57 protein-coding genes and 1 pseudogene (2 of these 58 cut by a window edge) are annotated in these 53,037 nt (G+C 71.3%); 29 read left to right on the plus strand and 29 right to left on the minus strand.

The window, feature by feature from the left end; all coding sequences use genetic code 11:
* Nucleotides 1-113 precede the first annotated feature (113 nt).
* Nucleotides 114-1,301 carry a cystathionine beta-lyase gene (gene metC / locus FV226_RS10145; RefSeq protein WP_147762796.1) on the plus strand — a complete coding sequence of 396 codons (1,188 nt, stop codon included), beginning with the start codon at nucleotides 114-116 and terminating at the stop codon, nucleotides 1,299-1,301.
* Between the two features lie 7 nt (nucleotides 1,302-1,308).
* Here metC and FV226_RS10150 read toward each other — a convergent pair whose 3' ends face one another.
* The gene (locus tag FV226_RS10150; RefSeq protein WP_147762797.1) at nucleotides 1,309-1,920 is read right to left on the minus strand and encodes a pyridoxamine 5'-phosphate oxidase family protein; all 612 of its coding nucleotides are present in this window, start codon (nucleotides 1,918-1,920) and stop codon (nucleotides 1,309-1,311) included.
* A gap of 226 nt (nucleotides 1,921-2,146) precedes the next feature.
* Here FV226_RS10150 and FV226_RS28950 point away from each other — a divergent pair, with 226 nt between their 5' ends.
* Nucleotides 2,147-2,281, plus strand: a complete 135-nt coding sequence (locus tag FV226_RS28950; RefSeq protein ID WP_281406034.1) for a hypothetical protein — start codon at nucleotides 2,147-2,149, stop codon at nucleotides 2,279-2,281.
* A 46-nt stretch (nucleotides 2,282-2,327) separates the two neighbouring features.
* Here the strand turns inward: FV226_RS28950 and FV226_RS10155 are convergent, their stop codons facing one another.
* From FV226_RS10155 to FV226_RS10170, 4 genes are all read right to left on the minus strand, one after another.
* Entirely contained in the window at nucleotides 2,328-2,663 is a 336-nt protein-coding gene (locus FV226_RS10155; protein ID WP_147762798.1) for a lipid-A-disaccharide synthase N-terminal domain-containing protein, read from the minus strand.
* Nucleotides 2,663-3,400, minus strand: a complete 738-nt coding sequence (locus FV226_RS10160) for a glycosyltransferase family 2 protein (protein WP_147762799.1) — start codon at nucleotides 3,398-3,400, stop codon at nucleotides 2,663-2,665. The genes FV226_RS10155 and FV226_RS10160 overlap by 1 nt, the downstream gene beginning before the upstream one ends.
* Nucleotides 3,397-5,142, minus strand: a complete 1,746-nt coding sequence (locus FV226_RS10165; RefSeq protein WP_147762800.1) for a glycosyltransferase family 39 protein — start codon at nucleotides 5,140-5,142, stop codon at nucleotides 3,397-3,399. The genes FV226_RS10160 and FV226_RS10165 overlap by 4 nt, the downstream gene beginning before the upstream one ends.
* A 178-nt stretch (nucleotides 5,143-5,320) precedes the next feature.
* Nucleotides 5,321-6,616, minus strand: coding sequence for an alpha-hydroxy acid oxidase (locus tag FV226_RS10170; RefSeq protein ID WP_147762801.1), 1,296 nt, complete (start codon nucleotides 6,614-6,616; stop codon nucleotides 5,321-5,323).
* 189 nt (nucleotides 6,617-6,805) lie between these two features.
* Between FV226_RS10170 and FV226_RS10175 the strand changes: the two genes are divergently transcribed.
* On the plus strand, nucleotides 6,806-7,504 hold the full coding sequence (locus FV226_RS10175) for a DJ-1/PfpI family protein (RefSeq protein ID WP_147762802.1): 699 nt from the start codon (nucleotides 6,806-6,808) through the stop codon (nucleotides 7,502-7,504).
* Nucleotides 7,505-7,734: 230 nt separating this feature from the next.
* Nucleotides 7,735-8,529, plus strand: coding sequence for a flagellar hook basal-body protein (locus tag FV226_RS10180; protein ID WP_147762803.1), 795 nt, complete (start codon nucleotides 7,735-7,737; stop codon nucleotides 8,527-8,529).
* A gap of 16 nt (nucleotides 8,530-8,545) precedes the next feature.
* On the opposite strand, the gene ntrC is transcribed toward FV226_RS10180, so the two are convergent.
* From ntrC to dusB, 3 genes are all read right to left on the minus strand, one after another.
* Nucleotides 8,546-10,009 carry a nitrogen regulation protein NR(I) gene (ntrC, locus tag FV226_RS10185; protein ID WP_147752036.1) on the minus strand — a complete coding sequence of 488 codons (1,464 nt, stop codon included), beginning with the start codon at nucleotides 10,007-10,009 and terminating at the stop codon, nucleotides 8,546-8,548.
* 5 nt (nucleotides 10,010-10,014) lie between these two features.
* Nucleotides 10,015-11,118, minus strand: a complete 1,104-nt coding sequence (locus FV226_RS10190; protein WP_147752054.1) for an ATP-binding protein — start codon at nucleotides 11,116-11,118, stop codon at nucleotides 10,015-10,017.
* 80 nt (nucleotides 11,119-11,198) lie between these two features.
* The gene (gene dusB / locus FV226_RS10195) at nucleotides 11,199-12,203 is read right to left on the minus strand and encodes a tRNA dihydrouridine synthase DusB (protein ID WP_147762804.1); all 1,005 of its coding nucleotides are present in this window, start codon (nucleotides 12,201-12,203) and stop codon (nucleotides 11,199-11,201) included.
* A gap of 175 nt (nucleotides 12,204-12,378) precedes the next feature.
* On the opposite strand from dusB, the gene FV226_RS10200 reads away from it, so the two are divergent.
* The 4 genes from FV226_RS10200 to FV226_RS10215 all read left to right on the plus strand — a co-directional run bounded on the left by FV226_RS10200 (nucleotide 12,379) and on the right by FV226_RS10215 (nucleotide 14,760).
* Entirely contained in the window at nucleotides 12,379-13,689 is a 1,311-nt protein-coding gene (locus FV226_RS10200) for a bifunctional 2-C-methyl-D-erythritol 4-phosphate cytidylyltransferase/2-C-methyl-D-erythritol 2,4-cyclodiphosphate synthase (protein WP_147762805.1), read from the plus strand.
* A 60-nt stretch (nucleotides 13,690-13,749) separates the two neighbouring features.
* The gene (locus FV226_RS10205; RefSeq protein WP_147762806.1) at nucleotides 13,750-13,977 is read left to right on the plus strand and encodes a hypothetical protein; all 228 of its coding nucleotides are present in this window, start codon (nucleotides 13,750-13,752) and stop codon (nucleotides 13,975-13,977) included.
* A gap of 96 nt (nucleotides 13,978-14,073) precedes the next feature.
* Nucleotides 14,074-14,271: a type II toxin-antitoxin system RelE/ParE family toxin gene (locus FV226_RS28565; protein WP_246685647.1), complete on the plus strand. Its 198-nt coding sequence runs from the start codon at nucleotides 14,074-14,076 to the stop codon at nucleotides 14,269-14,271.
* 3 nt (nucleotides 14,272-14,274) lie between these two features.
* Nucleotides 14,275-14,760 (plus strand): CinA family protein, encoded by a 486-nt coding sequence (locus tag FV226_RS10215; RefSeq protein ID WP_147762807.1) that lies wholly within the window; start codon nucleotides 14,275-14,277, stop codon nucleotides 14,758-14,760.
* 82 nt (nucleotides 14,761-14,842) lie between these two features.
* Here FV226_RS10215 and FV226_RS10220 read toward each other — a convergent pair whose 3' ends face one another.
* Together FV226_RS10220 and lipA are read right to left on the minus strand one after the other, a co-directional pair.
* Nucleotides 14,843-15,301 carry a type II toxin-antitoxin system RatA family toxin gene (locus tag FV226_RS10220; protein ID WP_147762808.1) on the minus strand — a complete coding sequence of 153 codons (459 nt, stop codon included), beginning with the start codon at nucleotides 15,299-15,301 and terminating at the stop codon, nucleotides 14,843-14,845.
* Nucleotides 15,302-15,437: 136 nt separating this feature from the next.
* Nucleotides 15,438-16,397 (minus strand): annotated as a pseudogene (gene lipA, locus FV226_RS10225) (lipoyl synthase); the annotation flags it as partial.
* A 243-nt stretch (nucleotides 16,398-16,640) separates the two neighbouring features.
* On the opposite strand from lipA, the gene FV226_RS10230 reads away from it, so the two are divergent.
* Together FV226_RS10230 and FV226_RS10235 are read left to right on the plus strand one after the other, a co-directional pair.
* Complete coding sequence (locus tag FV226_RS10230; RefSeq protein ID WP_187273667.1) at nucleotides 16,641-17,171, plus strand: PRC-barrel domain-containing protein; 531 nt, start codon at nucleotides 16,641-16,643, stop codon at nucleotides 17,169-17,171.
* Nucleotides 17,172-17,307: 136 nt separating this feature from the next.
* Entirely contained in the window at nucleotides 17,308-17,529 is a 222-nt protein-coding gene (locus tag FV226_RS10235; RefSeq protein WP_147762811.1) for a hypothetical protein, read from the plus strand.
* Nucleotides 17,530-17,535: 6 nt separating this feature from the next.
* Here FV226_RS10235 and FV226_RS10240 read toward each other — a convergent pair whose 3' ends face one another.
* From FV226_RS10240 to FV226_RS10255, 4 genes are all read right to left on the minus strand, one after another.
* Nucleotides 17,536-18,528, minus strand: coding sequence for an IS481 family transposase (locus tag FV226_RS10240; protein ID WP_147762812.1), 993 nt, complete (start codon nucleotides 18,526-18,528; stop codon nucleotides 17,536-17,538).
* 98 nt (nucleotides 18,529-18,626) lie between these two features.
* Nucleotides 18,627-19,310 carry a cell wall hydrolase gene (locus FV226_RS10245; RefSeq protein ID WP_246685473.1) on the minus strand — a complete coding sequence of 228 codons (684 nt, stop codon included), beginning with the start codon at nucleotides 19,308-19,310 and terminating at the stop codon, nucleotides 18,627-18,629.
* Nucleotides 19,311-19,458: 148 nt separating this feature from the next.
* Nucleotides 19,459-20,202, minus strand: a complete 744-nt coding sequence (locus tag FV226_RS10250; protein ID WP_187277340.1) for a trypsin-like peptidase domain-containing protein — start codon at nucleotides 20,200-20,202, stop codon at nucleotides 19,459-19,461.
* 5 nt (nucleotides 20,203-20,207) lie between these two features.
* Complete coding sequence (locus FV226_RS10255) at nucleotides 20,208-21,182, minus strand: threo-3-hydroxy-L-aspartate ammonia-lyase (protein ID WP_147762814.1); 975 nt, start codon at nucleotides 21,180-21,182, stop codon at nucleotides 20,208-20,210.
* Nucleotides 21,183-21,384: 202 nt separating this feature from the next.
* Between FV226_RS10255 and FV226_RS10260 the strand changes: the two genes are divergently transcribed.
* The 4 genes from FV226_RS10260 (at nucleotide 21,385) to FV226_RS10275 (ending at nucleotide 26,213) form a co-directional block, all read left to right on the plus strand.
* Entirely contained in the window at nucleotides 21,385-22,731 is a 1,347-nt protein-coding gene (locus FV226_RS10260) for a sorbosone dehydrogenase family protein (protein ID WP_147762815.1), read from the plus strand.
* A gap of 232 nt (nucleotides 22,732-22,963) precedes the next feature.
* Nucleotides 22,964-24,067, plus strand: coding sequence for a glycosyltransferase family 4 protein (locus FV226_RS10265; RefSeq protein ID WP_147762816.1), 1,104 nt, complete (start codon nucleotides 22,964-22,966; stop codon nucleotides 24,065-24,067).
* Nucleotides 24,068-24,069: 2 nt separating this feature from the next.
* A complete protein-coding gene (locus FV226_RS10270) occupies nucleotides 24,070-25,155 on the plus strand; it encodes a glycosyltransferase (RefSeq protein ID WP_147762817.1) in 1,086 nt (361 codons plus the stop codon).
* On the plus strand, nucleotides 25,152-26,213 hold the full coding sequence (locus FV226_RS10275; protein WP_147762818.1) for a glycosyltransferase: 1,062 nt from the start codon (nucleotides 25,152-25,154) through the stop codon (nucleotides 26,211-26,213). The genes FV226_RS10270 and FV226_RS10275 overlap by 4 nt, the downstream gene beginning before the upstream one ends.
* A 22-nt stretch (nucleotides 26,214-26,235) precedes the next feature.
* Here the strand turns inward: FV226_RS10275 and FV226_RS10280 are convergent, their stop codons facing one another.
* The 4 genes from FV226_RS10280 to FV226_RS10295 are packed head-to-tail and all read right to left on the minus strand — an operon-like array spanning nucleotide 26,236 to nucleotide 29,587.
* Nucleotides 26,236-27,084 carry a galactosyltransferase-related protein gene (locus FV226_RS10280; RefSeq protein WP_147762819.1) on the minus strand — a complete coding sequence of 283 codons (849 nt, stop codon included), beginning with the start codon at nucleotides 27,082-27,084 and terminating at the stop codon, nucleotides 26,236-26,238.
* A complete protein-coding gene (locus FV226_RS10285) occupies nucleotides 27,081-27,680 on the minus strand; it encodes an SAM-dependent methyltransferase (protein ID WP_147762820.1) in 600 nt (199 codons plus the stop codon). Before FV226_RS10285 ends, FV226_RS10280 begins: the two co-directional genes overlap by 4 nt.
* Nucleotides 27,677-28,411 carry a PIG-L family deacetylase gene (locus tag FV226_RS10290; RefSeq protein WP_147762821.1) on the minus strand — a complete coding sequence of 245 codons (735 nt, stop codon included), beginning with the start codon at nucleotides 28,409-28,411 and terminating at the stop codon, nucleotides 27,677-27,679. The genes FV226_RS10285 and FV226_RS10290 overlap by 4 nt, the downstream gene beginning before the upstream one ends.
* 27 nt (nucleotides 28,412-28,438) lie before the next feature.
* Complete coding sequence (locus tag FV226_RS10295) at nucleotides 28,439-29,587, minus strand: acyl-CoA dehydrogenase family protein (protein WP_147762822.1); 1,149 nt, start codon at nucleotides 29,585-29,587, stop codon at nucleotides 28,439-28,441.
* Between the two features lie 191 nt (nucleotides 29,588-29,778).
* Between FV226_RS10295 and FV226_RS10300 the strand changes: the two genes are divergently transcribed.
* The 8 genes from FV226_RS10300 to ureG are packed head-to-tail and all read left to right on the plus strand — an operon-like array spanning nucleotide 29,779 to nucleotide 35,245.
* Complete coding sequence (locus tag FV226_RS10300; protein ID WP_147762823.1) at nucleotides 29,779-30,399, plus strand: urease subunit gamma; 621 nt, start codon at nucleotides 29,779-29,781, stop codon at nucleotides 30,397-30,399.
* Nucleotides 30,400-30,441: 42 nt separating this feature from the next.
* Nucleotides 30,442-30,741 (plus strand): hypothetical protein, encoded by a 300-nt coding sequence (locus FV226_RS10305; protein WP_147762824.1) that lies wholly within the window; start codon nucleotides 30,442-30,444, stop codon nucleotides 30,739-30,741.
* Nucleotides 30,738-31,139 (plus strand): type II toxin-antitoxin system VapC family toxin, encoded by a 402-nt coding sequence (locus FV226_RS10310; RefSeq protein ID WP_147762825.1) that lies wholly within the window; start codon nucleotides 30,738-30,740, stop codon nucleotides 31,137-31,139. The genes FV226_RS10305 and FV226_RS10310 overlap by 4 nt, the downstream gene beginning before the upstream one ends.
* Nucleotides 31,140-31,167: 28 nt before the next feature.
* The gene (gene ureC / locus FV226_RS10315) at nucleotides 31,168-32,886 is read left to right on the plus strand and encodes an urease subunit alpha (RefSeq protein WP_187277372.1); all 1,719 of its coding nucleotides are present in this window, start codon (nucleotides 31,168-31,170) and stop codon (nucleotides 32,884-32,886) included.
* 31 nt (nucleotides 32,887-32,917) lie between these two features.
* Nucleotides 32,918-33,403 carry a DUF29 domain-containing protein gene (locus tag FV226_RS10320; protein WP_147762827.1) on the plus strand — a complete coding sequence of 162 codons (486 nt, stop codon included), beginning with the start codon at nucleotides 32,918-32,920 and terminating at the stop codon, nucleotides 33,401-33,403.
* A 4-nt stretch (nucleotides 33,404-33,407) separates the two neighbouring features.
* Nucleotides 33,408-33,941, plus strand: a complete 534-nt coding sequence (locus FV226_RS10325; protein ID WP_147762828.1) for an urease accessory protein UreE — start codon at nucleotides 33,408-33,410, stop codon at nucleotides 33,939-33,941.
* Nucleotides 33,934-34,608 carry an urease accessory UreF family protein gene (locus FV226_RS10330; protein WP_147762829.1) on the plus strand — a complete coding sequence of 225 codons (675 nt, stop codon included), beginning with the start codon at nucleotides 33,934-33,936 and terminating at the stop codon, nucleotides 34,606-34,608. The genes FV226_RS10325 and FV226_RS10330 overlap by 8 nt, the downstream gene beginning before the upstream one ends.
* A 22-nt stretch (nucleotides 34,609-34,630) precedes the next feature.
* On the plus strand, nucleotides 34,631-35,245 hold the full coding sequence (gene ureG / locus FV226_RS10335; RefSeq protein ID WP_147751441.1) for an urease accessory protein UreG: 615 nt from the start codon (nucleotides 34,631-34,633) through the stop codon (nucleotides 35,243-35,245).
* 117 nt (nucleotides 35,246-35,362) lie between these two features.
* Here the strand turns inward: ureG and FV226_RS10340 are convergent, their stop codons facing one another.
* Complete coding sequence (locus FV226_RS10340; protein WP_147762830.1) at nucleotides 35,363-35,587, minus strand: hypothetical protein; 225 nt, start codon at nucleotides 35,585-35,587, stop codon at nucleotides 35,363-35,365.
* A gap of 573 nt (nucleotides 35,588-36,160) precedes the next feature.
* On the opposite strand from FV226_RS10340, the gene FV226_RS10345 reads away from it, so the two are divergent.
* Entirely contained in the window at nucleotides 36,161-36,781 is a 621-nt protein-coding gene (locus tag FV226_RS10345) for a PAS domain-containing protein (protein WP_147762831.1), read from the plus strand.
* A 40-nt stretch (nucleotides 36,782-36,821) separates the two neighbouring features.
* On the opposite strand, the gene FV226_RS10350 is transcribed toward FV226_RS10345, so the two are convergent.
* The 3 genes from FV226_RS10350 to FV226_RS10360 form a co-directional block, all read right to left on the minus strand.
* The gene (locus tag FV226_RS10350; RefSeq protein WP_246691543.1) at nucleotides 36,822-38,459 is read right to left on the minus strand and encodes a TadG family pilus assembly protein; all 1,638 of its coding nucleotides are present in this window, start codon (nucleotides 38,457-38,459) and stop codon (nucleotides 36,822-36,824) included.
* 8 nt (nucleotides 38,460-38,467) lie between these two features.
* Complete coding sequence (locus FV226_RS10355; RefSeq protein ID WP_147762832.1) at nucleotides 38,468-38,908, minus strand: TadE/TadG family type IV pilus assembly protein; 441 nt, start codon at nucleotides 38,906-38,908, stop codon at nucleotides 38,468-38,470.
* A 102-nt stretch (nucleotides 38,909-39,010) separates the two neighbouring features.
* Entirely contained in the window at nucleotides 39,011-41,101 is a 2,091-nt protein-coding gene (locus FV226_RS10360) for an EAL domain-containing protein (protein ID WP_348644094.1), read from the minus strand.
* Nucleotides 41,102-41,290: 189 nt separating this feature from the next.
* Here FV226_RS10360 and FV226_RS10365 point away from each other — a divergent pair, with 189 nt between their 5' ends.
* The gene (locus FV226_RS10365) at nucleotides 41,291-42,223 is read left to right on the plus strand and encodes an alpha/beta hydrolase (RefSeq protein WP_147762834.1); all 933 of its coding nucleotides are present in this window, start codon (nucleotides 41,291-41,293) and stop codon (nucleotides 42,221-42,223) included.
* Between the two features lie 111 nt (nucleotides 42,224-42,334).
* Entirely contained in the window at nucleotides 42,335-43,555 is a 1,221-nt protein-coding gene (locus FV226_RS10370; protein ID WP_147762835.1) for an ABC transporter substrate-binding protein, read from the plus strand.
* 229 nt (nucleotides 43,556-43,784) lie between these two features.
* Here the strand turns inward: FV226_RS10370 and FV226_RS10375 are convergent, their stop codons facing one another.
* Genes FV226_RS10375 through FV226_RS10385 form a run of 3 tightly spaced genes read right to left on the minus strand, consistent with a single transcriptional unit; the run spans nucleotide 43,785 to nucleotide 45,742 of the window.
* Nucleotides 43,785-44,912, minus strand: a complete 1,128-nt coding sequence (locus FV226_RS10375; RefSeq protein ID WP_147762836.1) for a beta-ketoacyl-ACP synthase — start codon at nucleotides 44,910-44,912, stop codon at nucleotides 43,785-43,787.
* Entirely contained in the window at nucleotides 44,909-45,388 is a 480-nt protein-coding gene (locus FV226_RS10380; RefSeq protein ID WP_147751433.1) for a 3-hydroxyacyl-ACP dehydratase FabZ family protein, read from the minus strand. The genes FV226_RS10375 and FV226_RS10380 overlap by 4 nt, the downstream gene beginning before the upstream one ends.
* A gap of 45 nt (nucleotides 45,389-45,433) precedes the next feature.
* Nucleotides 45,434-45,742, minus strand: a complete 309-nt coding sequence (locus FV226_RS10385) for an acyl carrier protein (protein WP_147762837.1) — start codon at nucleotides 45,740-45,742, stop codon at nucleotides 45,434-45,436.
* Nucleotides 45,743-45,982: 240 nt separating this feature from the next.
* Between FV226_RS10385 and FV226_RS10390 the strand changes: the two genes are divergently transcribed.
* On the plus strand, nucleotides 45,983-47,101 hold the full coding sequence (locus tag FV226_RS10390; protein ID WP_147762838.1) for an AI-2E family transporter: 1,119 nt from the start codon (nucleotides 45,983-45,985) through the stop codon (nucleotides 47,099-47,101).
* Nucleotides 47,102-47,190: 89 nt separating this feature from the next.
* Here the strand turns inward: FV226_RS10390 and FV226_RS10395 are convergent, their stop codons facing one another.
* On the minus strand, nucleotides 47,191-47,874 hold the full coding sequence (locus FV226_RS10395; RefSeq protein ID WP_147762839.1) for a metal ABC transporter permease: 684 nt from the start codon (nucleotides 47,872-47,874) through the stop codon (nucleotides 47,191-47,193).
* Between the two features lie 94 nt (nucleotides 47,875-47,968).
* On the minus strand, nucleotides 47,969-48,655 hold the full coding sequence (locus FV226_RS10400; RefSeq protein ID WP_147762840.1) for a YafY family protein: 687 nt from the start codon (nucleotides 48,653-48,655) through the stop codon (nucleotides 47,969-47,971).
* A gap of 73 nt (nucleotides 48,656-48,728) precedes the next feature.
* Here FV226_RS10400 and FV226_RS10405 point away from each other — a divergent pair, with 73 nt between their 5' ends.
* Nucleotides 48,729-49,352, plus strand: a complete 624-nt coding sequence (locus FV226_RS10405; RefSeq protein WP_147762841.1) for a glutathione S-transferase family protein — start codon at nucleotides 48,729-48,731, stop codon at nucleotides 49,350-49,352.
* An 80-nt stretch (nucleotides 49,353-49,432) separates the two neighbouring features.
* Here FV226_RS10405 and acnA read toward each other — a convergent pair whose 3' ends face one another.
* Nucleotides 49,433-52,132 carry an aconitate hydratase AcnA gene (gene acnA, locus FV226_RS10410; protein ID WP_147762842.1) on the minus strand — a complete coding sequence of 900 codons (2,700 nt, stop codon included), beginning with the start codon at nucleotides 52,130-52,132 and terminating at the stop codon, nucleotides 49,433-49,435.
* A gap of 267 nt (nucleotides 52,133-52,399) precedes the next feature.
* Entirely contained in the window at nucleotides 52,400-52,606 is a 207-nt protein-coding gene (locus FV226_RS10415; RefSeq protein ID WP_147751427.1) for a hypothetical protein, read from the minus strand.
* A 213-nt stretch (nucleotides 52,607-52,819) separates the two neighbouring features.
* Here FV226_RS10415 and FV226_RS10420 point away from each other — a divergent pair, with 213 nt between their 5' ends.
* Nucleotides 52,820-53,037, plus strand: the 5' portion of a protein-coding gene (locus tag FV226_RS10420) for a ribbon-helix-helix protein, CopG family (RefSeq protein WP_147751426.1). 7 nt of this gene lie beyond the right edge of the window; the window shows 218 of its 225 coding nt (coding positions 1-218); the start codon lies at nucleotides 52,820-52,822; its stop codon lies beyond the right edge, outside the window.
* Nucleotides 53,028-53,037, plus strand: the beginning of a protein-coding gene (locus tag FV226_RS10425) for a type II toxin-antitoxin system RelE/ParE family toxin (RefSeq protein WP_147762843.1). The gene runs 260 nt beyond the window's last position; only the first 10 of its 270 coding nucleotides appear in the window; the start codon lies at nucleotides 53,028-53,030; its stop codon lies off the right edge, out of view. Before FV226_RS10420 ends, FV226_RS10425 begins: the two co-directional genes overlap by 17 nt.

The following is a 53,037-nucleotide window of genomic DNA, read 5'->3' on the forward strand; positions in this document are numbered from 1 at the left end:
TGCCGGGGGGGCTTACGAAGGGGCTTGCCGGGGGGCCTACCAAGTCGGGCGCTTGACCTCCGCCGGGTTGCCGGGCTTCGATCGCCCGATCGCAGCCCGAACCCATGGCGACCATGTCCAAGCCTTCGTCCAAGACCGCCGAGTCGTTCGGGGTCGCGACGCGCCTCGTCCATGCTGGGCGCGATCCGTCGGCGCAGCACGGGTTCGTCAACACGCCGATCTATCGCGGCTCCACCGTGCTGTACCCGACCTACGACGACATCGTGCACCGGCGCGGGCGCTACAATTACGGCACCAGCGGTACGCCGACAATGGACGCGCTCACCGACGCGTGGACCGCGTTGGCGGGCGCGGCCGGCACGGTGGCGACGCCCTCGGGCCTGTGCGCGCTTTCCGTCGCGCTGATGGCCTCGGTCTCGGCCGGCGACCACCTGCTCGTCGCCGATTCCGCCTACCGCCCAACCCGGATCTTCTGCGACGGGCTGCTCGCCCGCTTCGGCGTCGAGACGACCTATTACGACCCGCTGGTCGGCGCCGGCATCGCGGGCCTGATGCGCGACAACACCAAGGCGGTGCTCGTCGAGGCGCCGGGCTCGCAGAGCTTCGAGATGCAGGACGTGCCGGCGATCGCCGAGGCGGTCCACGCCCGCGGCGGCACCGTCATCATGGACAACACCTGGGCGACGCCGCTGCTGTTCCCGCCCCACGAGCGCGGCGTCGACATCGCCGTCGAGGCCGGGACCAAGTACCTCAGCGGCGGCTCCGACCTGCTGCTGGGCCTGACCTCGGCCAACGCCACGCATTTCCCGGCGGTGCGGCGGACCTTCGACCAGATCGCCCCCTGCGCCGGCCCTGAGGACATGTTCCTGGCGCTCCGCGGCCTGCGCACGATGAGCCTGCGGCTGCGCGAGCACGGCCGCGCCGGCCTCGAGATGGCGCGGTGGCTCCAGGCGCGGCCGGAGGTGCTGCGCGTCCTCCATCCGGGTCTGCCAGAGGATCCCGGCCACGCGATCTGGACACGCGACTTCTCCGGCGCGTCGGGACTGTTCGGCGTCATCCTCAAGCCGGTCTCGGAGACGGCCCTTGCCGCGATGCTCGACGGCCTGGAGCTGTTCGGGATGGGCTTCTCCTGGGGCGGCTTCGAGAGCCTCGTGATTCCCTTCGACTGCAAGCCCTACCGCACGGCGACGCAGTGGGCGCCCGGCGGCCCGGCCCTGCGCTTCCACATCGGGCTCGAGGACGTCGCCGACCTGAAGGCAGACCTCGACGCGGGGTTCTCGCGGTTGCGGGCAGCGGGCTGAGGCGGCCTCACGGTACCCGCCATTCGCCCTGCCACCCCTCCCCTTCGCGCCGCCAGCCGGCGCGGCGGTGGCCGCGGCGGTCGAGGTAGAGGAAGTCGAGGGCTTCGGCGCGGACGAGCACGGCGGCGAAGTTCGGGCGGCCGGGCGGCGCTTCCGTTTCGTCGGGCAGCGCGTAGCCGCCGCCGGCCTCGATCGCGGTGCCGGGCGCGGGCGCGATGCCGTAGCAGACCCGGCTCATCGGCCGCGAGCCGTCCCAGGCCGCGTCGGCCACGGCGTCGTCGAGGTGGACGTGGGCGCTGCCCTCGATCCGGATCTGGACCTTGGCGGCGCGATCGTAGGCGTGGAGGGCGCAATGCCGCCCGGCGGCGACCTCGGCGGCCTTGTCCGAGCGGCGGTCGCAGTGGAAGCGCAGGATGCCGGTGGCGGCGTCGGCCTGCCGCAGCACCACCGTGCGGCTGCGCGGCCGCCCTGTACGGTCCAGTGTCGCGACGCTCGGCGTGTGGAACGCGCTCCGCCCGTGTGCGACTCCGTCCGCCAGCAGCCGCCACAGCTCGGCGAAGGCCGCGTCCAGGTCGGCGTGGAACGCCGGGAGCGGGTCGCGGGCATCGTCCTGTGGCATCGGGCTCCGGGCGGCGTGGGGGTTGGACGGGTCGAGACGAAACACGGGCGCAGCGCCGGATCAAGCGCGGCGTCGCCGCGTTGCGCGCGCAACGCCGAACCGGAAAAACTAGGCGGCGTGTCCTAGCGTGCCTTGACGCACCCCTATCATTTGTTACGAATCGGCATCGCGTCGGCAAGCGTCGCGCGGCTTCCGCTCTCAGAGAGACGTCGACGATATGCCGTGGATGATGGCCATGCTGTTCGGGCTGCCCTGTGCCCTCGGCTTTCTCTGCCTCTACGCCGACCGCCATCTCGCCCGGTTCTCCGACGCCCACGACGACCTGTGGACGCTGCCGCGACCGTCGTCCCTGCGGCGCTGATCGCACAGCGGTCCCCGGGACCGGTCGGCTCGAGCGGAGCGCCCGCTCAGCCGGCCTTGGTCTCGGCCGCGCGCCGGTTGCGGAAGATCAGGGCGAGGTTGCGCAGGTAGATCCCGGTCGAGAGGCCTTGGCCGATGATGATCACCGGCTCGCGGCGCACGAAGCCGTAGACCAGGGTCATGATCCCGCCGGCGATCGACAGGAACCAGAACGAGAGCGGGATCACGCTCCGGCCCGCCCGCTCGCTCGCGATCCATTGCAGGATGAAGCGCGACCCGAACACGAGCTGCGCGACGATGCCGAAGACCAGCCAGAAGTCGAACCGGGTCACGAACACGTCGTAGAAGTAGTCCGGCAGGTCTTTCGCCAACTGGATCAGCATCAGGTCCGGACCTCGGTGACGGCGGGCGTCGGCCGCTTGCGGCGGATCAGCCACCAGACGCCGGCGAGATCGAGCAGGCCGACCCAGAGCCGGTCGAACAGCCCGTAATTCGACACGCCGGTGAAGCGCGGCCGGTCGACCACGTCGCGGTGCACGATGGCGAAGCCCTCGCGGACCACGAGCGCCGGCATGAACCGGTGCAGGGCGTCGAAGTACGGCAGGCGCAGGTAGACCGCGCGGCGGAAGACCTTGAGGCCGCAGCCGGTGTCGCGGGTGGAATCGTTGAGGATCCGGCCCCGCACGCCGTTGGCGATGCGGGATTGGATCATCTTGAAGCGCCCGTCCTTGCGGCCCTTGCGCTGCCCTTGAGCGAGGCCGGCTCCCTCGCCCGCCTGCTCGAGCGCCGCCACCAGGACGGGGATGAAGGCCGGGTCGTTCTGGCCGTCGCCGTCGAGCGTCGCGACGATCGGGCCGGCCGCCGCCGAGACGCCGCTGCGCACGGCAGCCGACTGGCCGCCGCTGCGGGCGTGGCGCAGCACGCGCAGCCACGGGCGGCCCTGCCGCGCGGCCTCGAGCGCGGCCGGCGTCGCGTCGGTGGAGCCGTCGTCGACGTAGATCAGCTCGAACGGCGCCAAGCCTGCGCAGGCGGCCTCGATCTCGGCGACGAGGCCCGCGATGTTGCCGGCCTCGTTCTTCACCGGCACCACGATGCTGAGGCGGGGGGAGGTCGGGTTCATGGGGCCACCGTCTGAGCCGCGGGCGTCACCGCGTAGGCGGTGAGGTCGACCCGGCGGCCGGCGTTGATGTTGAAGCCGGACACCTGCCCGACCGCCTTCGGCCCGGCGCCGCCGACGGGCCACGCGTCGGCGAAGTCGGCGGCCGAGCGCTGCTCGACGAAGACCAGGCGGCAGCCGCCGGCGTTGAGGAAGGCCAGCGCGTCGGCGCCGGTGTTCGGGGTGGCGAGGTCCGTTCCGATCAGGAACACCAGGCTCGGCTCGCGGTAGCCGAGGCTCGCGACCTGCGGCCGGCACGGCAGCGCGTCGCGGATCGCGGCGAGCCGATTCGAGACCTTCAGCGCCGGGATCTCGGTCTGCGCCAGCCCAAGCACCGCGGGCGAGAGCAGGCAGGCGGAGAGGATCGCGAACACCATCGCCCGCTCCGGGCCGCCCCGCGCGTAGGCCATCCAGGCGGCGCAGGCCAGCGCGCAGGCGGTTCCGAGCAGCGGCAGCGACAGCACGGGCAGCACCCGATCGAGGCGCCACGCGACCGCGACGAGGCCGATCGTCAACCCGACGGGAATCGCCGGCACGAGCAGCGCCACCGCGCGCGCGCCGCGCCGGGTCGGATCGAGGGCGCCGGCGCGCAGCGCCAGCACGGTGAGGATCGCCACCATCGGCATCAGCGGCAGGACGTAGTGCGGGAGCTTGGTCGGCACCGCCTCGAACATCGCCCAAGCCGGGACGATCGACGCCAGCAGGAAGGCGACGGCATCGTCCCCGCGGCGGCGCCACGCGAACGGGATCGCCAGGGCGGCGAAGGCGGCGCCGGGCCAGTAGGTCGCGAAGAACACCAGCGCGTAGGTGCCCGGCGGCGCCCAGTGCTTCTCCTTGGCGCTGCCGACCTTGGCCAGCATGTCGTGGCCGACGGCTTCGGTGAAGAAGGCGCCGCCGCTGCGCCAGGCGATCGCCAGGAACCACGGCGCGACGATGAGGGCGACGATCGCGAGGCCGGACCACGGGCGCAGCGACAGGATCCAGCGGCCGGAGCGCGCCTTCCACGACAGCGCCAGCATCGGCAGGCCGACGAACAGCGGCACCATCGGGCCCTTCACTAGGATGCCGAGGGCCAGCCCGAGCCAGAAGGCGAGCCGGCCTGCGGTCGAAGGGCCCGGGCCGGACCGGCCGAGCCAGGCGCGGGCGAGCGCGCCCAGCGAGGCGACCGAGCACGCGGTCAGCAGCGCGTCGGTCTTGGCGAGGTGCGCTTCGGCCGCGAGCATCAAGCAGGCGCCGAACAGGGCGCTGGCGAGGAAGGCGCCGCGGCGGGCGAGGAAGGCGAGCGCCGCCCAATAGGCCAGCAGTACGGCGGCGGTCGCGCCGAGCAGCGAGGGGATGCGGTAGAGCGCGATCGCGGTCCGCGCCTCGGGCACGCCGAGCGCTTCGACCGCCGCCACCGCGGCGGCCTGCGCCCAGTAGATGCCCACCGGCTTCTTGTGGCGGGCCTCGCCCTGGAAGCGGATGTCGACGCCGTCGCCGGTCTCGAGCATCTGCTTCGAGGCCTGGGCGAAGCGCGGCTCGTCCCGGTCCATCGGCTGCAGCGAGATCTGGCCGGGCAGGAAGCAGACGAGGCAGAGCGCGAGGAGCCACGCGCAGGCCCGCGCATGGCTCGCCGACACGGTGTTCAGGAGGAAGTCGCCGAACGCGAAGCCGGGGCCGGGCCGCGCGGCAAGGACGGGTCGCCCCGCGGCTTCGCTGGGGGTCATGGGCGCCGTGCGGACGGGAGGGGGTAAGCCGAGAAGGCGGTCATGCGCGGCTCCGGAACCGGCAACCGGCCTCGTCGTTCGGTCGATGCCCTGACGGGCGGCGGTGTCGATGATGCGGGCGGGATTGTCAAATGCCGGCCCCGCCGCCAAAGCCGCGGGGCCGGTCACAGGATGCGGGCTACGCCCGGTCGACGCTGGCGGCGGTGATCTCGGCGATCTTGGTGGCGCCGGCCTGGCGCATGATCGTCTCGAACTCGCGTTGCAGGATGTTGAGGACCGCCTCGACGCCGGGCTGGCCGAAGGCGGCCAAGCCCCAGACGTAGGGGCGGCCGACGCAGACGCCGGTGGCGCCCAGCGCCAGAGCCTTGAGCACGTCGGTGCCGCGGCGGAAGCCGCCGTCGATCAGCACAGGCACCCGGCCGTTCACCGCCGCCACGACCTCCGGCAGCACGCCGATAGTCGATTGCAGGCTCTCCTCGGCCCGGCCCCCGTGGTTCGACACGATCAGCGCGTCGACGCCGTGGTCGAGGGCCGTCTTCGCGTCCTCCTTGGTGACGATGCCCTTGAGCACGAGCTTGCCCTTCACGATGCCGCGCAGGCGCCGCACGTAGTCCCAGGTCATGCCGGTCCCGTAGAGGTTGGTCACGCGATCGACGTCGATCCCGTCGAACATCGGCTTGCGGCTCACCTCGTTCTTGAAGCCGGGCGTGTGGCAGTCGGTGCAGGTGCGGGTGTCGGTGCGGCGCTCGCGGAACAGGGTCTCGGTGTTGCGCCCGCCCTGGCGGTCCACCGTCAGCACGATGGCCGGCGCGCCGGCCTTCTCCGCGCGCTTCACCAGCGCCTCGGTCACCGCCCAGTCGTCGGTGGGGTAGAGCATGAACCAGACCGGGGCGCCGCGCTCCTTGATCACGTCCTCGATCGCCGACGACCCCACCGTCGACAGGATCATCGGGTGGCCCTTCACCCGGGCGGCCCGCGCCACCGCCAGCTCGGCGTCCGGGTGGAACGCGCCCTGGCTGCTCACCGGCGCCAGCGCAATCGGGCTCGCCCAGGTCTCGCCGAAGATCTTCACGCTCGTGTCGATCTTGCGCACGTCGATCAGCCGGCGGGCGCGGATGCGGATGTGCTCGAACCCGTCGCGGTTCGCCTTCAGGGTTTCGTCGCCGTCGACGCCGCTGGCGAGGTAGCCGTAATGGGCCGGCGGCAGCTCCTTCTTGGCTACCATCTCGAAGTCGAACACGTTGAGCGCCTGGGCCGGCGCGGCGATCAGGTCGCCGTTCATCACCGGCGCCTGCCGCAGCACGTCGTAGCTCTGGGCGAGCGCCCGCGAGGCGCCCGATTCAAGCAGCGTCGCCAGCGTGCCGACCGCCCCCGACGCGAGGATCGGGCTGGCGGAGAAGAACTCCAGCAGCTTGCGGCGGCTGATGGCAGGATCGGTCGCGGCGGCGGGCCGGGGATGCAGGCGGTCGGACATATGATTCTCGAAAGGCCAAGTTCTACAGAGACTTGTGCTTGGCCTTCGGCGAGCTTGGCAACAAGGCGCGCCCGCGCACGGCAGGTATGTTGCAGCGCACAAGATCCGGTTTTGTCACGGTGCGATCGCGGTGATAGGATCGGGTTTGCGGATTCGGCCGACTTGCCGAGCCGCCGAGGTGAGCGCTGGATGCCCTTTCAGATCGGATTGCTCGCCTTCCCCGGCGTTCAGCAGCTGGACCTGACGGCGCCCTACGAGGTCTTCGTCGGCGTGCCCGGCGCGGAGGTTCACCTCGTCGCCGCGAGCCTTGCGCCGGTGCGCAGCGCGACCGGGCTGATCCTGACGCCGACCACGACCTTCGCCGATTGTCCGGCCCTCGACGTGCTCTGCGTGCCCGGAGGCGTCGGCGTGAACGCGTTGATGGTGGACGACGCAGCCCTCGCTTTCGTGCGCCGACAGGCCGAAGGCGCGCGCTACGTCACGTCGGTCTGCACGGGCGCGATGTTGCTCGGGGCCGCGGGCCTGCTTCACGGCGTCCGGGCGACGACCCATTGGGCCGCGCACGATCTGCTGTCCGCCTTCGGAGCGATCCCGGTGCGCGAGCGCGTGGTGCGCGACGGCCGCTTCGTGACCGGGGGCGGCGTCACCGCCGGCCTCGACTTCGCCCTGACGCTGGCAGCCGAACTCGTCGGCCGTGAGCGCGCCGAGGCGATCCAGCTCGGCCACGAATACGCTCCCGTTCCTCCCTTCGACGCCGGCACGCCCGAAACCGCGTCGCCCGCCGTGCTGGCGGCGGCACGCGCGCGCATCGCCCCGAGCCGGGCCGAGCGCGAACGCATCGTCGCGGCGCTGACCGGCGTGGCCGTGACGCGAATGGAATGGGAGTAGGCTTGAGCGTCGTGTGGAAGTATCGTCGCCGCCGATATTTTTGTGTCTGAATATTTTCAAGATGTCGAGTTTCGTTTCTAGGGCGGCATCATGGGTATAGCAGATATAATTCGTTACACACCGCGTATTAACGATAAAATCTCTAATCAGGGTTGGCTCGGGAGCGGTCGGTCGGCACGCCGACGTCGGTGTTCTTATCGGGCGCGGCCGTTCCCTGAAGGAGATCTACGATGAGCCTGATGGATGCGCTCTCGAACGCCATCACCGGCACATCGGCGCAATCCTTCGCGCTGAACAACATTTCCGGGAACATCGCCAACAGCACGACGGCCGGCTTCAAGAACACGGATACGATCTTCGCCGACATGCTCGCACAGACCGAGGCCGGCACGCAGCCCGCCGGCGGCGTCGCGATCAGCACGCGGTCGAACCTCGGGCTTCAGGGCACGGTGGGATCGACCGGCATCGCGACGAACCTCGCCATCGGCGGCGACGGCTACTTCATCGTCCGGCAGAATCTCGGGACGGCATCGACGCCGAGCTTCGGGTCGGACCTCGCTTATACCCGGCGCGGCGACTTCGCGCCGGATGCCAGCGGGTATCTCGTCAACGGGACCGGGTATTACTTGTTCGCCGGATCCTCGAAGGGTGCGCCGGTCCAGATGCCGCCCACCGGCACGAGCGCGCTCTCCAGCCTGTCGGTCTCGCCCGCCGGCGCCCTCACCAGCACCCTGTCGGATGGCAGCACCCAGGCGCTCGGAACCCTGACCCTGGCCCAGTTCGGCGCGCGGGACACCCTCGCCTCGCTCGACGGCGGCGCCTTCGTGGCGACCGCGAGCACCGGGGCGCCGAGCTTCGGCCTGAACGGCGCGACCGTCACCGCCGGCTCGGTCGAGCAGTCGAACGCGAGCATCTCGGATCAGTTCTCAAAGATGATCGAGACCCAGCAGGCCTATACGTCCAACACCAAGGTCATCGGCACCGTCAACGAGATGCTGCAATCCGCCATCGCGATGTACGTCTGACGCAGCCGCGCTGATCTCAACGCGCGGTGCGGAACACCTGCAGGTCGAGGTCCCGCACCTTCTTGCGCAGGGTGTTGCGGTTGACGCCGAGCAGCTCCGCCGCACGGATCTGGTTGCCCCGGGTGGCGGCCAGCGCCGCGCCGATCAGCGGGCCTTCGATCTCGCGCAGGATGCGGTGGTAGAGGCCGGGTGGCGGCAGGGTGTCCCGGTAGTTGGAGAAGTAATCCGACAGGTGGCGCTCCACCGCGCCGGACAGGGTCTCGTTGTCGGCGCCGGCCTTGCGGGCGGTGCCGTTGCCGGCCGAGGCCGGGGGGCTGAGCGGCAGCGTATCGAGCTCCGCCTCGATGACCGGGCCGGTGATGGTCTCCTGCGGGTAGAGGGCGGCCAAGCGTCGGACGAGGTTCTCGAGCTCGCGCACGTTGCCGGGCCAGCGGTAGCGCTTCAGCCGCTCCATCGCCTCGCCGTCGAGCATCTTTCGCGTCAGGCCCTCGCGCTCGACCTGGATGAAGAAGTGGCGGACGAGGTCCGGCACGTCCTCGGAGCGCTCGCGCAGCGCCGGCAGCCGCAGCGGCACCACGTTGAGCCGGAAGAACAGGTCCTCGCGAAAGATCCCCTGCTGGATCGAGATGCGCAGATCCTTGTTGGTCGCGGCGATGATGCGGACGTTGGTCTTGATCGGCACCCGGCCACCGACCGTGGTGTACTCGCCCTGCTGCAGCACGCGCAGCAGCCGGGTCTGCGCCTCCATCGGCATGTCGCCGATCTCGTCGAGGAACAGCGTGCCGCCCTCCGCCTGCTCGAAGCGGCCGGCGGAGCGCTGCAGCGCGCCGGTGAAGGCGCCCTTCTCGTGGCCGAACAGCTCGGATTCGATCAGGTCGCGCGGGATCGCGGCCATGTTGACCGGCACGAACGGCCCGGTGCGGCGGCGGCCGTAATCGTGGAGCGCGCGCGCCACCAGCTCCTTGCCGGTGCCGGATTCGCCGGTGATCATCACGGTGAGGTCGGTCGGCATCAGCCGGGCGAGCGCCCGGTAGATCTCCTGCATCGCCGGCGAGCGCCCGACGAGCGGGATGTCCTCGTTGTCGGGGGCCGAGGCGGCCGCCGCCGTACCGCGGGGCCGCGACAGCGCCCGGCCGACGATGGCGATCAGCTCCTTCAGGTCGAAGGGTTTCGGCAGGTACTCGTAGGCGCCGCGCTCGGACGCGCGGATCGCGGTCATGAAGGTGTTCTGCGCGCTCATGACGATGACCGGCAGCTCCGGCCGCACCCGCTTGATCCGCGGCAGCAGGTCGAACACGTTCTCGTCGGGCATGACCACGTCGGTGATGACGAGGTCGCCCTCCCCTTGCGCCACCCAGCGCCACAGGGTAGCGCAGTTGCCAGTGGACCGGACTTCGTAGCCGGCCCGCGACAGCGCCTGGTTCAGGACGGTGCGGATCGCGGCGTCGTCGTCCGCGACGATGATGTGGCCGTTGGGCATGACTCTTACTCGGGCTCCGCGACCGCTTCGCGCCCGTCGCGGGCGCTCGACATGGGCAGCAGGATTCGGAAGGCGGTGCGGCGGGGGGCGGGATCGCACTCGACGATGCCCCCATGGTCGCCGACGATCTTGGCGACCAATGCAAGTCCGAGGCCGGAGCCTTGCGCCTTCGTCGTCACGAACGGATCGAACAGGTCCGGGAGCAGGTCTGGCGAGATGCCCGGGCCGTTGTCGCGCACCGCCACCTCGATCGGCAGGCTGACGCGCTCGCGCGAGCCCGGGACCTGGAGGCGCAGGCCGGTGCGGAAGGCGGTCGACAGGGTGATCTCGCCGTCGACCGCGTCGGCGCCGATCGCTTCCGCCGCGTTCTTCACGAGGTTCAGGATCACCTGGACCAACTGGTCGCGGTTGCCGAGCACCGGCGGCAGCGACGGGTCGTAGGTCTCGACGAAGCGGATGTGGCGCCCGAAGCCGGATTGCGCCGAGCGCTTCACCTGGTCGAGCACCCCGTGGACGTTGACCGGGCCGCGCTCGACCGGCCGCTCGTCGCCGAACAGCTCCATCCGCTCGACGATCCGCACGATCCGGTCGGTCTCCTCGCAGATCAGGCTGGTCAGCACCCGGTCCTCCTCGGGCCCGGACTGCTCGAGCAGCTGGGCCGCGCCGCGGATGCCGGCGAGCGGGTTCTTGATCTCGTGTGCGAGCATCGCGCCGAGCGCCACCATCGAGCGCGCCGCGCCGCGATGCGTGAGCTGGCGGTTCATCTTGTCGGCGATGGTGCGCTCCTGGAGCATCAGCACCACCGCCTCGGCGTCGTCCCCGAGCGAGGTCGCGAACACGTCGACGCTGCGCTCGGCGCCCGAGCGCGGCTGGGTCAGCTCGACCCGGTACTCGCTGACGCTGGAGCCTCGGCGGCGCACCTCCGCCACCAGCGCGATGATCGGCGAGGCGAAGGGGATGATGTCGCGGAGCCGACGCCGCTGCATCAGCCGGGCGGAGTAGTCGAAGAACGCCTCGGCCGCGTGGTTGCAGTGCATGATGCGATCGTCCGCGCCGATGGTCAGCACCGGCAGCGGCAAGGCGTTGATCACGGCCTCCGCGCTCGGCATGCCGCGCGGTCTCGCCGCAAGGTCCTTGCTCGAAGCCTCATGGCCGACCGGCACGGCGTCGCCCCTACTTTCCCCGTCGCTCATGCGGCCTCCGCGATCGCCGGGGCGGCCTCGAAAGCGGCCCGCAGGAGCCGATCCGCCACCTCCGGGTCGGTGGTGGTCAGGAGCCGCGTGCGTTCGGATGCGCCGAGGCCGCCGGCGGCCTCGGCATAGGCCGCCAGGTGCTTGCGGGCGTGGCGCACCCCCATGTGTGGGCCGTAGAGCGCAATGAGCCCAGCGTAGTGCGACGCCGCCAGCGCCGCCCGCTCCGTCCGCGAGAGCGACGGCACCGGGCGCCCGGCCAGGCCCGCGGCGATGGCGCCGACGAGCCACGGCCGCCCGACGGCCGCGCGGCCGACCATGATGCCGGCGGCACCCGAAGCCGTCAGGCACGCCCTGGCGGTGGCCAGGTCCGTCACGTCGCCGTTGGCGATGACGGGGATCGACACCGCGGACACGACCGCGCGAATCGCCGCCCAATCGGCGCTGCCCTTGTAGAATTGCTGGCGGGTGCGGCCGTGCACGGTCACCGCGTTCAGCCCCAGCGCCTGCGCCCGGCGGGCGAGGTCCGCCGCGTTCAGGCTCTGGTGGTCCCAGCCGAGACGCATCTTCACCGTCACCGGGATCGACACCGCCTCGCGGACCGCCGCAAGCAGGCGGCCGGCGTGGTCGAGGTCGCGCATCAGCGCCGAGCCGGAGGCGATGCCGGTGACGACCTTGGCCGGGCAGCCCATGTTGACGTCGATCACGTCCGCGCCGTTCGCCTCGGCGATCCGCGCGGCCTCCGCCATCGGCTCGGGCGCGCAGCCGGCGAGCTGGACGACGTGGGGCGCGATGCCCGAGCCCTCCGCGCGAAGGCGCGCCTCCTCCGACCCGCGGGCGAACTCGGCGGCCGCGACCATCTCCGACACCACCGCGCTCGCGCCGGCGCCTCGAGCGATCCGGCGCATGTGCAGGTCGGTGACGCCCGACAGCGGCGCCAGCAGCACCACTGGGTCGACCGAGCGCTCCCCTCGCAGGACGCTCAAATAATGATCAGCTATCATTCTGCACAACAAATAGACAAAAGCGGTTCGATGCAAGCCCTAAGGCGGGGGTCGGGCGGGGAACCGCGCGATTTGATTTCGCTTCATCCCCCGCTTAAACGACAGGCAGATTTTTGAGGACCCGGACCGGCCGCATGGCAGGCGGTCGCGGCCACGGCACGACGGAACCCCAGCCATGTCCGAACCCGGATCGAGCGTCGCCGTCGTCGTCGTGGCGGCCGGTCGCGGCATCCGCATCGGCGGCGGGATGCCCAAGCAATACCACCGCGTCGGCGGGCAGGCGGTCCTCACCCGCACCCTCGACGCCCTCGGGGGCGATTCCGTCATCGACCGCATCCAGGTGGTGATCGCGGCCGACGCGGCGGCGTTCTTCGAGACCTGCCGCGCCGAGCTGTCGCCCTCGGTCGCCGACAAGCTGCTGCCGCCGGTCGAGGGCGGCGCGACGCGGCAGGATTCGGTCCGGGCCGGCCTCGAGGCGCTCGCCGCGGCCGGGGCCCCGGACGTCGTCCTCGTCCACGACGCGGCCCGGCCTTTCGTCGATTCCGAGCTGATCGCGCGCGCGGTCGCCGCCGGCCGCGACCACGGCGCCGCGGTTCCGGGCGTGGCGGTCGCCGACACGATCAAGCTCGTCGAGGACCGGGACGGCATCGGGCGCGTGCGCGAGACCCCGGCCCGCGAGAATCTGCGCGCGGTGCAGACGCCGCAGGCCTTCGCCTTCGGCCTGCTGCGCGCTGCGCACCGGGCCGCGGCCGAGGAAGGCCTCCACGCCTTCACCGACGACGGGGCGCTGGCCGAATGGGCCGGGCACGCTGTCGTGGTGTTCGCCGGCGACCTGCGCAACCGCAAGATCACCCAACCCGCCGACCTGATCGAGGCCGACCGGGCTTTCGCCGGCCCGTCCCCCACAAGCTCGGGCGCGGAGACCGCCAAGGACATTGCCATGACCGCTTACGTGACCCGCCTCGGCACCGGCTTCGACGTGCACGCCTTCACCGAGGGCGACCACGTCTGGCTCGGCGGCGTGAAGATCCCGGCCGACCGCGGCGTGCTCGCCCATTCCGACGGCGACGTCGCCCTGCACGCGCTGACCGATGCCCTGCTCGGCGCCATCGCCGACGGCGACATCGGCACGCATTTCCCGCCCTCCGACGAGCAGTGGCGCGGTGCATCCTCGGACAGGTTCCTCGCCCACGCCTGCACGCTGGTGCGCGCGCGCGGCGGCCGCATCGACCACCTCGACATCACGGTGCTGGCGGAAGCCCCCCGCATCGGCGCCCACCGCGAGGCGATCCGCGCGCGCATCGCCGAGATCTGCGCCGTGCCGCTCACCGCGGTGTCGATCAAGGCGACGACGACGGAGAAGCTCGGCTTCGTCGGCCGCGCGGAAGGCCTCGCCGCCCAGGCCGCCGCCACGGTGCGGCTGCCGGAGGACGCGAAGGCCGACCCCGTCGACGCCCAGGCCGAGACGGCCATGCGCCAGGGCTGACGGCCTCGGGCCGTCACCGCCGGACTTCCTCATCCCGATGATCCGGTGCAGGATGCGGAAATGACGGATCTTCTCGAACAGGCGGTCGCCGCGGCCCGGGGCTTGGCCCCCGACCGGCAGGACGACATCGCCCGCATGGTCCTGAGGATCGCCGAGGAGGCGCGACGGCCGGCCGCCCTGACCGCCGAGGACGAAGCGTCGTTCGCGATCTCCCGCGCGCAGGCCGCCCGCGGCGAGTTCGCCACCGACGACGCGGTGCGGGCGGTCTGGGCGAAGCACGGCTTGTGAAGCTTCGCTTCACGCCTGCGGCCCTCACGGAACTCGATGACACCCTGAGCTACGTTCGCGCGCGCTCGCCGCATGGCGCCGATCGGGTCCAGGCCCGTGCACGCCACGTTGGACCTTTTGCTGCTCCATCCCGAGTCTGGCCGCGGCACGCGCCTGTCCGAGCCGCGGCGGATCGCAGCCAACCCGTATCCGTACGGCGTCTTCTACGAAGTCTCGGGCGATACCATCGTCGTCATCGCGATCCGCCACGCCGCCCGCGATCCCGATTCGATGCCGGACGGCGAGGAGACCTGAGCGATGTTCGACGACGCCCTGCTGGCCCGCGCCAAGGCTCTGGTCGCGGCCTACGCCAAGGCCGGCACCCGAATCGCGACGGCGGAATCCTGCACCGGAGGCCTCGTCGCCGGCCTGCTGACCGCGGTGCCCGGCTCGTCGGCGGTGGTCGAGCGCGGCTTCGTCACCTACTCGAACGAGGCGAAATCCGAGGCGATCGGGGTGCCCGCCGAACTCATCGAGGCGCATGGGGCGGTCAGCGAGGCCGTCGCCCGCGCGATGGCGGACGGCGCGCTCGCGGCCTCGCGGGCCGACGTGGCGGTGGCGATCACCGGGATCGCCGGGCCCGGCGGCGGAAGCGCGGCCAAGCCCGTCGGCCTCGTGCATTTCGGCCTGGCGACAAGAGGTGGCGTACACCACCTGGAGCGGCGCTACGGCGACCTCGGCCGCGCCGAAATCCGACGCCGCGCGGTGCTGGACGCGCTGGACCTACTGGAATCGGCGCTCTGAAGCTGAGCCGCGCGGTTCAGCGACGAGACGAGCTGGACCAACCCTCGCGGAAGCGACGCGCCCCAAACCGCCTGAACCGCCCTCAGGCGGTGCCGTAGACCCGGTCCGCCCGGCTCTCGAAGGCGTCGGTGAACTTGCGGAAGGCGCGGTCGAACATCGTGCCCATCAGCAGGCCGAGGGCGAAGCTCTTAAATTCGTAGGTGATAAAGAAGTCGACGTCGCAACCGCCGTCGCGGCCGGGCTTGAACGCCCAGCGGTTCTCGAGGTGCCGGAACGGGCCGTCGATGTACTCGGCGGTGATCTTGAGGTCCGCGGGGGCGAGGCCGACGCGGGTGGTGAAGCGCTCGCGGATCGCCTTGTAGCCGACGCCCATCTCAGCCACGAGCACCTCCATCCCCTCCCCGGTTCCAGGCTGGCGCCGCAGCACGCGCAGCGATTCGCACAGCGGCAGGAACTCGGGGTAATGCTCCACGTCGGCGACGAGGTCGTACATCTGCTGGGGCGAGTGACGCACCCAGCGGGTGATCCGGAAGGACGGCATCGACGGCTCAGGCTGTGAAGGGGGCGGAGGCGAGAGCTCCCGCGGGCATCAGCGCGCCGCCCCGCTGCGCGGTTCCCTCGGACGAGGTCCGCACCATCGCCGCAGCCGCCTCCGCCGGCACGCCGAGCCGCGCGTTGCGGGCGGCCCGCAGCTTCGAAAAATCCTCGCCGGCATGGTGCGACGAGCGGGTCAGCGGCGTCGCCGAGACCAGCAGGAAGCCCTTGGCGTAGGCGGTGGTCTCGAAGGCCTTGAACTCGTCGGGTGGCACGAAGCGGATCACCTCGTGGTGCTTCTTGGTCGGCTGCAGGTACTGGCCGATGGTGAGGAAGTCGACGTCGGCCGAGCGCAGGTCGTCCATCAGCTGCACGACCTCGTTCCGCTCCTCGCCGAGGCCGACCATGATGCCGGACTTGGTGAAGATCGACGCGTCGAGCTCCTTGACCCGCTGGAGCAGGCGCACCGAGTGGAAGTAGCGGGCGCCGGGTCGGACCGTGAGGTAGTTGCCGGGCACCGTCTCGAGGTTGTGGTTGAACACGTCGGGCCGCGCCGCGACCACGGTCTCCAGCGCGCCGTCCTTGCGCAGGAAGTCCGGCGTCAGGATCTCGATCGTGGTGCCGGGGCTGAGCCGGCGGATCGCCGCGATGGTGCGGGCGAAGTGCTCGGCCCCGCCGTCGGCGAGGTCGTCGCGGTCGACGGAGGTGATGACGACGTGGTGCAGGCCGAGCTTGGCCACCGAGTCGCCGATCTTCTCCGGCTCGTCGGCGTCGAGGGCGCCCGGCAGGCCGGTGCGCACGTTGCAGAAGGCGCAGGCCCGCGTGCAGGTGTCGCCCATGATCATGAAGGTGGCGTGCCGCTTCTCCCAGCATTCGCCGATGTTGGGGCAGCCGGCCTCCTCGCAGACCGTCACGAGGCCGTGCTCGCGCACGATCGCGCGGGTCTCTGCCCAGGCCGGGGACCCCGGCGCCTTCACGCGGATCCAGTCCGGCTTGCGCAGCTGGACCGGCTGGTCCGGCCGGTGCGCCTTCTCCGGGTGGCGGATGCGGGGCGCGAGCGGCGGCCGCGGATCGTTCTTCAGCAGATCGAGGACGGTCGCCATGCCACACCGCGTGCGAGGCACCCGCGGCGCGGGCATCGGGAGAGAGCTTCGACTTAAGGCGTCCGGACCCGTGCCGCAAACCGCCGCGACCGCAGGTCGCCCACGAACCCGAGACAGGGCTTGCGGAATCGTCACGGCGGACCGGCCCGCGCGATCGGCCGCAACCGGCCGCCGGAACCCGGCGGGACCGATCCGGTTCCCTCGGTTTCCAGCCGTACGCGGCCCGCATCGAAGGACGATCGCTTGACCCGGATCCTGCGCCTCGCGCTCGCCGCGCCCCTGTCGCTCGCGCTCGGCGCACACTTTGCGCTCGGCGCCTCTGTCGCCCTCGCCGCCCCCGGCCCGGAGGACAAGCCGGCGCAGAGCGACGGGCTGGTGGTGCCGGGCACCGGGCCGGGCACCAGCGCGGGCGGCGGCCCCTCCGACGTCGGGATCAAGCGCGCCGGATCGAAGGCGGATGCCGAGGGCCGCAACAAGCTCGTTCCTGCCGGCTTCCTCACCACCGACGTGATCGGCATCAAGGTCTCGGACAACGCCGGCAACGCGCTCGGCACCGTCGTCGACCTGGTGATGGAGGACGGGCGCACTCTGACGGCGGTGGTGCTCGACATCGGCGGCTTCCTTGGCGTCGGCACGCGCTACGTCGCGGTGCAGCCGGCCGCCCTGATCCTGTCGCCGGGCGGCGACCGCTACGCCGCCACGCTTGACATGAGCAAGGAACAGCTCGGGGCCGCGCCGGATTTCAAGTACAGCAAGTACAAGCCCCAAAACTGACGCCTCGTCAGGTGGTTGCTGTCGGTTCCGGAGCTTAGGAGCCGGCCAATCCCGGCCCTGCTAGGGCGCCGAAATCCGCCTTCAAGAATGTCGCTTACGGTCAAGCTTGGCTATGACGCCGTCCACGGAGTTTTCGGTGGGAACGGTGATAGTCGAGGCCTTGCGGGAGGCGATCCGGTTGCGCGCGACGCGGCGCTCGCGCGACTTGCGGATCGGCACCAGCGGCTGCGCCCGCACGCCGCCGGCCGGCATCGCCGACCGCGCCGCGCCCTCCGCCCACAGCCTCACGGCCCGCGAACTGATCGCGATGGCGCAGGCCGCGCGCCGGACGCGGAGCAGGGAGACGCGAGAGGGCTGAGGTGTCTTAGATGTTTGGTCCCGGGATTTGGTGGAGCGGGTTTGACCTGAAGCGGCCCGGCTCGGCGGACCATGCTTTGCAGATGGCCTCGTAGGGCGTGAGGCCACGCAGGGTCTTGAGGCGGCGGCCAAAGTTATAGGCGCTGACGAAGTCGGCCAGGTGCGCGCGAAGCTGCTCATGGCTGTCGTAGTGGTAGCGTTTGACCGTCGCGTCCTTGATCGTTCGGTTCATCCGCTCGACCTGACCGTTGGTCCAGGGGTGCCGCGGCTTGGTCAGGCGATGGTCGATATCGTTGCGAGCGCAGGCGGCCTCGAAGCTGTGGGCTCGGAATGTTTCGCCGGCCGCGATCGCTTGCCTGATGATGGAGGCGGCCGAGGCAACGTTGCCGGGTGTCGTGAAGTGGGTGCCGTTATCGGTGAGCACGGTGTGCACCTTGTAGGGCACGGCCTCGATGAGATGGCGAAGGAAGTCGCCTGCGACCCGCCGTGTCGCCTTCTCGTGCAACTCGACAAAGGCGAACTTGGTCGTGCGGTCGATGGCGACGAGCAGGTAGAGCCGCCCTTCCGCCGTGTGAACCTCAGCCAGATCGATGTGGAAGTACCCGAGCGGATAAGCCTTGAAGCGCGAGCGCTTGGGCTTGTCGCCGTCGACCTCCGGCAATCGGCTGATGCCGTGGCGCTGCAGGCAGCGGTGTAGCGACGAACGGGTCAGGTGCGGGATCGTCGCCTGGAGCGCGTAGAGGCAGTCATCGAGCGGCAGGAGCGTGTGACGGCGAAAGGCGACGACGATCGCCTCGTCTTCCAGTGACAACACCGTCGAACGCGGATCCTTCGGCCCCGTGCGCTGGTCGGCGACCGAGGTCCGCTGCCGCCACTTTGAGACCGTCTTCTGGTTGATCCCGTAGCGCTTCGAGAGTGCCCTCAGGCTCGCTTGACTATGCTGGATCGCTCGACGGATCGCCTCCGTCGTCGTGGCGCTGCCGTGAAGAACCTGGCCCATAACGCGTCCCTCCACTCAGACGTGAAGATCGCACCATCAAACCCTGGGATCAAACATTTTCCTCACGCGAGCCGGCATCCACCTCGCTGAAAAATGCTCTAGCCGCCGCCCGGGGCAGCGCCGAGGCCCGCCACCTGGCAGATGTCGCGGGCGGGTTCGGCCAGCACCGTCTGGGCGGCCGCGACTTCAGGTTGCGCGGGCGCCGACACGGCGAGGGTCTGGGCGGCGTGGATCGCCTCGGCCGGGATTGTCTCGGCAAAGGCCATCGCCGTCGGGGCGGGAGGCGGCGTCTGGCTCAGGCTGCCGGCCTTGCGCTTCTCGTAGAAGGCGTTGCCGCCCGCCACCGCCACGTAGTGCATGTTGTCGTAGGGGTATTTCCGGCCGGCGGTGTGGAAGTACATCGCCCGGCCGACCTTGGGGTGGCGTTCGCCGGCCAGGATCGCGTCCGCCGCGTCGGCGACCTTCGACAGGTCCTTCTCCGCCATCGGCTTCGTCAGCACGCCGGCCGCGAATTGCCGTGGCTGGCCGACCACCGAGCAGATGCCGCCGTTCGGGAAGGCGGCGTTCTCCAGGCGGTTCATCACCACCGTCCCGACCGCGAGAAGGCCCTCGGGGTCGCTGCGGTTCGATTCGAAGTACATCGCGCGGCCGAGGCAGTCGCGCTCCGCGTCGGACACCACCATCGGCTTGCCGTGCGTCGCGCCGGTGACGAGGGCGGTGTTCGCGCTGGTGTTGCAGGCGCCGAGGCTCGGTCCGAGCAGCAGGACCGACAGGGCCGGCACCGTCCATCTCGCCCGAACACCCTGCATGCCGTCCCGCCTCCCAGCCCGTCGCCCCGCCGATGCGACGGGTTCCGGCCAAGCTCTGTCCGAAAGGCGCGGATTTTGTGGCGCCCGAATTGTTTGGCGTTGTGGTGAACCGACGGTTGCATCAGCGCAGCTGGGCTTGCGCCTTCAGCATCGCCATGGCGATCTCGCGGAACGCGGCGGTGGGCACGGCGACGGACGGGGTGCGCCCCTCCTCCGGGTTGCCCGCTACGAGCACGCCGACCACCACGGGGCGTCCGCCTTCGACCTGCAGCAGCGCCGAGCCGGATTCGCCGGGCACCGCGCGGCAATCGTGCAGCAGGAGGGGCGCCGGCCCGGGGTTTCGCCACGCGCTGCAATGCCCCTGCGCGGTCATCAGCTGCGGCTTCAGCCGGCTGTAGCCGGCCCGCCGGATCTCGCGCCGGATCGCGGCCGGGTCGGCGTCGGGGGCTGCATCCTCCAGCGTCAGCGGCGTGCCGGGGATCGGCTCGACGAGCTCCACGAGGGCCCAGTCGGCCTGCATGTTCGGTTGCGCGGTGCCGTAGGCGTAGGCGTAGTCGTCCGGCTTGCGGTAGGCGGCGGCCAGGCTGTGGGCGCGGTAGGTGCCCTGGCGATAGCCGGCCACGAAGTGGACCACGCCAGGGTTGACCCAGCGCTTGCGCGGTTCGTCCCACAGGCAGTGGGCGGCGGTGAGCGCGAGCCGCGGTCCGATCAGGGTCGCGGTGCAGGATTGCAGGCGGTTGGTGCCGAGCACCACGTTGAGCTTGCCGATCGCGCTGTAGGGCCAGGCCTCCGCCTCGAAGGTAATGTCCTCAGCGCGCGCGGCGCCGGCCCACAGGCCCGCGCAGAAAAGGACGAGGGCGCGCACCGGCCTCAACCCGCCACGTGGCGGGCGAACGACGCGAGATCGATGTTGCCGCCGCTGATCACCACGCCGACGCGCTTGCCCCGCACGTCGAGGCGGCCGTGCATCACCGCCGCGGCCGCGAGGCAGCCGGTCGGCTCGACGACGAGCTTCATGCGCTCGGCGAAGAAGCGCATCGTGGCGACGAGCTCGTCGTCCGTCACCGTGACGATGTCGGCGACGCGCTCCTGAATGATCGGGAAGGTCATCGATCCGAGGAACGTGGTCTGCGCGCCGTCGGCGATGGTCCGCGGCACCGGGATCGTCACGATCCGCCCCGCGCGGAACGATTGCTGTCCGTCGTCGCCGGCCTCCGGCTCGACGCCGACGACCAAACAGCCCGGCGCGCGCTCGGCGGCGACCAGCGCGCAGCCCGACAGCATGCCGCCGCCGCCGAGGCAGACGACGAGCATGTCGAGCGGCCCGGTCTCTTCGATCAACTCGAGGGCCAGCGTCCCCTGGCCGGCGATCACGTCCGGATGGTCGTAGGGCGGGATCAGGGTTAGGCCACGCGCCTCCGCCAACGTCCGCCCGAGGGCGACGCGATCCTGGGTGTAGCGGTCGTAGCGCACCACCTCGGCGCCGTAGCCCTGGGTCGCCGCGACCTTCATCGCCGGCGCGTCCTCCGGCATCACGATGGTGGCCGGCACGTTCAGGATGCGGCTCGCCAGGGCGATCGCCTGGGCGTGGTTGCCCGAGGAATAGGCGATGACGCCGCGCGCCCGCGCGTCGTCGTCGAGCGCCGCGATCGCGTTGTAGGCGCCGCGGAACTTGAAGGCGCCGGCCCGCTGCAGGTTCTCCGCCTTGAAGAACAGGCTCGCCCCGGTGCGTTCGTCGGCGGTGCGCGAGGTCAACACCGGGGTGCGGTGCGCCACGCCGGCGATGCGCTCGGCGGCGCGCGCCACGTCGGCGAAGGTCGGCAGGCGCTGGGTCGCATCGGTCATCGGCGGCTCGCTGGGGCGCCTGCACCGCTCGCGCCCCGGGCGCGACCCTTCGGCGAGGGAGCCTCGGCCGCATCCTATACGCGCTGCCGGGCGGCTCCGGCACCCTCGGCGCAACCGGAGCCAATCGGCCGCTCGGCTCTTATCTCCCGGTCAGGCCGGTTGGTTGGGCTTGGTGGCTTGCGAAACAGGGATTCACGGGACCATGCGGACAGGTACGAAGATCGGGCTCGGGGCGCTGGCGGTCCTTCTCCTCGGCGGTGCGGCCTTCGTGCGCTTCGCGGTCTATCCCGAGAGCGCGTCGCTCCAGCTCGCCGACGGCCAGGGGGCGAGCCCGACCCTGCCCGCTCCGAACGCCACGCCGCTGCCCACCGTCAACATCGCGCCGGCCGCGGGCTGGGCGAAGGGTGCGAAACCAGCGCCTGCCTCCGGCCTGTCGGTCGCCGCCTTCGCCGAGGGGCTCGACCACCCGCGCTGGCTCTACACGCTGCCGAACGGCGACGTGCTGGTTGCCGAGAGCAACACGCCGCCCTCCGATGGGAAATTCCCCGGCGTGAAGGCCTGGATCGCCGGGAAGATCATGGATCGGGCGGGCGCGGGCGTGAAGAGCCCGGACCGGATCACGCTGCTGCGCGACGCCGACGGGGACGGTGTCGCCGAGGTGAAGACGGTCTACCTCAAGAACCTGACCTCGCCGTTCGGCATGGCGCTCGTCGGCAACGATCTCTACGTCGCCAACGCCGACGCCCTGGTGCGGGTGCCCTACGAGGCGGGCAAGACCGAGAACGCCGCGACTCCGGAGAAGGTCGTCGACCTCCCGGCCGGGATCAACCACCACTGGACCAAGAACGTCGTCGCGAGCCCCGACGGCACCCGCCTGTTCGTCACCGTCGGCTCGAACAGCAACGTCGCCGAGAACGGGCTCGAGGCCGAGAAGGGCCGCGCCGCGATCTGGGAATACACTCTCGCAACCAAGGCCTTCCGCGAATTCGCCACCGGCCTGCGCAACCCGAACGGCCTCGGCTTCGAGCCCAAGACCGGCACGCTCTGGGCCGCCGTGAACGAGCGCGACGAGATCGGCAGCGACCTCGTGCCGGACTACGTCACCTCGGTGAAGGAGGGGGGATTCTACGGCTGGCCCTACAGCTATTACGGCCAGCACGTCGACGACCGCGTCAGCCCGCAGCGGCCGGACCTAGTCGCCAAGGCGATCGTGCCGGACTACGCGCTGGGCCCCCACACCGCCTCCCTTGGCATCGCCTTCTCGCAGGGCGCGAACCTGCCGCCGGCCTGGACGAGCGGCCTGTTCGTCGCCCAGCACGGTTCGTGGAACCGGCGGCCGAAAAGCGGCTACAAGGTGATCTACGTGCCGTTCGCCGACGGCCGCCCCGCGGGCAAGCCAATCGACGTGCTCGCCGGCTTCCTCGACGCCGACGAGAAGGCGCAGGGGCGCCCGGTGGACGTGGCCTTCGACAAGACCGGGGCGCTGCTCGTCTCGGACGACGTCGGCAACGCGGTCTGGCGCGTGACGGGGGCGGCAGCCTCACAGTGAGGGCTCGCGGTCAAATGTCCGCGTACGGCTGAAGTCGAGCGTGGAGATGATGCTGCCGCGGCCCTGACTGAGGCTGTCCCCAGCGCCTTCGGCGGCCCTGGGAACCGTTGTGATGGTGGCCGGCTTCCGGGATTGGGTCGGTGAATAACTTATGCCGCATCCGTTCATCCTGCACACAGACAGGGTATGCGATGTGCGATCACGGCCTCCGTCGCTGGAAAAACGAGCTTCCGTGAAGATCGCCATCATCGCCCACCTGAAGTTCCCCATCGCGCAGCCGTATCCGGGCGGTCTGGAGATGCACACGCATCTCCTCGCCGGCGCCCTGAAGCGACGCGGCCACGACGTGACGCTGTTCGCGTCGGAGGGATCCGATCCGGCACTTGCGCCGGTCTACGTCTGCCAGCCCACCGGCGACGGCCTCGGCGATCCATTGCGGCATGCTTCGATCGACCGCGCCGAGAACGCGGCCTATGCGCGGATCATGGACGCGGTGCGCAACGGCGACTTCGACATCCTGCACAACAACAGTCTTCACGATCTCCCGCTGCGCCGAAGCCAAGACCTCGCGATCCCGATGGTGACGGCCCTGCACACGCCGCCGTTCGAATCGCTCGAGGCGGGCGTGCGCGCCGCGCCCGTTACGATGCCCTTCGCCGCCGTCTCGAACCACACCGCTGACGCCTGGCGCGAGATCGTCGCCGAGCCGGTGGTGATCGGCAACGGCGTCGAGCTTTCTGTCTTCGTCTACCGCCCGGTGCCGGACCCGGTGCCGTACGTGTTCTGGTCCGGTCGGATCGTGCCCGAGAAGGGCCTCCACCTGGCGATCGACGCCGCGCGCGCCGCCGGCCTGCCTCTGCATTTCGCCGGCCCGCGACCGAACCCCGCCTACTGGGCCGACTGGATCGCCCCGCGGCTGGGGGATGACCTCACCGATCTCGGCCATCTCGGCCATGCCGACCTCGCGCGCCACCTCGGCGGGGCGCGGGCGGCTTTGGTGACCCCGCGCTGGGAGGAGCCGTTCGGCCTGGTGGTCGCCGAGGCGCTGGCCTGCGGCACCCCGGTCGCCGGCTTCCGCCGCGGCGCGCTGCCCGACATCCTCGACGCGTCGTGCGGCGCGCTCGCCGAGCCCGACGACGTCGCGAGCCTGTCCGACGCCATCGTCCGCGCCGTCGCCCTCGACCGCCGGGCCTGCCGCCAGCGGGCCGAGGACCTATTCGACGCCGACGCGATGACCGCCGGCTACGAGGCGCTGTACGAGGCGGCGCTCGCCGCCCACGATCTTTCGCGCCTTCCGCCGCCGCGCCTGCGCCGCGTCGCCGGGGCCCAGGCCTGACCATGCGCCCGTCCGAACAGGCGGTCGTCTGCGTGCCCGCCCGCGACGAGGAGGTTTGCCTGCCGCGCCTCCTGCGCTCGCTCGCCGCCCAGGACGGCATCGCGGCCGACGTGCGGCTTCGCGTCCTGATCGTGGCCAACAACTGCACCGACGGCACCGTCGCCGCCGTGCGCGCGATGCAGGCCGCCGACATCGCACCCACGCTCGCGATCCGGGTCGTCGAGGCGCATCTGTCGGGGGCCGAGGCCCATGTCGGGACCGCCCGGCGGATGGCGCTGGACGCCGGTGCCGCCTGGCTCGAAGCCGACGGATGCCCCGACGGGATCCTGCTCACCACCGATGCCGACGCGCGGGTGCCGCGCGGCTGGCTCGCGGCCAACCTTCGGGCGCTCGAAGGGGCCGAGATCGTCGGCGGCCGCCTCGTGATCGACCCGGAGGACGCGATCGACCCGGCGCTCGCCGACCTGCACGCCCGGATCGAGCGCTACTGGGCCTCCGTTCGCCGGATCGAGGACGCGCTCGATCCGCCGCCGCACGATCCGGCCCCCCGGCACGGCGACCACACCGGTGCGAGCTTGGCGCTCCGGGCCGCCCTCTACCGGAGCGTCGGCGGCCTGCCGGCCCTGCCGCGCGGCGAAGACAACGCGTTGGTCGCCCGCGTCCGCGAGGCCGGCGGCCGCCTGCGCCACTGCCCCGACGTGTCGGTGATGGTCTCCGACCGCGCCGCCGGCCGGGCCCAGGGCGGCATGGCCACCGAGATGGTGCGCCGCGCCGCGACTGCCCGCGCCGACCTGCCCTACCGCCTCCCCGAGCCGCGCCATTGGGAAACGGTGATCGCCCGCCGTGCCGCCCTCCGGCGCACCTGGCTCGGCCTGGAGGGCACGGCGCGCCACGCGGCCCTGGCGGCGTTCGGCCTGACCGCGGCGGACCTCGCGGCCATCGATCCCGACGCCTGCGTCAACGACATCGCCTTCGTCGAGCGGGCGAGCCCGATCTGCGAGGCCGCCGACGGGCCTGCCCCGGAGATGGATCTCGACGACGCGCTCGCGGGCTTCGACGCGATCCTGCGCCCGAGCGCGGCGGCGTGACGCGACCGGTCGGCTACTACGTCCACCATCAGGGCGCCGGCCACTGGCAGCGGGCCTGCCTGATCGCCCGCGAGATGAAGCGGCCGTGCACGCTGATCGGCACCCTGGCCGCATTCGATCGCGGCGGCGCGCCCGGGGCCACGCTCGACCTGCCCGACGACCGACTTCCGGAGGGCGGGTTCGACGGGCGCGACGGCGCGGAGACGCGCCCGGAAGCGTTCCACTACGCGCCCCTCGGTCTGCCGGGCCTGCGCGACCGGATGGCGGCGATCGCGGCCTGGATCGCGGAAGCCGACCCGGTTCTGCTGGTGGTGGACGTCTCGGTCGAGGTCGCGCTGTTCGCGCGGCTGCTGTCGGTACCGGTGCTGATCGTCCGGCTTGCCGGCACCCGCGACGACCGGCCCCATCTCGAGGCCTTCCGCAGCGCCGAGCGCCTGATCGCCCCGTTTCCGAGCGTCCTCGACGGCGCGGACCTCCCCGTCTGGGTCCGCGACAAGACGCATTACGCGGGCTTTCTGGGCGCGACCGCCCGGCCCGGCCCGGCGCTGGAGCCCGACGGCCCGATTGTCGTAGTGTTCGGCCGCGGCGGCGCGGGCGGAACCGTGGCGGCGCTCGCCGACGCGGCGCACGCGGTGCCGGAGCGCGCCTGGCACGTCCTCGGACCCGTGGCGGGTGCCGCCCTGCCCTCGACCCTGCCCCCCAACCTGCACCTGCACGGATGGGTCGCCGACATCGGCCCGCACCTCGCCCGGGCCGCCCTGGTCGTCGGCGGCGCCGGCGACGGCGTGGTCGCGGCGGTGGCGGCGGCGGGGCGGCGCTTCGTCTGCCTGCCCGAACCGCGGGCCTTCGGCGAGCAGACCGAGAAGGCGGCCGCGCTCGAACGTCTCGGCGCGGCCGTGGTCCGCTCGTCCTGGCCCGAGGCCGACGAATGGCCCGCCCTGGTGAAGGCCGGCCTCGCCCTGGACCCCGCGGCGATCTCCGCCCTGCACGATCCCGACGCGGTGCCGCGCCTCGCCGCCGCGATCGAAGGCATCGCCGCCGGCCTCGAAGCGAGCTGAACCGGCGTCGGCCGGCCGAGCCTCAGAACGGCCGGTGCGCCGGCACTTGCGCGGCCGCGATCTCGGCCTCGGTCGGCTGCCGCAGAACGGTGAGTCCGCCGCCTCGGTCGGCCTCCACCAGCCCGAGTTCGGCGAAGGCGTCGAGCCAGCCGTCCATCGGCCAGATCCCGTGGCGGTCGTGGAAGCGCCGGGCGTTGGCGACGATGTCGGAGAAGTGCTGCAGCGGCGGGTCGCACGACAGGTGGTGCTGGTGGAAGGCGTGCATCCCACCCGCGAACAGCACCGGCACCCCGGCCCGCTCCGCCCGGAAGGCGAGGTCTGTGTCCTCGGCGCCGTAGCCGGTGAACCCCTCGTCGAAGCCGCCGACGCGGTCGTAGGTCGCCGCCCGCACCGCGAAGGCCAGCGACCAGAACAGGCCGGGCTGCGGCGCCGGGATCACGCCGGCCTCCGGGAAGAGCCGCGCGGGATGGCGGTGCCCGACCCGGTCGAGGCCGGCTTCGGTCCAGCCGTCCGCGACCGCGCCGCCGGGCAGGTAGCGGATCTCGCAGCAGATCAGCCCGTCATGCCCGGACACGGCCGCGGCGAGCCCGGAGACCAGGCCGGCGGACGGGATGCAGTCGACGTCGAGGTAGACCAGGATGTCGCCGGAGGCCGCGCGGCGCCCGGCGTTGCGGGCCGCGGCGAGCGGCAGGCCGTCGAGGCTCAGGTGCGTGCGCCGGATCGGGAAGCCGAGATCGGGAAGCGGCGCCGTGTCGCCGCCCATCTCGACGACGACGGCCTCGTCCGGCGGGGCGCAGCGCCCGAGGCCTTCGAGCAGGCGCGCGAGGTGGTGCCCGCGGCCCTTGTTGAGGGTGACGACGCTGACGCTCATGCCGACGCCTCGTCCACGTGCAGCACGTCGAGGCGGTACGCGTCGGTGCGGGCCTGATGCACGACCTGGGCGAAGCGCACTTCCGCGATCAGCGCCTCGGCCGCGCCGTCGCCCGAGAGCGGATAGTCTGTCTCGCCGAGCCAGTGCACCAGCACGATGTCGCCGCCGGGCAGGATCGACGCGCCGATCCGGGCCGCGATCCGGGCGATGTCCGCGCGGGTGAAGAAGTAGGCGACCTCCGAGAGCACGATCAGGTCGAACCGGCCGGACGGCCAGGCGTCCGGGATCGCGCAGGGCTCGAAGCGCACCCACGGGGTCGCGGCGTTGCGGGCGCGGGCCGCGCTCAGCGCCGTCTCGACCACGTCGACACCGAGCAGCGTTTCGCAGCGCGGCGCCAGACGTTGCGTCAAGACGCCGATCGAGCAGCCGATTTCGAGGCCCGACGCGTAGCGGTCGCGCGGGAGCACGGCGAGCGTCGCCGCGTACTTGGCCGCCTCGTAGGCGCTGGTGGTGAAGCCCCACGGGTCGGGATCGGGGTCGGCTCCGTAGAGCCCGGCGAAGTAGTCCGGCGTCAGCGAGGCGTCGCGGCGAGTCATGCCGCCAGGTCCACGAAGCGCTCGTAGGGGCCGCACAGGCGGTCGACCATATCCTCCGAGAGTCGGAAGCCCTCGAGATCGTCGGCGATCAGTCCGGTCGTCTGTGAGGCGTGGGCCGCCACCGCGCGGCGCTTGGCGGCGCGGTGGGTCGACACGTCGAGCCGGAACCCAGTCGGCGCCGGCCCGACCTCGCGCTCCGGCGGCAGGGTCCAGCCCCAGACCGGGTAGGCGTAGGCGCGGATGCCGGGAAGCATCGGGCGGGCGAGCCCGACGATGTCGGCCGCCGCGGTGTGATCGCAATGCGGGTCGTGCCGCCAGGTGACGAACACCGCGTCGGCCCCGCTTGCGCTGACGGCGTCCGCGACCGTCTCGGCTGCGGCCTGCGCCGTCGCGCCGGCGCTCGGCACGTGCGCGTCGGGCAGGCGCAGGAAGGTGACATGCTCCGGTGCCAGCCCGAGCTCGGCCACCGCCCGGCGGGTCTCCTCCTCGCGCAAGCCGCGCAGCCGCTCGGGCGGGTACAGGCGGGAGTTCGGATGCGAGCCGCAGCCGTCGCTGACCACGACGAGCCGCACCGGCAGGTCGCGCGCCCGCGCCTCGGCGATCAGCCCGCCGCAGCCGAGGCTCTCGTCGTCGGGATGGGGCGCCACCACGACGAGGCCGCGCGTCGCCATCGCCGACAGGTCGGCGACGGGAAGGCTGTCGAGCAGGGGCAGGAAGGCGTCGGCGCGCATGAAGTCGTCTTCTCGGGTCGGTCGGCGTCAGGCCGGTTCGGAATCGTGCCAGAGCGCGTGGACCGGGGCCTCGGACTCGGCGACGTAGGTCGCCGCGCCGGCAAGCGCCCCGTCGGGGGCCGGCTGGCGCAGGTAAGTCGCGAGGTCGCGCGCCAGCCGCTCGAGCGGGTGGGCCTCGAGGAAGCCGGAGAGCCCGACGGAGCGCTGGGCCAGCTCGATCGCGTCGAGGCCGGCCCGCTCGACCGCGCCGCGGGCGAGGGCGACGTAGGCGACTGCGCGGTCGCCCGAGACGGGCTCGGCGGTGGCCATGTGGCCGGCGCGCTCGACGAACAGGCGCGCGGTCTCGGCGGCGGTGGCCGCCTGCCCGAGGCGGGCGCGCTGGTGCGGGTCGGCGCCGCGCCCGGTGGCCGCCAGGTGGCCGCGATGTGCCTCCAGCACCGCTTCGATCCCGCCGCACTGCACTGCGAGGAAGCGCCAGGCGCCGGCCGCGAAGAACGGCTGGCGGTAGTAGTCGTCCGGCGCGCCGACCCGGTCCAGGGGGTCGACCTGCAGGCCCGTGAAGTCGACCGTCCCGGTGGCCGAGGCCCGCATCCCGTGCGCGCGCCAGCCGGACAGGTCGGCGCGGGATTCCGGATCGAGTGGCACCACGAGCATCTGGCGGCGCCCGTCGGGCAACCGCGCCGTCACCAGCGGCCGCGTCACGTATCCGGCCCCGGACGCGTAGGACTTCGCGCCGGTGAGCACCGGGTCCGCCTCGGGGCCGATCGCGAGGCCGCCCGGCTCCGCCGGCTCGGTGTTCCACACGCCGAACAGGTGTCCGGCGCGGGCGTCGGCCGCGAGCCGGGCGCGCACCGGGTCGCTGCCGTAGCGCAGCACCAGCGCCAGCGCGTTGACGTGGCCCTCGTAGATCCGGCCGACCGCGAGGTTGCCGCGGCCGATCCCGCGCAGCACGTCGCGCAGGCGCTCGGTGCCCGCGGGCGTGCACAGGCCCGCCCCGCCCAGCGCCTCGGGCAGCGGCGCGGCGAGCAGGCCGGCCCCGCGCAAGGCCGCCATCGCCTCCACCGGGAAGCTGTCGTGGCGATCGGGGGCCGGCGCGCGCGCCACAGCGGAGGCGGCGAGCTCGGCGAGGCCCACGGGACGCGCGTTTACCTGGGCGATGGGGAAGGGAATCGTCATGTTCGGGTCCGCAGGATGCAGCGTGCGCGTGAACGCGCCATGTACGGACGCGCGTCGGACCAATCAGCCCCGCGGTTCGTCGTTCCGGTGCGCCCTGCGGCTTGACCGTCGCACCAGCATGATCCTTGCTCCCCCACGAACCGATGCTTGAAACGGGCGCTTCGGGCCGCCGGCATGCGAGAGGGACCATCGTGCTCCTGACCCCCCGCGAAAAAGACAAGCTCCTCGTGGCGATGGCCGCGCAGGTCGCGCGGAACCGCCTCGCACGCGGCGTCAAGCTCAACCACCCGGAGGCGATCGCGCTGATCACCGACTTCGTGGTGGAGGGCGCCCGCGACGGGCGCTCGGTCGCCGAGCTGATGCAGGCGGGCGCGAACGTCCTCACCGTCGACCAGGTGATGCCGGGCATCAGTGAGATGATCCACGACATCCAGGTCGAGGCGACCTTCCCCGACGGCACCAAGCTCGTCACGGTGCACCATCCGGTGCGCGGCGTGGCCTCCCCCGACGTACCCGGCGCGATCACCACGCAGCCGGGCGAGATCGTGTTCAACGAAGGCGCCGAGCGCACCCTGGTCGAGGTCGCCAACGTCGGCGACCGACCGATCCAGGTCGGCTCGCATTACCACTTCTTCGAGGTCAACCCAGGGCTGCGCTTCGACCGGGAGAAGGCGCGCGGCCAACGCCTCGACATCGCCCCGGGCACGGCGGTGCGGTTCGAGCCGGGCTCGACGCGGGAGGTCGTGCTGGTGCCGCTGTCCGGCGGGCGGACCGTGTATGGTTTTCGCGGCGACGTGATGGGGGCGCTGTAACGGAGATCGGGTCCACCGTACGGACGGATTTGGAGATGGACGATGGGAAAGTTCGAGACGACCATGTCGATCCGCGGGGAGGTGACGGTCCCTTTCCCGGTGCGGGAAGCGCTCAAGCTTAGGCCGGGCGATACCGTGATCTTCGATCAGGACGAGGCGGGTCGCGTCCTGTTGCAGGCGCAGCCGAGCTTGGGCCGAGAACGGGCTGTGACGCCGAGCGACCTGTCTTCGATGCCGTCGATCGGCCTTGCCGCACGGCGTCGCGCCGTTGCGCATGCCGATGGCGATCCGGTTGGAGATTACCTCGTTTCCGAGGACGAGCGGACGAAGACTCGCGCATGATCGGCCTCGATACGAACGTCCTGCTTCGCCATACCCTGCAGGACGACGCGGTACAGGCCCCGATAGCGACCGTCTTCCTGCTCGCTGCCGAACGGCTGGCAGAGCCTGCGCTGGTGAATCCCGTGGTGCTGATCGAGTTCGTTTGGACGTTGATGCGCCGGGAAGGATTCACGAAATCCGATCTCCTCGCGCTCATGGACGTGCTCGCGGCATCCCCGCACGTCGTGTTCACCGATCGGACCGCGATCTGCGCAGCGATTGCCGACTGGCGGATCGGACGAGCCGACTTCCCAGATTACCTGATCGGGCATCTGAACCGCCTCGCAGGTGCTTCCACCACCGTGACGTTCGATGTCGACGCCGCCGCAGAGCCGGCATTTTCGCTTCTGACGTCCTGAACGGACACGGAGAGCCGTCTTGGCCAACATGCCCCCCCGCGCCGCCCTCCCCCGTGCCGCCTACGCCGACATGTTCGGGCCGACCACCGGCGACCGCATCCGGCTCGCCGACACCTGCCTGGAAATCGAGGTCGAGCGCGACCTCACCACCTATGGCGAGGAGGTGAAGTTCGGTGGCGGCAAGGTGATCCGCGACGGCATGGGACAGAGCCAGGTCACCAACGCCGGCGGCGCGGTCGACACGGTGATCACCAACGCGGTCGTCCTCGACCACTGGGGCGTGATCAAGTGCGACGTCGGGATCGTGATGGGCCGCATCGTCCGGCTCGGCAAGGCCGGCAACCCGGACATCCAGCCGGGCGTCGACATCGTCGTCGGGCCGGGCACCGAGGTCATCGCCGGCGAGGGCAAGATCCTCACCGCCGGCGGTTTCGACAGCCACATCCACTTCATCTGCCCGCAGCAGATCGACGAGGCTCTGTGCTCGGGCATCACCACGATGCTCGGCGGCGGCACCGGGCCGGCGCACGGCACCTTCGCCACCACCTGCACCCCCGGCCCCTGGCACATCGCCCGGATGATCGAGGCGGCCGACAGCTTCCCGATGAACCTGGCCTTCGCGGGCAAGGGCAACGCCTCGCGCCCCGACGCGCTCGTCGAGATGGTGCGGGCCGGCGCCTGCGCCCTCAAGCTCCACGAGGATTGGGGCACCACACCGAAAGCGATCGACACCTGCCTGACGGTCGCCGACGAGCACGACGTGCAGGTGATGATCCACACCGACACCTTGAACGAGTCCGGCTTCGTCGAGGACACGATCGCGGCGTTTGCCGGCCGCACGATCCACGCCTTCCACACCGAGGGCGCCGGCGGCGGGCACGCGCCCGACATCATCAAGGTGGCCGGGCTCCCCTACGTCCTCCCGTCGTCCACGAATCCGACGCGGCCCTATACGAAGAACACCATCGACGAGCATCTCGACATGCTGATGGTATGCCACCACCTCGACCCGTCGATCCCCGAGGACCTCGCCTTCGCCGAGAGCCGCATCCGCAAGGAGACGATCGCCGCCGAGGACATCCTGCACGACATCGGCGCGCTTTCGATGATGTCGTCGGACAGCCAGGCCATGGGCCGGGTCGGCGAGGTCGCGATCCGCACCTGGCAGACGGCGGACAAGATGAAGCGCCAGCGCGGCGCCCTGCCCGGCGACGGGAGCGGCAACGACAACCTGCGGGCGCGGCGCTACATCGCCAAGTACACGATCAACCCGGCGATCGCGCACGGCGTCTCGGCCCATATCGGCTCGGTGGAGCCGGGCAAGCTCGCCGACCTCGTGCTGTGGTCGCCGGCCTTCTTCGGGGTGAAGCCCGATCTCGTGATCAAGGGCGGCATGATCGCGGTGGCGCCGATGGGCGACCCCAACGCCTCGATCCCGACGCCGCAGCCGGTGCATTACCGCCCGATGTTCGGCGCCTTCGGCCGCGCGCCGTTCTCCACGGCGCTGACCTTCGTCTCGAAGGCGGCGATCGAGGACGGCCTGCGCGAGCGCCTGGGCGTCCAGAAGCAGCTCGTCGCGGTGGAGAACGTGCGCGGCGGCATCTCGAAGAAGAGCATGATCCTCAACGACGCGACGCCCGAGATCGAAGTCGACCCCGAGACCTACGACGTGCGCGCCGACGGCGAGCTGCTGGTCTGCGAGCCGGCGGACGTGCTGCCGATGGCGCAGCGGTATTTCCTATTCTGAGGTAGGATGGGAGCGTTCGAGGAGAGCCACGATGTCGAACGCCGCGCTGAAGCCGCCGCCAGTTGCCGATCCGTATGAGACGGACTTCTACCTCTGGACGCAGGCCCAGGCCGAACTGCTGCGGGCCCGCCGGTTCGATGAGCTCGACCTGGAAAACCTGATCGACGAGGTGGCGAGCGTGGGCGGCAGCGAGGAGCGCGAGATCGGAAATCGCCTCGTCGTCCTGCTGGGTCACCTCCTCAAGTGGAAATATCAGCCCGGTGCCCGCAAGAACGGGTGGACGGCGACGATCTTCGAGCAGCGCACGCAGATCGCACTGATCCTGCGGGCAAGTCCCAGCCTGAAACCACATCCGGCGAGCGTCTTCGCGGCGAGCTACCTGTCCGGCCGCCTTCTGGCGTCGAAGGAGACCGGGATCGACTTCACGCTGTTTCCGGAGGTGCCGCCGTTCACGGTCGTCCAGGCGCTCGATCTCGACTACCTGCCCAAGGAGCCCGACCTGCTGGATCAGTCCTGACCCCATGATCCGCGCCACAAGCGTCATCCGCGCCGCCGCCCTCGCCCAGGGCGAGATCGTCGACCGCATCGTCCTCGACCACGGCGACCGCCATCGCCGCCGCATGGCGATGCGCGGGGTGGGCGGGCTCGCCTTCCTGCTCGACCTGCCCGAGCCCACGGTGCTCGACGACGGCGACGCGCTGGCGCTGGAGGACGGGCGGCTGGTCTGGGTCGAGGCCGCGCCCGAGCGCCTGCTGGCGATCCGGGCCGGCTCGGACCATGCCCTGAAGCGGCTGATCTGGCACATCGGCAACCGGCACATCCCGGCCGAGATCACGGACGACGCGGTCTACATCGCCTACGACCACGTGCTCGCCGAGATGGTGCGGGGCTTGGGGGGCAGCGCCGAACCGGTGGAGCGCCCGTTCCGGCCGGAAGGCGGCGCCTACGCCGGCGGCCACGCCCCGGCGCATGGCCACGATGCCGGCCACCCCGGCGAGCCTGCGGGCGGCCACGCCCACCATCACGGCGACGGGCGCTACCACACCCATGATTGAACGCATCCGGCTGATGGCGTGGCTGTCGCCGACCTACCCGGTCGGCGCCTACGCCTACTCGCACGGGCTCGAATGGGCGGTGGAGGCGGGCGATGTCGCCGACGAGGCGGGCATCGCCGGCTGGCTCGGCGACGTGATGGAGCACGGCGCCGGCCGCAACGACCTGATCCTGGCAGCCCACGCCCACCGCGCCGTTGCTGCGGGGACGATGCCGGAACTCGCCGCGATCAACGATCTCGCCCTGGCGCTGGCGCCGTCGCGCGAGCTCCACCTCGAGACGAGCCAGCAGGGCCGCAGCTTCCTCGACGCGACCCTGGCGGCGTGGCCGTGCCCACCCCTCGACGCGGTCGCCGAGGCGCTGCCGGGAGCGGTCGCCTACCCGGTCGCGGTGGGGGCTGCGGCGGCGGCGCACCGCATGGAACGGCCGGCGCTTCTGGCCTCCTACGGCCTCGCCTTCATCCAGAACCTCGTCTCGGCGGCGTTGCGCGCCGCGCCGATCGGGCAGGCCGCGGGCACCCGGATCATCGCGGCCTTGAGCCCCCGCATCGCCGCGCTCGCGGAGCAGGCCGAAGCCTGCAGCCTCGACGACCTCGGCTCGGCGACGCTTCGCCTGGATCTCGGCTCGTTCCGGCACGAGACCCAGTATTCGCGGATCTTCCGCTCGTGATCCTCTGACGGAGCTTGCCCGCATGGCATCGAACAACGGACCTCTGCGCGTCGGCATCGGCGGCCCCGTCGGCTCGGGCAAGACCGCGCTGATGGAGCAGCTGTGCAAGCGCTTCCGCGACACCTACGAGATCTGCGCGATCACCAACGACATCTACACCAAGGAGGACGCCCGCATCCTCACGGTGGCCGGCGCGCTGCCCGAGGAGCGGATCATGGGGGTCGAGACCGGCGGCTGCCCGCACACGGCGATCCGGGAGGACGCCTCGATCAACCTCGCGGCGGTGGCCGAGATGCGCCGGCGCTTTCCAAAGCTCGACCTGATCCTGATCGAGTCGGGCGGCGACAACCTCGCGGCGACCTTCTCGCCGGAGCTTGCCGACATCACGCTCTACGTCATCGACGTGGCGGGCGGCGAGAAGATCCCACGGAAAGGCGGCCCCGGCATCACCCGCTCGGACCTGCTCATCGTCAACAAGACCGACCTCGCGCCGCTGGTCGGCGCCGACCTCGGGGTGATGGAGGCGGACACCAAGCGCATGCGCGGGACGCGGCCCTACGTGTTCGCGTCCCTGCGCGAGGGCGCCGGGGCCGACGCGGTCGCGCGCTTCGTCGTCGAGGCCGGCGGCCTCGGCTAGGTCGCGCCGCGTCATACCAAATCCGGTTGATCCCTTCGGGATGGCGGATTTTACCTTCGCTCATGCGCCGCGCGGGCTTGCCGATACGGCAGCCGCTTTCATCAAGCGGATGCCGTATCAGTGCTCGGCGTTGGCCGAGCGTGCGCGGGGCGCGGCCGTGCCGCGCGGGACGCCGCCCATCAGCGCGTCGAGCCGGCCCATGCGGGCCGAGAACTTCTGGGCGGTCTCGAAGGCGGCGCGGTCGCGCGGGGTCATCGGCTTCCCACGCGCGTCGCGGGCCTGCGCCGAGGCGATCGGCAGGGCCACGAGCACGAGGGCGGCGATGCGCAGGGACGAGGTCATGACCAGCACTCCATGCCGGATGCGGCGCGCCCCGCGCGCGCGCAGCCCGGCCTTCGGCAGCTTTTCAACGTAGGGGTGAAACTGCGGCCAAGCTGTGCGCTGGCGCACCGCTTTGGCCGGCTATCCGCGCCTCGACAGCCGGAACGATCGATGCGAGGTTCGCAAGGTCAACGGGTTGCGCGCGACCGCATCGTGTCGCCGGCTTCGATGGAGTGGGCATGTCGCCGGAATTGCAGGAATCGCGTGCGGCCCTGATCCTGATCGCCGCGGTGGTCGTGTCCGTGCTGATCTTCGGGGCCGTGACGCTGTTCAGCCAGATCGGCTGACGCCCCCGCACACCCTGCCTCCCGGCGCCCGACTTCGCTGCGTCTCGGCCAGGGTACCCTTGCGGGGACCGCGAGACCTCGCGATCGGCATCGCCGGGGCGGCACGACCGTGAAACCCGTCGGGATCGGTAGAATGCAGCGGGGTCGAGCCTGGAGCGCGTGTTGAATTAACTCTCTATTAATTCCATCCTTGGTTGTATGTCGCCGGTTCCCGAGCGAAATTACAACCGAACCGTGGAGGTCCTCCATGCGCCCCGAAGTCATCGATCGGCCCCGTGCGTTGCCCGTCGACCTCACCGCAGCCCTGTCGGCCTCCGGCGTCGTCGGAACCTGGTCGTGGTCGGCCCAGCCCGATCGCTGCATCCTCGATGCCGGGGCCGCCGACGTGCTGGCGGGGGACCACGCGATCGCCGGGCTGCCCGTCCCGTTCGAGCGCGCCAAGGCCCGGGTGCATCCGGACGACCTGCCCAAGCTGTCGCGCCACTTCAAGCGCCTGCGCCGGAGCGGCGGCCTGTTCGTCGCGGAATACCGCACCGTCTCGGCCACGGGCCGCGTGCGCCGGATCCTCGACCGCGGCCGTCTCGTCCGCAGCGAGGCCGGGACCGTGCTGCACGGCCACGGCATCATCATCGACGTCACCGAGGGCGACCTCGACCTCGGCGCCTTCAGCGAGCGCCCAGACCCGGCGACGATCCTCGACACCGCCGCCGCGCACGCCCTCGCCTGCCGCGAGTCGATCGACCATCTCGACAACTCGGAGTTGCGTCTGCTCGTCGATGTGCTGCTCCTCAGCCTCGGCCAGCAGATCGCCGCCCTGTCGCGCGGGCAAGCACGCGGGTCGGCACGCGGGCTCGGACGCGGGCACTGATCGAAAGCGAGGCCCCCGCCTCGCGCCATGCACGCGCGGGCTACTGAACCAGCACGGCTTGGTTGCACATCATGCCGTCGACGGTGACGTCGGCGTAGCCGAGGCGCAGGCCGAGGATGCGCAACGTCGTGTCGAGCACGCCGTCGAGGGCCGGCGTCACCGCCATCAGTGCGGTGGACAGGAGCGGCCCGAGCAGGGGCGGCACGATCATCAGCCCGTTGATCGAGAGGGACAAGCCCTGGACGAGGCTGCCGGTCAGCGACTGCGTCAGGCCGGTCGTGGACACGGTCTTCGTGATCTGGCGCGTGATGTCGTCGTTGGAGAAGGTCAGGGTCTGGGGCGTCGGGCTGGCGATGGTCGCCCGCGCGGTGCCCTGCACGGTCAGCAGCGGCAACGCGATCAGGTTCGCGGGGCGGGTCAGGTCGGGGGTGGCGGCGCCGACCGCGATGCTGCTGCGGGACACGTTGGCTATGGCGAGCGTCGCGAGGCCGGGCTGGGCGTCCACCGTCACCTGCCGCCGGGTCGCGGCGGTCCAGGGGCAGGCGATGGTGCGCAGGGTCGCCGAGGCCTGCGCCGCCTCGACATAGATCGGCAGGGTCACGGTTCCGAGGCCGAGCGGCGCCGTCAGCGTCGTCTCGATCAGCAGGCGCACCTGCGCGGTGTGGACCGTGGCGTTCGCCGTGCCCGGCTGGACGTAGCCCGAATCCTGCCGCCGCTCGCCGATCGCCAGCGTCAGGCGGGTGCCGAGAAGGCCCGGCACCGTCGCGCCGAGGTCGAAGGCGATCTGGTTCTGGCCGTTGGCGCCCGCGGCGATGTCGGCGAGCACGTCCATCAGGCCGACCAGGGGGCCGGCGGCGCCGCGGGCGGGGGACAGCGCTCCCGCGTCGCCGAGGTCGACGACCTGCGCGACGGGAACCAGCGCGCCGGCGTTCGGCAGCGCGGCCATCAGATTGGCCAGGGCCGTCACCGCGGCGCCGGCACCGGAGGTGCCCTGCGCGGCGACCTTGAGGGCGGCGGTGAGCTGCCCGACGCTGGCCTTGGCGGCGACGAGGTCGGCGTAGTTCGCCGCCTGGAGGTTCAGGCCGACCGCCAGCGCGTCGAGGAAGCGGAAGGCGTCGACTTGGGTCGACAGCAGGGCGTTGTAGTCGAGGACGGAGAGCGACAGCTTGGTGCCCAGCATCGCACCGAGCAGGGCGTTGGCGACGCCGCCGTCGAGCGCCGCCACGCCGGAACCGATCGAGAGGGCCGCGAACCGGGCGCTCGCGGCCGTGCCCGTCACCTGGATCGGCACGGTCTTGGGCAGGCCGAGCACCTGCGCGAAGTGCACCGGCACCCCCGTCTTCAGCCCGACGCGGACGGCGTTGGCTGGGCTGGCGCCGGCCTGGAACCGGCCGGCGGGGGCGACCTTGGCGTCGCCGACGTAGCTGCCGGGCGAGACCGTCACCGCGGCGGCGGCGTAGCCGTTGTCGGCGAGCGACCGGCGGGCGAGCGCGTCGGCCCCGCCTGCGCCGGCGGCGGCCAGCATCGCGGCGATGTCGACCGCACCCTGCGCCTTGCGCTTGGCCTGCATCACCATGCCGAGGTCGATCCCGACCGCGGCCGCGCCCATCAGAGCGGTCGCGCCCAAAGCCACCAGCACCGCGACCGAGCCGCCCCGGTCCGACCGGAGATTGCGCACCCGGGCCCTCACAGGCCGCCCCGGCGCACGCTGACCGTGCTGGTGAAGACGTCCGGCGGGAGCGGGACCAGCTTGCCGAGGGCCTTCAGCCCGAGGACGGAGGAATCGTAGGTGAGTGTGACCGTGTAGACGGTGGCGTCGCTCGGGCTCGTGCCGACCGAGACCGCGACGCTGCCGGCCTTGAACATCGCGCTGGCGGCGAGGCTGCGCTGCACCACGGCCTGGGCGAGGGAGGCGCGCTCGCCGTCGCTGACGCCGGCGACCGAAGCGCGGGCCGCCTCCGCCGCGACCTGGCGCAGGGTGTGCGCCGCGCCGAGATAGATGCCGAAGGCGCAGATGCCGGCAAACAGCAGCAGCAGGACCGGCGTCACCAGTGCGAACTCGACCGCCGCGTTGCCGCCGCGGCAGGCCGTCAGCTTCCTGCCCTCGCGTCCCGCCGTCGATCCCATCGCGCGACATCCCATAGCTGCATCGCAGATTGGCGATACAACTTATCGTATGGGTCTCCGCTTAAGAAATGATGTAAATACAATCCCGAGTTGTATTAACTCTTAGGCGGCGACCGCCTCCTCGCGCGCCGCAGCAAGCATCGCGGTGATCTCGCCGGCCGGGCGTGGCCGGCTGAACAGGAACCCCTGCATCTCCTGGCAGCCCTCGGCGCGGACGGCGGCGAGCTGCTCCTCGGTCTCGACGCCCTCGACCAGGGTGGTGATGCCGAGGCTGCCGCCGAGGGCGACGAGGGCGCGGATGATCGCGCCGGCCTCGGTCGCCTTGCCGGCGTCCTGGACGAAGGAGCGGTCGATCTTCATCTTGTCGAAGGGGAAGCGGCGCAGGTAGGTCAGGCTCGAATAGCCGGTGCCAAAATCGTCCATCGAGATGCGGATCCCGGTCCGGCGCAGCAGGTGCAGGGTCTCGAGGTTGGCCTCGGTCTCGTCGAGCAGGACGCTTTCGGTGATCTCGAGCTCCAGGCGGTCGGCGCGCAGCCCGCTCGCGGCGAGGGCGAGCAGCACCGTCTGCGCGAAGGTGCGATTGCGGAGCTGGACCGCCGAGACGTTGACGGCGACGCTGATCCCCTCCGGCCAGGCCACGGCGTCGCGGCAGGCCTGGTTCAGTACCCATTCCCCGAGGGCGACGATGAGACCGGTCTCCTCGGCCACCGGGATGAAGGTGGCGGGCGAGATCAGCCCGCGTTCCGGGTGGCGCCAGCGGACCAGGGCTTCAACGCCGGTAATCCGATTGCTGCCGAGGTTGACCAGCGGCTGGTAATGCACCTCGAACAGGCCCTGCCGGAGGGCGTCGGCGAGGTCGCGCTCGATCGCGCGGCGGATTTCGGCGGTCTCGTCCATCGCCGGCTCGAACAGGCAGGCGGTGCCGCGGCCCTTGGCCTTGGCGTGATAGAGCGCGGTGTCGGCGTTCTTGAGCAGCCGGTCGATGTCGTCGGCCGCGTCGTCGGCGATGGCGATGCCGACGCTCATGCCGATCTCGACGGTGTAGCCGTCGAGGTCGTAGGGCGTGCTCACCATCGCGATCATCCGCCCGGCCAGCGCCAGCGCGCCGGAGGCGTCGGAGACCCGGTGCAGCACCGCGAACTCGTCCCCGCCGAGGCGCGCCACGAGGTCCCCCGTGCGCACCCGGGCGCAAAGCCGTTCCGAGACCGCCCGCAGCAGCGCGTCGCCGGCGCCGTGCCCGTGCATGTCGTTGATCGCCTTGAACCGGTCGAGGTCGAGGCAGAGGATCGCCAGCCGGTTGGTCTCGCCCGCGAGCCGCGGCCTGCCGAGCATGTCGAGGCCGTGCTCGCGAAACGCCGTGCGGTTCGGCAGGTCGGTCAACGCGTCGTGGCGCGCCATGTGCGCGATCCGCGCCTCGTTGCGGCGCCGTTCGGTGATGTCCTCGAAGGTCGAGACCCAGCCGCCGCCCTCGATCGTGCGGTAGCACACGACGAGGATCCGGCCGTCGGCGAGCTCGCGTTGGATCGGCTTCGGGTCGGCGTCGAGCAGGGCCCGGCGCGTGCCCTCGCACAGGGCGTCGGCCGTGGGGGCGCCGCGGTAGCGGCCGGCGGCCACCAGCATCGCGCAGATCTCGCGCTGGGTCATGCCGACGTGCAGCCTGTCCGGAGCGATGCCGAAGAGTTCGCAATACCGCTGGTTGTAGATGACGAGGCGCGCCGCGTCGTCGAACAGGCACAGGCCCTGGGTCATGTTGCTCAGCGCCGCCGCAAAACGGTTGTTCTGCTCGACGAGGCTGGCATGCGAGGCGCGCAGCTCCGCCAGTGTCTCCGCGAGCGCGCTGCGCGTCTGGCCTTCGGAGCCGATGTCGGTGCCGATGCCGCGATAGCCGCGGAAGGTCCCGTCCTGCGCGACCACCGGCTCGCCGCCGATCCGGAACCAGCGCACGTTGCCGTCGGGATGGGCGTAGGGAAAGATGAAGCCGGCGAAGGCCTCCCGCCGGTCGATCGCGGTGACGTACGGCATCCAGGACAGGCGGTCGCCCCCGTTCGCGGCGACCCCGATCCGCGACGTGCCGGTCAGCGTCTCGGCGTTGCGCCCGAGGACGCGTTCCGCCTCGGGAGACAGGTAGCTGAAGTTCTGTGACGTGTCGGTCTCCCAGAACCAGTCGGGTTCGGTCTTCGCAAGATCTACCAAGGTTCGTACGGGCATTCGGGCACCATCGATCGTAACCCTATCCTCCAAGGCAGGCATTAAGATATTATTCGTACCGCACTTCACGATCCTGCGCGTCGTGGGCGGAGCCCCGCGCCTTCCGATGCGTTGCCTGCGGACGCGCGCCGCCGCCGCTCCGGGCCGCGGTCGCGAAACGTCGGAGGAAGGCGCATGCCGAGCGGTGGCGAGGATCTGTTTCCCGGGTTCGAGGCCCTCTGGATGGAGGCGGCCTGGGGCAAGGCCTTCGCCCGGGTCGGCGGCCCGGCGGACGCGCCGCCGCTGCTGCTGCTCCACGGCTTTCCGCAAAGCCACGCGCTCTGGCACCGCGTCGCCCCGGACTTGGCGCGCGACCATCGCGTGATCTGCCTCGACCTGCCGGGCTACGGCTGGTCGTCGGCGCCCCCGAGCGATTCCGGACACGAGCCTTACGCCAAGCGCCGGGTCGGCGCGGAGATCGTGGCGCTGATGGAGCGGATCGGCCATGTCCGCTTCGCGCTGGCCGGGCACGACCGTGGCGCCCGCGTCGCCTACCGCCTCGCCCTCGACCATCCGGGCCGCGTCTCGAAGCTCGCCCTCCTCGACGTGGTGCCGACGGCGGTGCAGTGGGCGCGGATCGAGGCCGCGCCGGGCATGAACCCGCACTGGCCGTTCCTGGCCGAGCCCGCCCCGAACCCGGAGACCGCGATCGGCCGGGACCCGGACGGCTACTTCCGGAGGCTGATCGCCGGGTGGACGGCGGGCAAGGACCTCTCGGCCTTCGACCCGCGTGCGCTCGACCTCTACGCCCAGGCCTGGGGCGTGCCCGAACGCATCCACGCGATGTGCGAGGATTACCGCGCCGGCGCCGGCCCCGACCGCGCGGCCGACGAAGCGGACATCGCGGCCGGCCGAACCCTGGCGATGCCGGCCCTGGTTCTCGCCAGCACACGCTACCTGGACCACGAAAAGCCCGAGACGGCGCTCGCGGCCTGGCGGCGGACGCTCGCGCCGGACGCGGTCGGCGCCGCGATCGAGTCCGGTCACTTCCTGGCCGAGGAGAACCCGTCGGCGACGCTCGCGGCGCTCCGCCCCTTCCTCGCCGGTGAAGCTCCGCCCAAAGCGTAACACGGAAGCCGACGCTCGCCGTGGTTGTGCGCCCGGCCTTCGCCTAGCATGCGCCCCGGACCGCCCGAACGGCGGCCGGACGACAAGATCACGACCTCCGGGAGGATACGCATGACCAAGGGACAGGTTCGTCTCGCGCTGGGCGTCGCGCTCGCCGCGCTCGCCGCGCCCGCCGCCGCGCAGGGCTTCTCGGACGGCGTGGTGAAGATCGGCATCCTCAACGACCAGTCCGGCACCTACGCCGAGTTCGGCGGCCGCTCCTCGATCGAGGCGGCGCGGATGGCGGTGGAGGATTTCGGCGGCTCGATGAACGGAACGCCGATCGAACTCGTCTCGGCCGACCACCAGAACAAGCCCGACATCGCGTCCGGCATCGCCCGGCAATGGTACGACCGCGACAACGTCGACGCGATCATGGAGCTGACGACCTCGTCGGTGGCGCTCGCCGTCCAGGGCCTGTCGAAGGAGAAGCGCAAGATCACCATCACCACCGGCGCCGCCACCGCCGACCTCACCGGCAAGGCCTGCACCCCCTACGGCTACCACTGGGCCTACGACACCCATGCGCTCGCCGTCGGCACCGGCGGCGCCCTGGTGCAGCAGGGCGGCGACACCTGGTTCATGCTGACCGCCGACTACGCCTTCGGCTACTCGCTGGAAGCCGAGATCGCCCGCTACGTCACCTCGAAGGGCGGCAAGATCCTGGGCAACGTCCGCCACCCGCTCTCGGCACAGGACTTTTCCTCGTTCCTGCTGCAGGCGCAAGGGTCGGGCGCCAAGGTGATCGGCCTGGCCAACGCCGGGCTCGACACGTCCAACAGCATCAAGCAGGCGGCCGAGTTCGGCATCGTCGAGGGCGGGCAGCGGCTCGCGGCGCTGCTGTTCACCCTGGCCGAGGTGAAGGGCCTCGGCCTCAAGGTCGCGCAGGGGCTGACCCTCACCGAGGGCTGGTACTGGGACCTCACCGACGAGAACCGCGCGTTCGGGCAGCGCTTCATGAAGCGCACCGGCAAGATGCCGAACATGATCCATGTCGGCACCTATTCGGCGGTGCTGCAATACCTGAAGGCGGTGAAGGCCGCCGGCACCGACGAGACCGAGGCGGTCAACACGCTGCTGCACACGATGCCGGTGGACGACGTCTTCGCCAAGGGCGGCAAGGTCCTGCCGAACGGGCGCATGGTCCACGACATGTATCTGTTCGAGGTCAAGAAGCCCGCCGAGTCGAAGGGCGACTGGGACCTCTATAAGAAGCTCGCCACGGTGCCCGGCCCGGAGGCCTTCGCCACCGCCGAAGCCAGCGGCTGCCCGCTGACGACGGCCGCCAAGTAGGAACGGCAAGAAGGGACGAACCCGCTGACCACGGCGGCCGACTCCCGTCCACCCCCCTCATCCTGAGGTGCGGCCGCAAGCCGCCTCGAAGCAGACCTCCAGGGATCGCGCGTCGGCTGGAGGCCTCCTTCGAGGCCCGCCAAGGCGGGCACCTCAGGATGAGGTGGTGGGTGGGAGTGACACTTGTCGAAGGGGCGTCTGGTCGAAGGGGCGTCTGGAAGACCGCCGCTCAGGCGGACGTCAGCCGCAGCACGCCCTCGCCGCGACGGTGGCCGACGGTGGTCACCGCGACCTCGGCAAGGCCCCGCTCGGCCACGAGCCCGGCCGCAAGGGCCACGCCGAACGGCGCCGTCACCTCAAGGCCATGGCCGACCAGGTCGCCGAGGGCGTGGACCGGCCGGTCGGGTGCCAGGACCGACAGGCGCGCGCGCTCCTCGTCGGTGATCGCCGCAACGCCGGTGGCGCCCGAGACGATCGCCGCGGCCTGCGCAATGCCCGCTTGCCGCCACAGGGCGTCGAGGCTGGTCGCGACGCCGCCCGGCTCGCGCCGCGTCCGATCGCTCGCCACCGGTCCGAGCCGCGCGAGCGCGCGGGCGCCGCGCGCAGCCGCAGTCTCGGCGGATTCGAGCATCAGGAAGGCGGCGCAGCTGCCGAGGATGAAGCCCGGCGCATCCGCGCGGTCGAAGACCGGCGCGTAGTCGGGCTTGCGCAGGAAACCGCCCATCTCGTGGACAACCATCACGTCCGGCCGCTCGGCGCTGTAGGAGCCGCCGACCAGCATCGCGTCGATCTGGCCCGAGGCGATCCGCGCCTGCCCGATGCGCAGCGCGTCGACGCCCGAGGCCTCCTCGCCCATGAAGGTGCGCGACGCGCCTGTGACGCCGTGGACGATGGCGATGTTGCCGGCCAAGAGGTTCGAGAGCTGCGCCAGAAACAGCGTCGGGCGCAGGTCGTTCTGCAGCCGCTCGTTGAGGAAGGCGCCGGCGTGCTCGGCCTCGCGCAGGCCGGTGAGGATCGCCCCGTCGACCGCGTAGTCGCGCTCGCCGCCGCCGGCCGCGACCACGAGATGGAGCGCCTGCTTGAACCCGGCGTCGTCCTTCACCCCGGCCGAGTCGAGCGCGAGGCCGGCGGCGTAGACGCCGAGGCGCTGCCATGCCTCCATCTGGCGCTGGTCGGACTTCTTCGGGATTTGCCCGTCCCAGGCGATCGCCGGAGCCGGGTGGACGGGATACGGCGCGAAGGTCGCCGCGTCGGTCCGTGGCGCGGCGCCGGCGTCGAGGGCGTCGAGGTGGGCGGCCAGGCCCTCGCCGACGCAGGAAACGAGGCCGATCCCGGTGACGACGACGGCGCGGCTCATTCGGCTTCTCCCGGCGCATCCCCGTCGATCACGAGGCCGATCTTCGCGGTGCGCGCGCGCATCAGGGCGTCGAGCCCGTCCGGGAACGGCATGGTGCGGAAGCGGAGCTCGGCGTCGGCCAGGAGCTTGCCGTCGTGGCGGATCGCGGCCTTGGTCACCGCGTAGCCCGAGCCGTCGTGCTCCAGGCTCGCGGTCACGGTCAGCGTCGCGCCGGGGCCGACGAAGGAGCGGAAGCGCGCCTTGTCCACCGCCATCAGGAACGGCATCTGCGCGAAGTTCAGGTGGGCGAGCACGAGGTAGCCCGAGGCCTGCGCCATGGTCTCGGTGAGGAGCACGCCCGGCACCAGAGGGTGGCCGGGGAAGTGCCCCTCGAAGACCGGGCTCTCCGTCGGCACCTGGGCCAGGGCCTCGATCCGGCCGGCGGCGCGGTCGAGGCTCACCACGGAATCGATCATCTCGAAGTATTCGAGGCGCATGGGCTGCCGATCCGCAGACGTGTTCGGAAGGTCGTTCGCGTCGGCTCAGACCTTGGCGGCCTTTTCCGCGACCAGCGCGTCGATGCGGGCGCAGAGGTTCTTCAGCACGAAGTACTCCTCGGCCGGCACCTTGCCTTCGTTGACCTCCTGGGTCCAGCGCTCCAGCGGCAGCTTGATCCCGAACGCCTTGTCGACGGCGAAGGCGATGTCGAGGAAGGCGAGGCTGTCGATGCCGAGGTCGTCGATCGCGTGGCTCCCGGGCGTGATCTTCTCGCGCGGGATGTCGGCGGTGTCGGCGATGATGTCGGCCACGCGCTCGAAGGTGGCGGTGCCGGTGCTGGGCTGGTCTGACATGCGTTCTCGCCGAATCGGGATGGGTGCGACGGGCCGCCGCCGATGCTCGACGCGGCGCCCCCATCCGCACGGCCCGGTGGCGGAGGGCGCCCTGCGCCGCCCCGTCAAGTGGCCGCGACCTCTACACGAGGGGGTCCGGCCCGGCAACCATGTGGCCCTCCGGGCGGGCTTCGCCGGATGGCAAAGGTCCCACGGCGGCCTACATGAGCGCGCGGCGGATCGCGCCGGAGGACTCGCCTGATGGACCAGACGCTTCGCACCGACCACGCGCCGCCGGACCGCGCCCCGCCGCTCCCGCCGGTGGAGAAGGCGCGCGGCCAGGGGATCGCCCGCGTGGCGCTCGTGCTGTCGCTGTCGGCGCTCGGCCTCTGGATCCTGTCCGGCTTCCTGCCGGCGCTCGCCTGGGCGGTGGTGCTGGCGATCGCGCTGTGGCCGCTCTACGCGCGCGCCGAACGGCGGTTTCCGCCAGGCGGCCACAACGTCGTGCTTCCGCTCGTGGCGACGCTCCTCGTCGCCCTCGTCTTCCTCGCGCCGCTCGTCATCCTCGGCGTCCAGGCGGCCCGCGAGGCGCACGACGTGCTCGACTTCGTGCGCACGGCCGAGAAGGACGGCGTCCCCGTGCCGGACGTCATCAACCACCTGCCCTACGGCGCGGCCCAGGCGTCCGCCTGGTGGAGCGCCAACCTCAGCCATCCCGATGCCGGCTCCGACCTGCTGCGCAAGCTGGACAACGATTCCGTGATCGGGGTGTCGCGCAACGTCGGCAAGGAGGTGGTGCATCGCGTCGTGCTGTTCGGCTTCAGCCTCGTCGCCCTGTTCTTCCTGTTCCGCGACGGCCGCACCATCCGCGACCAGGTCCTCGTGGCGTGCAACCGCCTGTTCGGGCCGCGCGGCGAGCGGGTCGGCCGACAGATGGTCGCCTCGGTGCACGGCACCGTCGACGGCCTCGTCCTCGTCGGCCTCGGCGAGGGCGTCGTCCTCGGCATCGTCTACTACTTCGCCGGCGTGCCGCACCCGGTGCTGCTCGGCGCGTTCACCGCGGTCGCCGCGATGATCCCGTTCGGCGCGGCGCTCGCCATCGCCATCGCGGCGCTGCTGCTCGTGGCGGCGAGCTCGGTGAAGGCGGCGGTGATCGTGGCCGTCGCGGGCTTCGTCGTGACGTTCGTGGCCGACCACTTCGTGCGCCCGGCGCTCATCGGCGGCACCACCAAGCTGCCGTTCCTGTGGGTGCTGCTCGGCATCCTCGGCGGGGTCGAGACCTTCCACCTCCTCGGCCTGTTCCTCGGCCCGGCGGTGATGGCCGCGCTGATGTTGCTGTGGCGCGAGTTCACGGTCGGCGCCGACGCGAAGGCTCCCTGACATGCGAACGGCCGCGGGATCCGAGATCCCGCGGCCGTTTTGCGAAGACTTCGGCGGCACGGATTTGCGTGCAGCCGGAGTCGGTTCGATTACATCGGCGGGGTGAGGCCGTCCTTGCCGACGGCGATCAGCTTGCCTTCGATCTTCGAGCCGGCCTTGTCGACCACGGCGAAGATTTTGGAGCCGGGGGTGAGGATCGCCTTGTCCGCAGGCTCGAAGGCGACGATCGGTGCGGTCGGCGGCACTTCGATGGTCTTGGCCGCGCCGTCCTTGCCGTAGCCGACGGTGAGCGTCTTGGTGCCCGAGGCGCCGGCCGTGTCGGCCTTCACCGTGCCGTTGGTCATCGCGCTCTTGACGCGCGACGCGCCGGACTCGGCCTTGACCGTGCCGTTGGTCATCGAGCTCTTCACCGCCGCGCCGCCCGCGGCGGTCTGGTCGGCGATCGAATCCCAGCCGTAATGGCCCTCGCCGGTGCCGCGCATCGACTCGGGGAACAGCACGACCTCGAGCGCCGTCATCGGGTTCTCGCCCTTGGTCGCCGTGCCGATGAAGACGCCGTCCTTGATCTGGTCGAGGCTCGACTTCACGACCCAGGCGAACTTGGCGCCGCCGACGTCGACGGTCTCGGTGGCCCCGTCGACGGTCTTGATCGTGACCATGCCGCCGTCGGCCTTCTCGATCGTGCCGCGGACGCGCTCCAGCGCCTGGGCGGAGAAGGCGGCGCCGGACAGGGTCATCAGGCCGGCGACGGCGAGTGTGGTGAAGGTCTTCATGTAGCGCTCCGGTTGTCGTGACCGGAGGGTTATGGGGCGCCGGCGACCGCAAAACACCCTTGCGCGCAATCTATTTTTGTTTCCGAGTCGCCCGTCATCCCCGTCGGCGCAGCTCGGCGAGGTAGCTGCGCAGCAACGTCACCCGTCGCGGGCGGAAGCTGCTACCGGCCGGCTCCGCCCCCGCGATCCGGTCTGCCCGGAACATGCGGAACGCCTCGCGCAGGCAGCACCAGGCGAGCACCGTCATCTTGTCGTCGAGGTAGACGATGGAAAGCGGCAGGATCGTGCGGACGCTCGTCGCCCCGTCCTTGTCCGCGTACCGGATCGTCACCGCCTCCTCACGCCAGCACCCGGACCGGATCGCTGCCATGTCGACGGTCGCCGGATAGCGCGTCCCGAACCGGCGGACCTGCGAGACGGCGTGAAGCAGGTGCTGCTCGCGCCGGTCTGGCAGGGTCGCCGCGACCTTGGCCAGGACCGAGGCGGCGGCCTCCGCGAGCGCCGGGTCGCCCATGTGCCGGACCTCGCCGAGACCCAGGACCAGCGCCTCGATCTCGATCCGGTCGAAGGTCTGCGGCGGCAGCGCGACGTCCTCGACGAGGCGATAGCCGTAGCCGCGCTCGCCCTCGATCCCGGCTCCGGCGGTGCGCAGGCTGTCGATGTCGCGATAGATCGAGCGCAGCGACACGCCGGTCTCCTCGGCGAGCCGGGCCGCCGTGACCGGCGCCGGCAGGACGCGCATCGCGTGGAGCAATCGAAGCAGCCGGTCGGCTCGGGCCATCGTGCAACTGACGGAAACTGGCAGGTGGACCTGGCTAGACCATCCCCTGCCGACCCGCCAGCAGGAGCCCGCCATGATCACGCTCTATCATTCCCCCAACAGCCGCTCGACCCGCATCGTCGCCCTGGTCAAGGAGCTCGATGCCCTGGATCACGTACGCATCGAGCGGGTGACGATCCCGCGCACGGACGGATCGGGGGCTCGCGACCCGGCCAACCCGCATCCCGAGGGTAAGGTGCCGCTGCTCGACGACGACGGCACGCTGGTGCGCGAATCGAGCGCCATCGTGCAGCACCTCGCCGACCTGTTCCCGAAGGCGGGGCTCTCCATCCCCCACGGGCACAGGCAGCGCGGCGCCTACCTCGGATGGCTCGCCTGGTACGCCGGCGTCCTGGAGCCGGTGCTGATCGTCGAGGCTGCCGGACTGGACCATCCGTTCCTGAGGCAGACGTTCCGAGGCGGCGTGGAGGCCCGGGCGCGTCTGGCCTCGGCGCTCGGCGACAGCCCGTTCCTGCTAGGCGACCGTTTCACCGCGGCCGACCTGCTGCTGCACTCGCCCTTCGCGTGGTTCGGCAAGCCCGGCGTGCCGGCGATCGACGCCTGGGTCGACCGCTGCACCGCGCGCCCGGGCGCAGCCTTCGCGGCGGCCTTCGATGCGGCGCAGCCGGCGAGCTCACCCGTCCGTCGACGATCATGAAAAAGCCGCCGCGGTGCGAGCCCGCGGCGGCTTGACGATGCTTCGGTTCGGGGCGGCCCGAAGGCCGCCCGGCCCGTGGTTCAGGCCGCGAGCGAGCGCAGCACGTAGGGCAGGATGCCGCCGTTGCGGAAGTATTCCAGCTCGTCCAGCGTATCGATGCGGCAGGTCAGCGGCACCTCCTGCTTGGTGCCGTCGGCCGAGGTGATCTCGGCCGTCAGGGTCTGGCGCGGCTTCAGCTCGCCCGAGATGCCCTTGATCGTGATGGTCTCGTCGCCCTTGAGGCCGAACGAGGACCACGAGGTCTCGCCCTGGAACACCAGCGGCACGATACCCATCCCGACGAGGTTCGAGCGGTGGATGCGCTCGAAGCTCTCGGCCACGACGGCGCGGACACCGAGCAGCTTGGTGCCCTTGGCCGCCCAGTCGCGCGACGAGCCGGTGCCGTATTCCTTGCCGGCGAAGACCACGAGCGGCGTCCCCTCGGCGGCGTATTTCTGCGCCGCGTCGTAGATGTACATCCGCTCGCCCGACGGCTGGAACAGGGTCCAGCCGCCCTCGACCACCTGGCCGGCGGGATCGCGCACCATCTGGTTCTTGATGCGGATGTTGGCGAAGGTGCCGCGCATCATCACCTGGTGGTTGCCGCGCCGGGTCCCGTATTGGTTGAAGTCCTGCACCCGGACCTGATGCTCCTGCAGGTATTCGCCGGCGGGCGAGGCTGCGCGGATGTTGCCGGCCGGCGAGATGTGGTCGGTGGTGATCGAGTCGAGGAACAGGCCGAGGATGCGTGCGTCCTGGATGTCCTGGACCGGGGCCGGCTCCATGGTCATGCCCTCGAAGTAGGGCGGGTTCTGCACGTAGGTGGAGCCGCCGTTCCAGGCGAAGGTCTCGGCCTCGACGACCTCGACGCCCTGCCAGTTCGCGTCGCCGGTGAAGACGTCGGCGTAGCGCGACTTGAACAGCGCCGAGGTGATGTTCGCCTCGATGAACTGCGCCACCTCGGCCGTCGTCGGCCAGATGTCCTTGAGGTAGACCGGCTGACCGTCCGAGCCGACGCCGAGCGGCTCTGTGGTGATGTCGATCTGCATCGAGCCGGCGAGCGCGTAGGCGACGACGAGCGGCGGCGAGGCGAGGTAGTTCGCCCGCACGTCGGGGTTCACGCGGCCCTCGAAGTTGCGATTGCCCGAGAGCACGGCGGCGGCGACCACGTCGTTGTCGTTGATCGCCTTCGAGATCGCGGCCGGCAGCGGGCCGGAATTGCCGATGCAGGTGGTGCAGCCGAAGCCGACCAGGTTGAAGCCCAGCGCGTCGAGCGGCTGCTGCAGCCCGGCCTTCTCGAGGTACTCGGCGACGACCTGGCTACCGGGCGCCAGCGACGTCTTCACCCAGGGCTTCGAGCGCAGGCCCTTGGCGACGGCGTTGCGGGCGAGCAGCCCGGCGCCGATCATCACCGACGGGTTCGAGGTGTTGGTGCAGCTCGTGATCGCCGCGATCACGACGTCGCCGTGGCCGATGTCGTAGTTCGCGCCCTCGACCGGGTAGCGCTTGGCGATGTCGGCGGCCTTGCGGAACTCGGTCTCCATCGAGCCGGCGAAGCCGGGCTTGGCGGCGTCGAGCAGCACCCGGTCCTGCGGGCGCTTCGGGCCGGCGAGCGAGGGCCGCACGTCGCCCATGTCGAGGGCGAGGGTGTCGGTGAAGACCGGGTCCGGGGTGTCGGCGTCGCGCCACATCCCCTGCGCCTTGGCGTAGGCCTCGACCAGGGCGATGCGCTCGTCGGTGCGGCCGGTGACCGTCAGGAAGTCGATGGTCTTGCGGTCGATCGGGAAGAAGCCGCAGGTCGCGCCGTATTCCGGCGCCATGTTCGAGATGGTGGCGCGGTCGGCGACCGCCATCGCGTCGAGGCCGGGGCCGTAGAACTCCACGAACTTGCCGACCACGCCCTTCTTGCGCAGCATCTGCGTGACGGTGAGCACGAGGTCGGTGGCGGTGGTGCCCTCGGGCAGCTTGCCGGAGAGCTTGAAGCCCACGACCTCGGGGATCAGCATCGACAGCGGCTGGCCGAGCATCGCGGCTTCCGCCTCGATGCCGCCGACGCCCCAGCCGAGCACGGCCATGCCGTTGACCATGGTGGTGTGCGAATCGGTGCCGACGAGCGAGTCGGGATAGGCGACCTCAGCCCCGTCCACCGTCTTCGTCCAGACGGTCTGCGACAGGTATTCGAGGTTGACCTGGTGGCAGATGCCGGTGCCGGGCGGGACCACGGAGAAGTTGTCGAACGCCGACTGGCCCCACTTGAGGAAGGTGTAGCGCTCGCCGTTGCGCTCGTATTCCAGCGCGACGTTGTCCGACAGCGCCTTCGGCGTGCCGAACTCGTCGACGATTACCGAGTGGTCGATCACGAGGTCGACCGGCACCAGCGGGTTGATCTTCTGGGGGTCGCCGCCCAGCGCCACCATGGCGTCGCGCATGGCCGCCAGGTCGACCACCGCCGGCACGCCGGTGAAGTCCTGCATCAGAACGCGCGAGGGGCGGAAGGCGATCTCGGTCTCGGTCTTGCCGCGGTTGTCGACCCAGGCGACGGTCGCCTCGATGTCGCCCTTCTTGACCGAGCGGTCGTCCTCGTAGCGCAGCAGGTTCTCGAGGATCACCTTCATCGAGAACGGCAGGGCGGTGGAGTTGGCGAGGCCGTTCTTCTCGGCCTCGGGGATCGAGTAGTAGGTATAGGTCTTGCCCGCCGCGGTAAGCGTCTGACGGGACTTGAAGCTGTCGAGTGAAGCCACGGCTGGTCTGATCCTCGCTGGCGTTTGTCGAACACGCGCAGGCATAACCCGCGCCACGAAACCGGTGTTCGGCCTGACTGCGCTCGCAGGGAGCGCGCGCCGCCCCGGGGGTGCCCGGGCAGGAGGGTGCGCGAGGAGCGAATTGGACGCTCGAAGGTCGCGCGGCGCAGCCTGGGGACCGTATAGAACGATTCGAATCTGCCCGCTACCGTGTCGCGGGTGACAGTGCCGCGAGGCTGTCCGCCCCCGCGGCCTTCTCCGCCCGGCTCAGGCGGTGGCCTCCGGCGCCGGGCCGCCGAAGCAGCGCCGCACCGCCGCCCAGAACGCGGCCTGCTCGTCCCGGGTGCAGAGCGCGACCCGCGCCTCCACGATCGCGCGGCCGGCGACCGCATCGGGGTCTTGGGCCATCTCGGCTTCCGTCCGGGCTTGCGGATCGTTCACGCGAAGCTTCGCGGAGTGCGAGGGCTTGGTCATGGCGACATCCTCCGTGTCGGCGGTGCGTCCCGGCGTCCCAAGATCGCGAACGCCGCTTGCCCCGGGACGGGGGAGGTTGCGCGGCTCCGCCGCCTCGCGCAACCGGGCAAGACGGCGCGGGGGCCGCGGGCTTCATCGTGATCGCAGGACGCGGCAGGGCGAATGGACGGATGCGCGCCGCCATCGTAAGCCTTGCGCGCGCTGGAGACTGCCATGCTCGCCCTCGACTTGCCGCCGGAGATCGAACGCCGCCTCGACGCTCTGGCCAGACGCACCGGCCGCAGCGCGGACGACCACGTGCGCGAGGCGATCCAGGACCATCTCGACGAGATCGAGGACGTCGAGATCGCGGAGAGCCGGGTCGCAGCCCTGCAGCGCGGCGAGAGCCAGGCCGTTCCCCTGCGGGCGGTTATGGACCGATATGGCTTGGC

It is taken from the genome of Methylobacterium sp. WL12 (genome assembly GCF_008039475.1).
Taxonomy (GTDB): Bacteria; Pseudomonadota; Alphaproteobacteria; order Rhizobiales; family Beijerinckiaceae; genus Methylobacterium; species Methylobacterium cerastii.

What these genes read in the sequence shown, in the direction of transcription:
- FV226_RS10340 (WP_147762830.1), bottom strand. Translation starts at nt 35,587, where the DNA reads ATGACCTCGTCCCTGCGCATCGCCGCCCTCGTGCTCGTGGCCCTGCCG.
- FV226_RS10280 (WP_147762819.1), bottom strand. Translation starts at nt 27,084, where the DNA reads ATGAGCGTCAGCGTCGTCACCCTCAACAAGGGCCGCGGGCACCACCTC.
- FV226_RS10155 (WP_147762798.1), bottom strand. Translation starts at nt 2,663, where the DNA reads ATGCTGATCCAGTTGGCGAAAGACCTGCCGGACTACTTCTACGACGTG.
- ureG (WP_147751441.1), top strand. Translation starts at nt 34,631, where the DNA reads ATGGCATCGAACAACGGACCTCTGCGCGTCGGCATCGGCGGCCCCGTC.
- FV226_RS10365 (WP_147762834.1), top strand. Translation starts at nt 41,291, where the DNA reads ATGCCGAGCGGTGGCGAGGATCTGTTTCCCGGGTTCGAGGCCCTCTGG.
- dusB (WP_147762804.1), bottom strand. Translation starts at nt 12,203, where the DNA reads ATGATAGCTGATCATTATTTGAGCGTCCTGCGAGGGGAGCGCTCGGTC.
- FV226_RS10170 (WP_147762801.1), bottom strand. Translation starts at nt 6,616, where the DNA reads ATGTCCGACCGCCTGCATCCCCGGCCCGCCGCCGCGACCGATCCTGCC.
- FV226_RS10200 (WP_147762805.1), top strand. Translation starts at nt 12,379, where the DNA reads ATGTCCGAACCCGGATCGAGCGTCGCCGTCGTCGTCGTGGCGGCCGGT.
- FV226_RS10400 (WP_147762840.1), bottom strand. Translation starts at nt 48,655, where the DNA reads ATGGCCCGAGCCGACCGGCTGCTTCGATTGCTCCACGCGATGCGCGTC.
- FV226_RS10325 (WP_147762828.1), top strand. Translation starts at nt 33,408, where the DNA reads ATGATCCGCGCCACAAGCGTCATCCGCGCCGCCGCCCTCGCCCAGGGC.
- FV226_RS10380 (WP_147751433.1), bottom strand. Translation starts at nt 45,388, where the DNA reads ATGCGCCTCGAATACTTCGAGATGATCGATTCCGTGGTGAGCCTCGAC.
- FV226_RS10255 (WP_147762814.1), bottom strand. Translation starts at nt 21,182, where the DNA reads ATGACCGATGCGACCCAGCGCCTGCCGACCTTCGCCGACGTGGCGCGC.
- metC (WP_147762796.1), top strand. Translation starts at nt 114, where the DNA reads ATGTCCAAGCCTTCGTCCAAGACCGCCGAGTCGTTCGGGGTCGCGACG.
- FV226_RS10270 (WP_147762817.1), top strand. Translation starts at nt 24,070, where the DNA reads ATGCGCCCGTCCGAACAGGCGGTCGTCTGCGTGCCCGCCCGCGACGAG.
- FV226_RS10180 (WP_147762803.1), top strand. Translation starts at nt 7,735, where the DNA reads ATGAGCCTGATGGATGCGCTCTCGAACGCCATCACCGGCACATCGGCG.
- FV226_RS10305 (WP_147762824.1), top strand. Translation starts at nt 30,442, where the DNA reads ATGGGAAAGTTCGAGACGACCATGTCGATCCGCGGGGAGGTGACGGTC.
- ntrC (WP_147752036.1), bottom strand. Translation starts at nt 10,009, where the DNA reads ATGCCCAACGGCCACATCATCGTCGCGGACGACGACGCCGCGATCCGC.
- FV226_RS10165 (WP_147762800.1), bottom strand. Translation starts at nt 5,142, where the DNA reads ATGACCCCCAGCGAAGCCGCGGGGCGACCCGTCCTTGCCGCGCGGCCC.
- FV226_RS28950 (WP_281406034.1), top strand. Translation starts at nt 2,147, where the DNA reads ATGATGGCCATGCTGTTCGGGCTGCCCTGTGCCCTCGGCTTTCTCTGC.
- FV226_RS10175 (WP_147762802.1), top strand. Translation starts at nt 6,806, where the DNA reads ATGCCCTTTCAGATCGGATTGCTCGCCTTCCCCGGCGTTCAGCAGCTG.
- FV226_RS10330 (WP_147762829.1), top strand. Translation starts at nt 33,934, where the DNA reads ATGATTGAACGCATCCGGCTGATGGCGTGGCTGTCGCCGACCTACCCG.
- FV226_RS10375 (WP_147762836.1), bottom strand. Translation starts at nt 44,912, where the DNA reads ATGAGCCGCGCCGTCGTCGTCACCGGGATCGGCCTCGTTTCCTGCGTC.
- FV226_RS10240 (WP_147762812.1), bottom strand. Translation starts at nt 18,528, where the DNA reads ATGGGCCAGGTTCTTCACGGCAGCGCCACGACGACGGAGGCGATCCGT.
- FV226_RS10215 (WP_147762807.1), top strand. Translation starts at nt 14,275, where the DNA reads ATGTTCGACGACGCCCTGCTGGCCCGCGCCAAGGCTCTGGTCGCGGCC.
- FV226_RS10345 (WP_147762831.1), top strand. Translation starts at nt 36,161, where the DNA reads ATGCGCCCCGAAGTCATCGATCGGCCCCGTGCGTTGCCCGTCGACCTC.
- ureC (WP_187277372.1), top strand. Translation starts at nt 31,168, where the DNA reads ATGCCCCCCCGCGCCGCCCTCCCCCGTGCCGCCTACGCCGACATGTTC.
- FV226_RS10260 (WP_147762815.1), top strand. Translation starts at nt 21,385, where the DNA reads ATGCGGACAGGTACGAAGATCGGGCTCGGGGCGCTGGCGGTCCTTCTC.
- FV226_RS10295 (WP_147762822.1), bottom strand. Translation starts at nt 29,587, where the DNA reads ATGACGATTCCCTTCCCCATCGCCCAGGTAAACGCGCGTCCCGTGGGC.
- FV226_RS10385 (WP_147762837.1), bottom strand. Translation starts at nt 45,742, where the DNA reads ATGTCAGACCAGCCCAGCACCGGCACCGCCACCTTCGAGCGCGTGGCC.
- FV226_RS10310 (WP_147762825.1), top strand. Translation starts at nt 30,738, where the DNA reads ATGATCGGCCTCGATACGAACGTCCTGCTTCGCCATACCCTGCAGGAC.
- FV226_RS10415 (WP_147751427.1), bottom strand. Translation starts at nt 52,606, where the DNA reads ATGACCAAGCCCTCGCACTCCGCGAAGCTTCGCGTGAACGATCCGCAA.
- FV226_RS10285 (WP_147762820.1), bottom strand. Translation starts at nt 27,680, where the DNA reads ATGACTCGCCGCGACGCCTCGCTGACGCCGGACTACTTCGCCGGGCTC.
- FV226_RS10320 (WP_147762827.1), top strand. Translation starts at nt 32,918, where the DNA reads ATGTCGAACGCCGCGCTGAAGCCGCCGCCAGTTGCCGATCCGTATGAG.
- FV226_RS10355 (WP_147762832.1), bottom strand. Translation starts at nt 38,908, where the DNA reads ATGGGATCGACGGCGGGACGCGAGGGCAGGAAGCTGACGGCCTGCCGC.
- FV226_RS10205 (WP_147762806.1), top strand. Translation starts at nt 13,750, where the DNA reads ATGACGGATCTTCTCGAACAGGCGGTCGCCGCGGCCCGGGGCTTGGCC.
- FV226_RS10190 (WP_147752054.1), bottom strand. Translation starts at nt 11,118, where the DNA reads ATGCCGAGCGCGGAGGCCGTGATCAACGCCTTGCCGCTGCCGGTGCTG.
- FV226_RS10290 (WP_147762821.1), bottom strand. Translation starts at nt 28,411, where the DNA reads ATGCGCGCCGACGCCTTCCTGCCCCTGCTCGACAGCCTTCCCGTCGCC.
- FV226_RS10405 (WP_147762841.1), top strand. Translation starts at nt 48,729, where the DNA reads ATGATCACGCTCTATCATTCCCCCAACAGCCGCTCGACCCGCATCGTC.
- FV226_RS10220 (WP_147762808.1), bottom strand. Translation starts at nt 15,301, where the DNA reads ATGCCGTCCTTCCGGATCACCCGCTGGGTGCGTCACTCGCCCCAGCAG.
- FV226_RS10395 (WP_147762839.1), bottom strand. Translation starts at nt 47,874, where the DNA reads ATGAAGACCTTCACCACACTCGCCGTCGCCGGCCTGATGACCCTGTCC.
- FV226_RS10160 (WP_147762799.1), bottom strand. Translation starts at nt 3,400, where the DNA reads ATGAACCCGACCTCCCCCCGCCTCAGCATCGTGGTGCCGGTGAAGAAC.
- FV226_RS10150 (WP_147762797.1), bottom strand. Translation starts at nt 1,920, where the DNA reads ATGCCACAGGACGATGCCCGCGACCCGCTCCCGGCGTTCCACGCCGAC.
- FV226_RS10390 (WP_147762838.1), top strand. Translation starts at nt 45,983, where the DNA reads ATGGACCAGACGCTTCGCACCGACCACGCGCCGCCGGACCGCGCCCCG.
- FV226_RS10370 (WP_147762835.1), top strand. Translation starts at nt 42,335, where the DNA reads ATGACCAAGGGACAGGTTCGTCTCGCGCTGGGCGTCGCGCTCGCCGCG.